The organism is Terriglobales bacterium (genome assembly GCA_035573675.1).
Taxonomy (GTDB): domain Bacteria; phylum Acidobacteriota; class Terriglobia; order Terriglobales; family Acidobacteriaceae; genus DATMAB01.
In genome coordinates this window covers 114,616-172,286 of the sequence record DATMAB010000018.1, presented here as the reverse complement: position 1 = coordinate 172,286, position 57,671 = coordinate 114,616, and the positions used below count along the sequence as shown (strand labels likewise).

Genomic DNA, 57,671 nt, shown 5'->3' with positions numbered 1-57,671 from the left:
GGTTCTGGGGCGCTTCGATTGCGCCACCGTGGCCGACGTGCGGGCTGCGGTCCTGAACGCCCGCGACGCCCAGGCCGACTGGAGCGGGCTGGACGTGCGCGAGCGCCTGAAGGTACTTCGCCGATTCCAGCGCCTGCTGCACGAGTCCAAGACCAAGGTGGCGCAACTCATCACGCGGGAAACCGGCAAGCCGTACGTCGAGGCGCTGCTGACCGAAGTCGTGGTGGTGCTCGACACGTGCCGCTTCCTGATGGCGACTGCCCCGGCCATCCTGCATGACGAGGGCGTGCCGCATGGCAACCTGATCATGAAGACCAAGGTGGGGCGCGTACGACGCGAACCCTGGGGCGTCGTGGGCGTCATCTCCCCCTGGAACTATCCCTTTTCCATTTCTGCCGGCGAGGTACTGGCGGCGCTGGTGGCCGGCAACGGCGTGGTGCTCAAGCCTTCCGAATACACGCCGCTCGCCGCGCTTGAATTGCGCGACCTGCTGGCCGAAGCCGGCCTGCCGAAGAACCTCTTCCGCGTGGTGCTGGGCGACGGAGCCACGGGCGCAGCCCTGGTGGAAGCTCCGGTGGACAAGGTTTTTTTCACCGGCAGCGTAGCCACCGGGCGCCGCGTAGCGCAGGCGGCGGCAGCGCGCCTGATGCCTGTGGTGCTCGAACTGGGCGGCAAGGACCCCATGATCGTGCTGGATGACGCCGAGCTGGATGTGGCCTCGAGCGCGGCGGTGTGGGGAGCCTTCGTCAACGCCGGCCAGACTTGCCTTTCGGTGGAGCGCTGCTACGTGCAGCGGCGCCAATACGAGCACTTTTTGGAGCTCTGCCTGGCCAAGACGCAGCGCCTGCGAGTAGGCAACGGACTGCAACGCGCCACCGACGTCGGCCCGCTCATCCATGAAGGCCAGTTGCGCATTGTGGAGGAGCATGTCGCTGACGCCCGGCTCCACGGGGCCCGGATCCTGACCGGCGGGCACCGGTTGCCGGATCTGGGGCCGAACTTCTATGCGCCGACGGTTCTGGCCAACGTCGACCACTCGATGCAGATCATGCGCGACGAAACCTTCGGCCCTGTGCTGCCCGTGATGCCCTTCGAAGACGAAGAGGAGGCCGTGCGCCTGGCCAACGACAGCGAGTTCGGGCTCTCGGCCAGCATCTGGACCAGCGACCCGCCGCGCGGCGAGCAACTGGCCGCCCGCCTTGAGGCCGGCACCGTGATGGTGAACGACGTGGTGAGCTGCTTCGGCATCAGCGAAGCCCCGCACGGCGGCGTGAAGTCGAGCGGCCTGGGGCGTACGCGGGGACGGCTGGGTCTGGAGGAGATGGTGCGCGCCAAGTACGTCGATTCCGACCGCCTGCCGTACACGAAGAAGGTCTGGTGGTACGGATACGGTCCGGAATTCGGCCCCCAGATGGAAGGCTTTGTGGACTTCCTGTTCGCTCCCTCGCTGCTGCACCGGTTGCGCGGCGGCCTGCGATCCTTCGCGGCCTTCTTCCGGGAAGGCCGGCTGTAGAGCTGGTTTCATAAATAGATTCCGACTCGAATCAGGTACTTATGCGTGGGAGGCGCGTGGGACAAAGCTGTCGGCATGCGGCTTACCGACCGGCAGTGGGAGCTGATCGAGCATTTTTTCCCGCGACCCAAGCGACGACGAGACGGGCGCGGGCGACCCTGGGCCTCGAACCGCGCCTGCGTCGAGGGCATTCTATGGGTGCTGAAAACCGGCGCCCGCTGGCGCGACCTACCGCCGTCGTATCCCAGCGGCTCGACGTGTTGGCGGCGGCTGCGGCAGTGGGAAGATGAGGGCATCTGGGTCGAAGCCTGGCAGCAACTGCTGGCCGCGCTCAACCACCACGAACTGCTGGTCTGGGACGAAACTTTCCTCGACGGCAGCTTCGTAGCCGCGAAAAAAGGGGCGACGGAGTGGGAAAAACCAAGCGCGGGAAGGGGACAAAGTGCATGGTACTGGTCGATGGCCAGGGCATTCCGCTGGGAGCGCAACTCACGAGCGCTTCGCCAGCCGAGGTCACGCTGGCGGAAACGACGCTCGCCCAGGTAAGGGTGCCCTGCTGGCGGCGCGGCCGGCCGCGGCAGAAGCCGAAGCGCATCATCGCCGACCGCGCCTACGACTCGAACCCGCTGCGCGAACGGTTGCAGCGGCGCGGCATCGAGCTGCTGGTCCCGCATCGCCGCAACCGCCAGCGCTGGTGGCGACAGGATGGACGCAAGCTCCGACGCTACCGCCGGCGCTGGAAAATCGAGCGCACCTTCGCTTGGCTGCAGACCTATCGCCGCATCGAAGTGCGTCACGACCGCATCCTGGCTGTCTATCAAGGCTTCTTTCACCTCGCGTGCCTCATGATCACGTTGAGGTATTTATGAAACCAGCTCTAAGCGACGTGGAGGGCCTGGCGGCTGGCGTACGGGCCACTTCGAGTACAATGAGCGCAGAAAATCAGGCCGAAGTGCGCCGGTGAGCGTCGGGTGAGGCTCGCAGGTTCCGGCGGAAGTTCGGCAAGTCCCAGGAGAGGAAAAACCGCCTTGTCCAGCACCGCGAACACCACCACCGCTGCCGCGGCGGTCCCCCAGCTTCCCCACCACAAGGTCAAGGTAAAGATCAGGCCGGGACAACGCGCCTGCAACGAGAAGAACGAGAAGGGGAAGCTCTGCGCCGGTCATCTGAAGCGCTGGTTCTATACTGCGGACGTGCGCGAACAGGCCTGTGGCGACGTAGAGAAGACCTTCGGGCCAGACGCGGTGCTGTACCGCTGTGAGCACTGCAAGACGCTTTACCTTCCCCACCCGGAAGAGCCGCTGGGGTTGAACGTGGCGGGTACCGGCCAGCTCTCGGTGTTCGGCCTGACCGTTCCTGCGAAGGAGAGCAAGGAAGCGCGGTGATCCGCTCTGAACTCATCTACGACTGGAACCAGGCGGGGAGCGGGGAGCCGCAGCCCAAGGCCTTCGCGCTGCTCAACGATGAATCGCTGCGCGATGGCTTGCAGTCGCCCTCGGTCAAGGACCCGACCATCGAGGAGAAGATCGAGATCCTGCATCTGATGGAAAAGCTGGGCATCCAGTCGCTCGACCTGGGCCTGCCCGGGGCGGGCCCGCGCGCGGTGGAGCACGTCGAGCGGCTGGCGCGGGAGATCGTCAGCGCGAAGCTGAAGATCCGCGGGAACTGCGCCTGCCGCACCCACGAGAACGATATCCGGCCGGTGGCGGAGATCGTGCAGCGAACGGGGCTGGACATCGAGGCGGCCACGTTCATCGGCTCCAGCCCCATCCGCCGTTACACCGAGGATTGGACCGACGACTTCCTGCTGCGCACCACCGAGCACGCGGTGAAATACACCGTGTCTCTAGGTCTTCGGTGTATGTATGTGACCGAAGACACGACCCGCTGCGATCCCGAGACCATCAAGCGCATGTACGGCACTGCGATTCGCTGCGGGGCGCGCGCCATTGTGGTGTGCGACACCGTGGGCCACGCCACCCCGGCGGGCGTGCGCGCGCTGCTGGGCTTCATTCTTGACGAAGTCGTGAAGCCTTCGGGCGAAAAGATCCGGGTGGACTGGCACGGCCACAGTGACCGCGGCCTGGCCGTGGCCAACTCGCTGGCGGCGCTGGCGGCCGGCGCCGACTGCGTCCATGCCTGCGCCATCGGGATCGGAGAGCGGGTGGGCAACACCCAGATGGACCAGATGCTGGTGAACCTGAAGCTGATGGGCGTGCCGCCCTGGGACCAGCAGGATCTGAGGCGGCTCAAGGACTATTGCGAGGCGGTTTCGCGGGCCACCGGCGTGCCCATCCCGAGAAACTACCCGGTGGTGGGCAGCGATGCTTTCCGCACGGCGACCGGGGTACACGCGGCGGCAGTGATCAAGGCTTTCAAGAAGAACGATGTCATCCTCGCGAATACCGTGTACTCAGGGGTCCCAGCCCACTACTTCGGCATGGGGCAGACGATCGAGATTGGGCCCATGTCCGGCAAGTCCAACGTTCTGTTCTGGCTCGATCAGCACGGCATCACGCCGGGCGACGAATTGGTGGAACGCATTCTCCGCCGCGCCAAGGCGTCCGACCGGCTGCTGACGGAAGCGGAGATTCTGGAGTGCTGCCATGCGCCGGCCGCGGGGAGAGCCGACTAGCCCCTATGCCCGGCCTGAATGTAGCGCCTCCCGATTTCGGCAACGACCGCATGGTCATGCGCCTGGAAACCGGTTTCGCTGCCGACGTTGAGGAAATCGCGCCGGTGGTGGAGCGCGTGATGGCGGTGGCCGGTACCTTGAGCTTTCCGGAAGAAAAGCAGGCAGAGATCGGACTGGCTCTGCAGGAAGCGCTGGCCAACGCCGTCATCCACGGGTGCAAGCGGGACCGCAGCAAGATGGTGTACTGCTGGGTTGCTTCCGATCCCTTGGGCAACCTGGTCATCGTGGTGCGCGACTCCGGTCCAGGTTTCGATCCGGCGGCGGTCCCCAAGCCGAACATCGGAGAGGGGTTGTACGCCGACCACGGGCGCGGCATCTTCATGATCGGCCGGCTGATGGATGACGTCCGCTTTGCCCGCGAAGGCACCGAGCTGCATATGCGCAAGGATAACCGGCACTGAGCCGGCCTTCGATTGCCTTCAGCGGGGGCCGAACGCATGAGAGCGCATCCGCTCGCGGCAGCGATTATAGTAGGAGGCGCACTCCTGATGACGCCCGTCACCTCCATGCGCGCCGCTGCCCGGGCGGCTGCTCCCGCTCCTGCCATCCCGCGGCTGGCGGACCGCTCCGACGTGCGCGCCGCGCTGGCGTGGTTCCTCGATCACCGCGAAGATCTGCTGGCCTTGCAGATGGAGGTGGTGGGGATTCCCGCTCCGCCGCACGGCGAGCAGCGGCGCGCGGAGTGGCTCCGCGATCGGTTCACGCGGATCGGGTTGGAAGAGGCGCAGATCGATCCTGTGGGCAACGTGCTGGGCCTGCTGCGGGGCGCGTCCGAGGGGAAGCTGGTCGCGGTGACCGCGCACATCGATACCGTATTTCCCGGCGATGCGCCGGTGGAAGTGCGCCGCGAAGGGAACCGGTTGTATGGCCCGGGCATCTCGGACAACGGCGCCGGAGTCACAGCTCTGGTGGCGCTGGCTTCGTCGATGCGCGCGGCGGGCATCCGTCCGGAACTCGGCGTACTGTTCGTGGGCAATGTCGGAGAGGAGGGCGAGGGTGACCTGCGCGGTATGCGGCATCTGTTCACCGACCCGCGCTGGAAGGACCGTATCGCCTACACGGTGGTGCTGGACGGCGCTTCCACCGACACCATCGTGACGCAGGCGCTGGGCAGCCGGCGCTTTGAGGTCACGGTGCGCGGTCCCGGCGGGCATTCGTGGAGCGACTTCGGCACGCCCAACCCCATCGTCATCCTGGCGCGGGCGCTGGCGCGCTTCAGCGAAACCCATGTGCCGCGCGAGCCCAAGACCACGCTGAACGTGGGCGTGATCAGCGGCGGGACCTCAGTGAACTCCATCCCGGAGTCGGCTTCGGCACGCATCGATATCCGGTCCGCCACGGTGGAAGAGATCGACCGCCTCGACCGGGCGCTGCACGAAGCCGTGGCCGCGGAGGTCGGCAGGCGCGAGGCCCGCGGACACCGGCCGGACGCGCTGCTCAGTTATGAGATCAAGGTCATTGGTAGCCGGCCGGGTGCGGAACTCCCCGCGAACGCCCGCATCCTGCAAGTGATGCGCGCCGTGGATGCCTGGCTGGGCAACAGCTCGCGCCTGCACCGCGCTTCGACCGACGCCAATATCCCGCTGTCCCTGGGCCGTGAGGCGGTCAGCATCGGGGCCGGCGGCTCCGGCGGCGATGCTCACACCCTGCACGAGTGGTATGACTCCACCGGCCGCGAACTGGGACTGAAACGCGTCCTGCTCGCCACCTTGGCGCTCGCAGGTGTGAGTGAGTAAGACGCCGCGGCGCAGCAACAATCGCATTCCGCCCGCCAGGTGATCCATGTCCCGCCTGCACAAGGCCCACGTCCTGCTGGTGCTGGTGACGGTGGTGTGGGGCGCCAGCTTCGTGCTGGTCAAGGCGGCGCTTTCCGACTCCACGCCGCTCCTGCTCAACGCCCTGCGCATGGGGCTGGCCGCCGTGGTGCTGGCGATCTACTACCGCCGCGAGTGGGCTCGCCTCACAGTTCCGGTGGTGCGGGCCGGGATTCCGGTCGGCGTGTTCCTGTTCCTGGGCTATGCGCTGCAAACTTGGGGACTGACGGATACAACGCCCGCCAAGTCCGCCTTTCTCACCGGCGTGTCGGTCGTGCTGGTGCCGGTGTTCATGGCCCTGTTCTGGCGGCGGCTGGTGAAGCGGTGGACGGCGGTGGGCGTCGCGCTGGCCTTCGTCGGGCTCTACCTGCTCACAGTGCCGCTGGGAGCGCTTCGGGACGGGATCCGCTTCGGCGACCTGCTCACGTTGGGCTGCGCCGTCGCCTTCGCGTTCCAGATCATCTACCTTGGGAGGGCCACCCACCGCCATCGGTTCGAGCCCATCGCCCTGCTGCAGCTCGCGGTGGCCAGCGTGCTGATGGCGCTGGCCGTGCCGCTGCTTGAGACTCCCTCGGTCACCTGGTCGTCGCGCGTGCTGTGGGCGATTGTTGTAACCGGATTGGCGAGCACGGCAGCGGCTTTCAGCATCCAGGCCTGGGCGCAGCAATTCACGCCGCCCACCCATACTGCACTGATCTTTTCCCTGGAGCCGGTGTTTGCCGGACTGATCTCCTTCTTCTTCTTGGGCGAGCGGCTGGGAGGGCGCGGCCTGCTGGGCGCAGGTCTGATCCTTGCCGGTGTACTCCTTTCCGAACTCAAGGGAGGGGCGGTTGAGCCGGCGGCCCCGCCGGGCACGCCGGCCGAGCAGGCAGAGCTGGAGGAAGCCTAAGTAACGCTTTTGCTCGGGTGCGCGTCTAATGCACTTGGACACGGCTTGCTGCGGAAGAGTGGTTTCTTAACAGAAGTTTTATAATTGAAGTGCAAGCATTGATTTGGAGGACGTTCATGACTTCGGGTTCAGGCAGGTGGTTCGAGCGGCTGCGGAGCCGCCGCATGGCATCGCTGCTTACGGTGGTGGCGACACTTGCGGTGGGTATCCTCATGGGGACTTTGGTCTCCTTCAGCGTGAAGGGTAAGGCTGCCGATCCCGCCGGGGCGAGCCCGGACCCGATCCAAATCCCCGCGCCCCAGCAGCTTTCTTCGGCTTTTTCGCAGATTGCGCGCCAGTTGGAACCGTCGGTGGTGAACATCAACACCGAGTCCACGGTGAGGCCTGCGCCCCGCCGCCGGCAGCCTTCACCCCGGGGCGAAGACCCGTTCCAGGATTTCTTCGATCGCTTCTTTGGCGGGCCGGGCGGTGACGACTCCGATGGCGGCGGAGTGCGCGAGCGCTCCCTGGGCTCGGGCGTGATCGTCGATCCCAAGGGATACATCGTGACCAACGCTCACGTAGTGGAGCGCGCGGACCGCATCCGCGTGCGTCTGGCAAGCGACCCGCCGGGCGTTCCCGGACATGACGCCAAGGTTGTGGGAACGGACCGTGAGACCGACCTGGCGGTGATCAAGATCGAGCCCAAGAGTTCGCTGCCGGCCGCCAAGCTGGGCAATTCCGATTCGGCGGTGGTCGGAGAATGGGTGCTGGCCATCGGCAGCCCCTTCGGCCTGGAGCAGACGGTGACCGCGGGCATCATCTCGGCCAAGGGACGCAACATCGTCCCGCGGCGGCAGTTCCAGTCCTTCATTCAAACCGATGCCGCCATCAATCCCGGCAACTCCGGCGGGCCGCTGGTGAACATGCGAGGCGAGGTCATCGGCATCAACACCGCGATCTTCACGCAGTCCTACGGCTACCAGGGTGTGGGCTTCGCCATGCCGGCCAACACCGTGGCTGAGGTCTACAACCAGCTCATCAGTCCCGAGCACAAGGTGGTGCGGGGCTCCATCGGCGTGGTGTTCAACGCCGCGCCCAACCCGGCCATTGCGCGCGTCTACGGCGTCGAGAGCGGCGTGATTATTGCGGATGTGAGGGCCGGCGGCCCGGCCGAACAGGCGGGCCTGCGCGTGGGCGACGCCATCATCAGCGTCGACGGGAAGCCCATCTCCAGCGGTGACGAGCTGGTGGCGGAGATCTCGGCCCGCCGTCCAGGCACGAAGGTGCGCCTGGGCTACGTTCGCGGCGGCAAGAAAGAGGAAGCGACGGTGACCATCGCGGACCGCGCCAAGCTCTTCAGCGACCGTCTGGGCGACAGCGACGAGGATTCCCAGGACTCGCAGCCCACGGAAGCCCGCCTGGGGATTACCGTGCGTTCCATCACGCCGGAAATCGCGGACCGGCTGGGAACGGCGCCGGGGAAGGGTGTGATCGTGCAGGACGTCCGCCCCGGATCGTTTGGCGAGGACATCGGCCTGTCGCGGGGAATGGTGATCTTCGAGATCAACCGGCAGCCGGTCAACAGCGAGGAGGACTTCCGCCGCATCCAGGGCCAGCTCCGCAGTGGCCAGGACGTGGTCTTCCTGGTGAGAACGAGCCGGGACTCGGGCACCCTCTTTTTGGGTGGGACTCTGCCGTAACCCGGTTGTACAACACCTTTTGGGAGTGGCGTCCGGGTCCGCCTTGTGCGATTATCCCTGTGCCCCAAGCCTGGGGCAAAACTCCCGCTGCGCAGTCTGGCGGCGGTCCTTGAAGGTAGCGATTTGAGGCGGAAAGCAATCAGCGGCTGGGTTGCCGGACTTTGCGTGGTCCTGATGTGCTCAGTGCAGGCGCTGGGGGGGACGCCATCCAAGTCCTCCAAGACCGGCAGCAAGGCCTCCGGGAGCAACGGGCACAAGCTCAAAGCATCCGGCGCTAGCAAGAAGACCGCTTCCGCCAACAAACGCGGCCGCAAGCGGACCTCATGGCGTCGTCGTGGCCAGCAGCAGATCGAGAGCGACCGGGTGCGCGAGATCCAGGCGGCGCTCATCCGGGAGAAATACCTGGAGGGCGAGCCCACGGGCCAGTGGGATGAGCGCTCCAAGCAGGCCATGATGCGTTACCAGGCCGACAACGGCTGGCAGACGCGGACTCTGCCGGATTCGCGGGCGCTGATCAAGCTGGGCCTTGGACCCAAGCACGCGAGCCTGGTCGATCCAGCGAGCGGCCAGCTTCCCGGCGGCGGGAACGCCGCTCCGGGGACTCAGACACCCCAGCCCTGACCCTTCAGCCTTGCCGCACTAGCGGGCGCTGCCGTCGGCACTATCCAGCACCTGGCGCACCTTGCGGACCAGGGCTTCCGTGCTGAACGGCTTCTGCAGGAACTCCGTCCCCGCTGCCAGGACACCGTGGTGGCCGATCGCGTCGTCGGTATAGCCGGACATGTAGAGCACCTTGAGCTTGGGCCGTAACGGAGACAAGCGGGCTGCCAGTTCGGGTCCGCTCATCTGCTCCAGGATGACATCGGTCAGCAGCAGGTCGATGGGTTCTTCCGTGCGTGCGCAGAGTGCGAGCGCCTCGCCGCCATGGCGCGCCTCCAGCACGCGGTAGCCATGGCGGTCGAGGACGCGCCGAACCAGCGCGCGCACGCCCTCCTCGTCCTCCACCAGCAACACCGTTTCGGTTCCCTGGTAGCGTGCCGGCACCGCCGTTGGGAGCGCTCCGGGAGGCGCAGGCTCATCCACCCGCGGCAGATAGACCTTCACGGTGGTGCCGCGACCGGGTTCGCTGTAGACCCAGATGTAGCCGTCGCTCTGCTTGACGATGCCGTACACGGTGGCTAGGCCGAGGCCGGTGCCCTTGCCCTTTTCCTTGGTGGTAAAAAAGGGCTCGAAGACACGAGCACGGGTTTCCTCGTCCATGCCCACACCCGTGTCACTTACGGCCAGCATGACATAGGGGCCGGGCTTGACCGTAGGGTGCTCGTGAGCGTAGCCGGAGTCCAACTCCACGTTGGCGGTCTCGATCACCAGTTTGCCGCCGCGCGGCATGGCGTCTCGCGAGTTGACGGCCAGGTTCATGATCACCTGCTCGACCTGGCCAGGATCGGCGCGCACGCGGCCCAGATCAGACGCCAGGTGCGCATAGAGCGCAATGTCTTCGCCCAGCAGGCGCCGCAAGAGCTGCTCGATTGCGCCCACCACGGTGTTCAGATCCAGCACTTTGGGCTCCAGCACCTGCTGCCGGCTGAAAGCCAGCAGTTGCCGCGTGAGGGAAGTAGCGCGCTCCGCCGCTTTTGCGATCTCGTCCAGTTCGGTGCGCATGGGCGTCTCGCCCTGCACGCGTTCGAGCAGCAGTTCGGTGTAGCCCTGGATGACGGTGAGCAGATTATTGAAGTCGTGCGCGATGCCGCCGGCCAGACGGCCCACGGCCTCCATCTTCTGTGACTGGCGAAGCTGTTCCTCGAGCGCGCGCCGCTCAGTAACGTCTTCGGCGAACATTTCGAACACCGGTGGGCCTGCCGGGGTAACCGGCACCGAGCGTCCGCTCAGCCGCACGGTGATCACGCGACCGTCCTTGCACTTCCACTTGGTCTCGGCCGGTCCGAAGCGGGCGCCCTGGGTGAACTGCTCGAGGCAGGCCCGTCCTTCGCCTGGATCCGCATAGACGTCGGTGGCCATGTTCAGGCGCAGCAATTCGCTTGCCGAGCCATAGCGCAGCATCTCAACCATGGCCGGGTTGGCGTCAAGGATGCGGCCATCGGAGAGGGAACGGCAGATGCCGTAGGCGGCGCTCGCGAACAAGGACCGGTAGCTGGCCTCGGAGCGCCGCAGCGCCTCCTGGCTGCGCTTGTGCTCGATGGCGCTGGCCACCTGCTGCGACACAAACGTCAGGATGTCCTTGTCCCGTTCGCCGTACCGCACGTGCTCGTCGTAACTCTGCACCACCAGGACGCCGAAATTGGTCTCGCCCTGCTTGAGCGGAACGCCCAGCCAATCCACGGAGGGAGCGCCTACCTCGTCTACTTCTCCCTGCCGCACCAGTTCGGTGAAGACCTCCGGTGTGGCCAGCAGCGGCTGGCCGGTCCGCAAGACGTAGGCCGTCAGGCCGCGGCCCACGTTCATTCGCGGGGGAGTGACGTCCTGCTCGTCGACGAAATACGGAAAGTGGATGGTCTGGCTGGGAGCGTCGTAGAGCGCGATGTAGAAGTTGCGTGCATCCATCAGCTCGCCGACGATGCCGTGGACCTCGGCATAGAAGCGCTCGAGGTCGGCGGCCGAGCTGGCCTGGCTGGCGATGCGGTACAAGGCCTGCTGCAACTGCTCGGCGCGCTTGCGCTCGGTCACGTCCACGGCCGTGCTGAGGATGGCCGGCCTCCCGCCATACTGGATGATGCCGGTGCTGGATTCCAGCCAGCGGACCCGGCCGGTTTGCGTCAGGATGCGGAATTCCTGCTGAGCCGGTATGGACTCGCCCCTCAATAAGCGAGCCGCGCGCTTCAGCATGAGGTCTCGGTCGTCGGGATGCAACAAGTCTGCGGGACGCCGGGAGAGCAGATCGTCACGGGTATAGCCGGTGATTTCCTCGGCGACGGGATTGGCGTACAGGAATCGCTGTTCGTCATGGATGTAGATCAGGGCGCGGGCCGTCTCGGTGACGGTACGGAACTTGCTCTCGCTCTCCCGCATGGCTTCCTGGCTGGTCTTGGCCTCGATCGCGCGCGCGATCTGGTGGGAGACGAACGTCAGAACCTCCTTCTCCGGTTCGCCAAAGCGGATGTTCGGTTCGTAGGTCTGCAGGGCCAGCACACCGAAGGCCTGCTCGCCCCGCTTCAGCGGCACTCCCATCCAATCCAGGGACCGGGAACCCACTTGCTCGGCCACGCCGCGACGGGCCAGTTCCTCGATTTCCTGGCGCGTAGCCAGGAGGGGCTGCCCGGTTCGCATCACATACTCGGTCAGTCCCTTGCCGAACGGGCGCGGAGAAGGAGGTTGGTCCACCTGATCCACAAAGTAGGGGAAACGCACGGTGTTGGTGGATTCGTCGTGCAGAGCGATGTAGCAATTCTTGGCGTACATCAGCTCCCCGAGAATGGCGTGGATGGAAGCGTACAGCTCGTCGAGCGTCGGAGCCGAGCTGGCGGTCTCCGCAATGCGGTAGAGGGCGGATTGCAACTGCTCGGCGCGCCGGCGTTCGGTGACGTCGAAAGCGGTGGCGAGGATGGCGGCCTCACCGCCGAACTGGATGGTGCTGGCGCTGAAATCCAACCAGCGCACCTCGCCGCTCTTGGTGATGATGGGGAACTCGTAGCGGCTGGTGACCGGCTGGCCCTGCTGGCGCTGCGCCGCCCGTTCCTCCACCACCCCGCGATAATCCTCGCGCACCAGGGCCCAGGGCGACATCTGCATCAGCTCCTCGGCCGCGTATCCCGAAATCCGCTCGCTGGCGCGGTTGGCGTAGAGGAAGCGTTGACCATCATGGATGTAAATGGCGGAGGCCGCAGTGTCCGCTACGGCGCGGAACTTGGCTTCGCTCTCCCGCAGGGCCTGCTCGGTGCGCCGGCGATCCGAGATATCGCGCTGCGTCCCCCAGATGCGCACCAGACGGCCGTTCTCCACAATGCCCGTGGAGTTGTTCAGAACGTAAATCGTGTTGCCGTAGCGATCCACATCGTGGGACTCAGCTTCCAGCGTGCGGTAGCCCTCGCGGATGAAACTTCGCAGACGCTCCACGTTGTGGGGATCGGCGGGTGGCATCAAGTCGGCGATGCGTTTCCCCAGCATCTCCGTCGCGAAATCGAAACCGTAATCGCGCGCCAGGGCGTCATTGCACTCGGCCAGCCGGGCGTTCTCGAACAGGCAGCGGATCTGTTCGTCTTCGGGAAGATTGGTCGGCATGGGCGGGTCTATTTCATAGCGACGGATGCCCTCCGAACTCTGCGTGACGAAGCTGCGGTACCGTTCCTCGCTCTGCTGCAGGGCTTCGTTGGCTCGCTTGCGGTCGGTGATGTCGAAAGCGGTCCCCAGCACCGCCGGTCCGCCCTCGTAGTCGATCATGCCGGCGGTGTAGTCCAGCCAGCGGACCTCGCCGGTCTTGGTCAAGATCTTGATCTCGTACCGGCTGGGAACGGGCTGTCCGCGCTGGCGGGCGAGGGCACGCTCTCGAGCTAACTCCCGCAGATCCGGGTGCACGAGGTCCAGAAAGCTGGTGCGCAGCAGTTCCTCCCGCGTGTAGCCGGTGATGGCTTCTGTAAGCGCATTGACGTAACGAAAGCGCGTGTCCTGGTAGATAAAGATGCCGCACGCCGCGGTTTCCGCCAGAGCCCTGAATTTCTCTTCGCTCCGGCGCAGGGCTTCCTCGGCCCGCTTGCGGTCGGTGATGTCGTGCGCGATTCCCTGCATGCCCGCCAGTTTGCCGTCCACGTAGAGCGGCCGGGGATTGACCTCGACGGTAAGCCGTCGTCCGTCCCGGGCGACCATCTCCACTTCGAAAGGCCCGGGAAGCGGCTGGCCGGACATCCGCCGGGCGATGCGCTCTTGCACCATAGCGAGTTGCTCCGCAGGCAACAGGTGAGCGATGTTCAGGCGGCGCACGTCCTGCTTTCCATAACCCGCGAACTCCCGGGCCAGCCGGTTGGCGGCGAGGAAATTGCCGGCCAGGTCGTGCACCCAGATCATGTCGCTGGCGTCCTCAATCAACGCCTCCCAGAACTCCCGGCCGCGCTCGAGCAGAGCCGCGGCCGAACCCCGGCTCGAGGCCTGCACGGCTGGATCCACTGCGTCCGATGCGGCGCCTTGAGAACTCGAGGGGCTCTTCGGGTCCCCAACCAATGTTGCCGAAGCGTCCTTGCCGGGACCGGAACGGGGTCCCGGCTTCGATGAGGTCTGCTTGCGCGACGGCCGTCGGGGCTTCCGGGTCATGGTCTGAATGAGTTTTGCTTTCCCGCAAGCCTGGGCCAGAGTGGCGGGAAGGTGGTCATGGAGCCGGGTCTTTCGGAAATCGTACTTTTATAGCGCAATGCACAGACTTCTCCAAGCCAGGCTCTCCGCGGAACGATACGCTACGGTCGCAGTGAGACTTGCGCGTTTGTCTGCACCGTCGTTAGGATGGCGGTTTGGGTTTTCGGGAAAGGAGCCGCTGGAACGCATGGCCGAAGCCAGAGTGTACAAGAACCTGATCGGTGGGCAGTGGGTGGAATCCCGTACCGGCCGCACTTTTGAGAATCACAACCCTGCGGACACGCGGGACCTGGTGGGCATCTTTCAGCGTTCCGGCCGGGAAGACGTGGATGCAGCCGTGGCTGCCGCCAAACACGCCTTTGAGCGCTGGAGACTGGTCCCCGCTCCGCGCCGGGCCGAGATCCTCTACCGCGCCGGTCAGCTCCTGATCGAACGCAAGGAGCAATATGCCCGCGATATGACCCGCGAGATGGGCAAAATCCTGGCGGAGACCCGCGGCGACGTGCAGGAGGCCATTGACACGGCCTTCTACATGGCCGGAGAAGGCCGCCGCCTTTTCGGCCCCACGGTTCCTTCCGAGCTTCCCAACAAGTTCGCCATGGCGGTGCGCATGCCCATCGGTGTGTGCGGCATGATCACGCCCTGGAACTTCCCCATGGCCATTCCCTCCTGGAAGCTGCTGCCGGCCCTGGTCTGCGGCAACACTTGCGTCATCAAGCCTGCCCAGGACACGCCGCTCTCCACCCTGAACCTGGTGCAGACGCTGGTGGATGCCGGCGTGCCGGATGGCGTGGTCAACCTGGTGACGGGGTTCGGTTCGGAAGTTGGCGCACCCCTGGTGGAGCATGCGGACGTGCGTGCTATCTCTCTCACCGGGTCTTCCGATGTAGGCCGGCGCATTGGGGAAGTGGCGGCCCGCACCTTCAAGCACTGTTCCCTGGAACTGGGCGGGAAGAACGCCATCATCGTGCTGGACGACGCCAACATCGACCTGGCCGTGGATGGCGCCCTGTGGGGCGGCTTCGGCACCACCGGACAGCGCTGCACGGCCGCCAGCCGCGTCATCGTGCAGAAAGGTGTTTACAAGGAGTTCGTGCAGAAATTCGTTGACCGCGCCCGCTCCCTGAAGGTGGGCAACGGCATGGACGAGAGTGTGCAAATGGGCCCGCAGGTCAACGCCAACCAGATTCAGACTACCTGCACCTATGTCCAGATCGGCAAGGGCGAAGGCAAACTTCTGTGCGGCGGCAATCCGCTAACCGCGGGCGACTACGCGCACGGCCACTTCTATGAAGCCACCATTTTCGGCGACGTGGACCCACACGCCCGCATCGCGCAGGAGGAGATCTTCGGTCCCGTAGTCTCGGTGATTGCCTGTGACAGTTTTGAGCAGGCGGTCGAGATTTCCAATGACATCCCCTACGGCCTCTCCTCAGCCATCTACAGCCGCGACGTCAACAAGGCCTTTCGCGCCATGCGCGATCTGTATGCCGGCATCACCTACGTGAATGCGCCCACCATCGGCGCAGAAGTGCATCTGCCCTTCGGCGGGACCAAGGCCACCGGCAACGGCCATCGCGAGGGCGGGATCGGCGCCATTGATTTCTACTCCGAGTGGAAGTCGATCTACGTCGACTACTCCGACCACCTGCAGCGGGCGCAGATCGACAACGTGGAACTATAGTTACAGCCCCAACGCCCAGGCGCAGCGGAAAGAGAAGCGGGAATGATTATCGGCGTCCCCAAAGAAGTGAAAGACCACGAGAGCCGCGTGGGCATCGTGCCTTCGGGAGTAAAGGCTCTGGTCGAGGCCGGCCACAAGGTGCTGGTCGAGACTCGGGCGGGTGAGCTGTCCTCGATGTCCGACCGCGACTACCAGCAGGCAGGCGCTGAGATAGTCGCTACCGCCGCCGAGGTCTGGAGGCGGGCCGACATGGTGGTGAAGGTCAAAGAGCCCATTGCCAGTGAGTTCGGCCACCTGCGCGAAGGTCTGGTGCTGTTCACCTACCTGCACCTGGCGCCCCTGCCCGAACTCACCGAGCAGTTGCTGCGCCACAATGTGACCGGAATCGCCTATGAGACCATCCGCGACGCGCACGGAACGCTGCCGCTACTGACACCTATGTCGGAGGTCGCAGGCCGGATGGCGGTGCAGGTCGGGGCCTACTATCTGGAGGCGGAGCGCGGAGGCCGCGGCCTGCTGCTGGGCGGCGTACCGGGTGTGCCGCCCGCCAATGTGGTGATCATCGGAGGCGGCATCGTGGGCACCAACGCCGCCAAGATCGCGCTCGGGATGGGGGCGATCGTGACCATCATCGACGTGAACCTGAATCGCCTACGTGAACTCGACGACATCTTCGGCGCACGCATCCTGACCCTCGCCTCGAACTCCTACACCATCGCCAAGGCCACCAGGAAATCGGACCTGGTCATCGGCGGGGTGCTGATCCCCGGCGCCTCCGCCCCCAAGCTGGTCACCGAGGCCATGGTGAAGGAAATGAAGTCCGGAGCCGTGATCGTCGATGTGGCCATCGACCAGGGCGGCTGCATCGAGACCGCCCGGCCCACCACCCACAGCAATCCGGCATACATCGAGCATGGCGTCGTGCATTACTGTGTGACCAACATGCCTGCGGCCGTGCCCCACACCTCCACGCTTGCCCTGACCAACGCGACTTTCCCTTACGTCATGAAGCTGGCCCGGGAAGGGCCGGAGGCGGCGATGCGCTCTGACAGCGCCATCCGCGAAGGCGTCAACACCTTCCGCGGGCACGTGACCTATGCCGCCGTCGCCCAGTCCCAGGGCAAGCCGGTTCGGAACCTGAACGAGCTACTTAACTAAAGGGACCCCCCACTTTCGGGGCAGTTCGCTCCAACCTCTGGGCCATTGGCGCCTTTCCGGGTTCTTTGTAGCATGCCCGACGACCCTTTGTTACGGAGGCATGCAGTCGTGAAGAGTGACCGTTGGCGCTCGCTTCTCCACTGGTTCTTCCTGATGATCCTGGGATTTGTTGTCACGCTAGCGGTGGCCGCCCTCGTCCGTCTCTAACCCTCGGGTCTGGGGTGGTGGGTTCCCGACCTGGAGGACTGCGGCCAAAGCGCCAGTTGGGACGTTCCCGCCCGCCCGGTCGTTCCTCCCAGAAGGCTCTCCTGATAGGCGCAGTGCAGCAATCGCTTGAGTGCAGGACGCAGGCGGCTCACGTCTCCGTCGCTCAGCAGCAGCCGCAGGTTGCGCCAGCGATGGTCGCCTTCGACTTGTGCCAGCTCTTCCAGACGTGCGGTCTCACGCAGGAGCCGCAGGTTGCGGGTGCGCACTTCCATCCGCAAGGAGTGCTTCATGGGACGGAACTGGAGGAAGTTCCGGGCCTTGCCGTGGGCGGCGACGCCGATGTGGTCGCGGTGGTAGACCGGTTCCAGTGCCGGATCGATCTCCCGCAACAGCGCCAGGCACTGGTCCAGTTGGCTGAGCGAAGCGGAAAACCCCCGCCGCTCCCATTGACAACGCCCGCAGGTGACATCTTCTTCGGCTTCCAGCTGCCGAAGGTCCAGGATCTTGGCGAAATGGACCACCAGCTTGTTGTCCGTCTGGATGGCGCAAAGCTCTAGGGCGACGACGGGCATCACCCGCTGGAGCAGCAGGAGCACGTTCTGGAAGCGCGCCTGGACTTCCTCGGCAATCAGGACAGCGCAATGGAGGTAGCGGGGAGACCGGCGCTGTTCGAAATCCCAGTACTCGATGCAACGGATAATGTGGCTCTCGTCCATCCGGCCGAGCATGATCTCCACCACATATCGACGGCCGTGCTGGTGGCTCTGCAAGAGCAGATCCAGCCGCCCGGAACCGGGTACCGGACGCTCAACTTGGCGAACCTGAAGCGTACCCAAGCCCAGAATCGAGGGATCACTGGCGATGAGATCGCGAAGCCAGGTCTCGCGGTATTCGGGATGGTCCTTGAGCCAGAGCCGGCTGCCCCGGGCATACTCGAGGCTCATTCGCAATTACCCCCTGACAGGGAAGTGGCTGAAGCTTGTTGGGCCCGCTGGGAGACGTGTTACTGAATCCTAACTTCCTAAAATGGGAAATTATCCTCCTTGTAACCGTTGGCCTGTTGGAGGTACCCTCTATTGTTTTGAAATCGGAACATCGACCCTCCACCCGAGCGGGAAGGTCACTTCCAGTCGGGCAGCGCGTCCCAGGGTCGGCTAGAGCGGGGTGAAAACAAGGGAGGCGGGCATGGCATCACCGGGGCACCAGCTGCGCTTGATTCGCGAAGAACTGAACTTGACCATCCGTGAAGTGGAAACCGCCAGTTGCCGTATCGCAGCGCGGCGGCGTAACCCGGAGTTCGCCATCTCCCTGAGCCGCCTCTCGGATATCGAATCCAAGAACATTCTGCCCAGTATCTACCGGTTGTATTCGCTGGCCGTCATTTATCGGCGCGACTTGCGCGAGCTGCTTGGGTTGTACGGCATCGATGTGAATGACACCGCCGCTGACCTGGACGTGGCGCCGCAGCCCGGTTCCCGCCGGCTGGAGGCTCTCAATGGGGTTACAGCCGTACGCTTGCCGGTGCGCATCGACCCCGGCTTCGACCCGCGCCGCACCTTCAACCTGGGTCGCATCGTCGAGCAGTGGGGAACCGTTCCCCTGGCATTCCTGGCCCGGTTTTCCCGTGACGAATACACCTACGCATACATAGGGACTGAGGACTTCACCATGTACCCCCTCTTGCTGCCGGGCACGTTTGTCCAGATTGATGAATCCCGTACCGAGGTGGCGCGAGGCGGCTGGCGCAGCGAATATGAGCGGCCGATCTATTTCCTGGAAACGCGCACCGACTTCATATGCAGCTGGTGCACCCTGGAGGACGGGAACATCATCATCCAGCCCCATCCCCTCTCGCCGGTTCCCGTCCGCATCCTGCGGCATCCGCAGGATGCCGAGGTCATCGGGCAGGTGGTCGGCATTGCCATGCGCATCAGCGACTGGCGCGCGGGTGGCCTTGAACCAGGGACGAAAGCGCCGAAAGCACTGCATTGAAATGACGGGCTGAGCCGCCTCCCAGGTCGGACGGCAGCAGGGCCTCCCGGCGCGTACCGAGCCCGTTCACATAAGCTTCGGCTTCCAACTCCTGCTCAACCGCAGACTGCTCGGCGTCTTCCAGCAGCTCGGGCAGCGGCGTGCGCAGAACCTCCAGGAACAAGGACTGGTGCACTTCCTGCAGTGCGTCTTGCACCGCCGGCTCTCCGTGCACACGCTCCAATCCCCAGTGGCGGTAGCGCCCTTGCTCTCGTAGTCCCGCCACATACACCAGTTTGCTCCACCGGCCCGGCACGCGGCTGAGGGTGGTTTTCAGGAAATCTTCCAATGCCGAGAACAACGTCATAGCTGTTCCATGTTCCGAACTAAGAACACCCTCCATCTTCCTTCGGCAAGCCACTCAGCGAGCCGTCAGACTCCCTGTGGTGCGCATCCGCGCCCAAGGAGAATCCCATGAAAACCCTGATTCGTCTGTTGCTTACCACGCTTCTGCTGGTCGGTACGTGCTCCACGCCATCGCTGGCCGACGGCGACCAGCCCCCTCTCTGCAGACCCGGTGCTCCGACCTGCAAGTAATTTCCGGATTCGGAACAAACGAAGTTCCGGCTTGTGGGCTGCTGCGGCGGGCGGTATGCTTCCTGCGGCAGCCCATGTTTCCCTACGCTCCCGACGTCTACGTTGCCTGGCTGGTGGCGTTCCTGATCCGCTGCGCCATCCTGGTCCTTATGTGGAAAAAAGGCCTGGCCCGGACGTTCCCGGTTTTCTTCTCGTACACGCTGGTAGTCAACCTGCGCTCGGGCCTGGGCCTGTATCTCACCAGTGTGGACCTCAACCTCGCCTTCTACGCGTACTGGATTGGCGAAGCCGTCAGTGTGGCGCTGGGGCTGGCTGTCATCGGCGAACTCTTCCGGCATGTTCTGGAACCCTATCCGACCCTTGATCGGCTCGGCCGCACAGTGTTTCGCTGGGTAGCCGTGGGATTGGTGGTTCTCGCTCTGCTCAGTATGAGTTTGCCGGCCGGCGAAGATGACATTTTCATGAGTACGATTCTTCCAGTCGCACGGGCAGTCCGCATCCTGCAGTTCGGCCTGCTGTTCTTCCTTTTCGTATTTTCTTCCTACTTTGGCCTTGGCTGGCGTCATCTGGTGTTTGGCATCGCGCTCGGCATGAGCCTGTTCGTCAGTGTCGAACTCACCGCAGTGAGCATGCGCTCGGAATCGGGTTGGATTGCACATGAGACCTGGTCCCTAGTTACCCGGCTTTCCTATGTCGCTGCCACGCTGATCTGGTTCTGGTACATCGCGGTTCCCCGGCCCGCGGAACAGGCCACACAGAAAGTGCCAGCCCGCGAGACGGTGGAGCGCTGGAACCAGGCGCTGCTGCAATTGCTACAACGATGATCTTCTCTCTCCTCTTCGTGCTGGTGTCGCTGGCGGGCGTCGCCGTGCTGTTTCGCGCCCTGCGCGGGCAGGCTGCGGCCGTCCAGTCGCTGGATGAGGTCGAGAGCCTCACCCAGCCGGTGGACTTGGAGGCCTTTCGCAACCTCATGGATCCCTCCCAGGAGGCCTTCCTGCGCGAGCGCCTTCCGGCTTCCGAGTTCCGCCAGGTGCAGCGGGAGCGCCTGCGCGCTGCGCTGGAATATGTGGGCCGCGCCGCGCACAACGCGGCCCTGCTGGTGCGTGTCGGCGAGGCCGCGCGAGCCAGCGCCGATCCCGAAGTCGCTCGCAGCGCTCAGGACCTGGTCAATCGCGCCCTGCAGATGCGCCTGTACGCGCAGATGGCGCGTGTGCAGATCGGTCTGCTGATTGCTTTCCCCCAGGCTCGCCTCTCCCTCGGCCAGGTCATCGAAAGCTACACGTTGCTGCGTGAGCGGGTCGCCCATCTGGTCCGCCTGCAGCAGCCAGCATACGCTGCCCGCATCGTTTCCGCACTCTGAATCGCTTCAGCGTTCCGCTTTCGGAACATGCCAGAAGGGACTACCTGGCACGATGGCCGCCCATGGCCGGTCGATTCCAGCCAGCCGACGGCGGAGCGGGCAGGAGCGGCTAAAATGGCTCGTCCATGGTAGATATCCACAGCCACATCCTTCCCCAGGTGGACGATGGCGCCCAGTCATGGGACATCGCCCTGGAAATGTGCCGAATGGCGGCCGGGGACGGGATTTCAGATCTGGTCGCAACCCCGCATGCCAATGACCGCTACTCCTACGATCGCTCGCAGCACCAAGCCGCGGTGGCTCGATTGCAGGAGGCACTTGGTCCAGCGCCCAGGCTTCATCTCGGCTGTGACTTCCATTTCACCTTCGATAACATCCAGGATGCCCTGGCACATAGGGACCGCTACGTGATTGGCAAGACGTCGTACCTGCTGGTGGAATTCAGCGACTTCGCCCTTCCCCCCTCCCTCCCGGACGCCCTGTACCGGCTTCAATCACAAGGACTTACACCCATTGTCACGCATCCGGAGCGCAACCCTCTCCTGCAACGCCAGCCAGAAAAGATCCTTCGCTTGGCGGAAGCGGGCTGTGTCATCCAGGTGACCGCAGCCTCCCTGACGGGACGCTTCGGCGAAACCGCGCGGCGGCTCTCCAAGTGGTTGTTACGGCGTGAAGCCGTGCATATTCTGGCGAGCGACGCCCACGATTTGGAGGACCGCCCGCCCATCCTCTCCGCTGGCCGGGATGCGGTCTCCGACCTGTGTGGACCGGAGGTATCCTTGGCTCTGGTAGAGCAGAATCCGCGCGCCGTGCTCCACAACCAGCCACTGCCGTATTTCCCCCACCCCCGCAACGCCTGACACGATTTCGTCTCACGCTGAGACGTTCTCAGCCTGCAAGGGCGAGACAAGTTCGAGCAACCCCATATATCTCACTGATTCTTAATCGCTTGCGTTTTGGCACGTCGAGTGCTTTTCCTCACGGCGTCCCATCGTCCCATGAAACTGGGTAGTGGGAAAAAATTCAGAGGATTCCAGGGGCGGTTGGTCTCCCGGGTCACTACAGACTCTCTCAAGTTGCCCGAGCTACCGGCTGGAACAACACACAAGGAGAGAGACAATCGTTATGAGCAAGTGGAGCAAGCAGATCGCGAAAGTCGGCCTTGCAGTGGCCGTGGTAGCGATGACCTCGTCTTTGGCTTCGGCGCAGATCAACTCCGGCGCCCAGTCCATCACCCTCAACGCGGCTCTGGCGGAGTCGCTGACCATTAGCCTGTCGGGCAATAGCGTCAACTTCACGCTGACCCCCGGTTCGGCCACCAACGCGGGCGACACCAGCATCACGTCGACCACGTCCTGGGTGCTCAAGCCGGGCCGTACGCAGGTGAACCTGTATGCCTACTTCGGCAGCGCGACAGCGGCCCTGGTGCACCAGGATCCGGCCAACACCACCGACATTCCGTCCTCGGCGGTCGAGATCAGCGTCAACGGTGGCGCCGCGAGCGCGGTGAGCACCAACGCCGCGAGCGCAGTGGGCTTCGGGGCTGCGGGCGCCGGCCTGCGGCTGTTCAACCAGGCCATCACCGGTTTGAACAAGGTGGCCAGCCGCAACGACACCATGGACTTCAACATCAACCTCAGCTCGCTGGCGCAGCTTCCGGCAGACAGCTACGTGGGCACGCTGAACATCCAGGCGCAGGCCGTCAACTAGCCCGCGCCGTTTCGAGAGACGGCATGAGACTTGGTCCTCCCCCCAGGTTCTGGCAGAGAGCACAGCTCGCGATGGGCTGTGCTCTCGGCCTTTTGTTCTTGGCTGCTCCTGCGGCGGCGCAGACCGTGCGCCCGGTGATTTTTGAATACGGCGAGAAAGCCCGCGGCCGCTTCGAGCTGGTGAATGACACTCTGGAGCCGCTGAACGTGGTGCTCGACGCCCGCAGCTTCACGGTCTCCGAAACCGGTGAGATCTCCTATCGCCCGCTCGACCCGAGCATCCACCTGAAGCTCTCCACGATGAGCTTCCGCATTCCTCCCCAGCAGAGCTATCTGGTGTTTTACGAGGCCTGGGCCGACAAGGCTCCGGCCTGGTTCGTGATCTACAGCAACTTCACCGGCTACGGCTTCAAGACCGCGGAAGGCATGAACATTCGCCTGCAGCTTCCGCACACCGTCTACCTGCTGCCCAAGCAACGCGTGAAGAAGCCGGCCGTAGCCGTGCGTAAGGCCGCCTATGACGCCGCCGCCAAGAAGCTTGTGCTGCGCGTGGAGAATCTGAGTTCCGACTTCGGCCGTTGCCTGGCGGCGGAGGTCACATCCAGGCGGAACAAGATCACCCACAACGGCTTCCCGATGTTTCCTGAGCGTCCGCGCCAGGTCGAGATTGCCTGGGAGTCACCGGAGCCGCCGGAGAAAGTCACCTTGCGCTTTGCCGACTTCACTCTGGAGGAGCGAGTCACCGCTGCCAGCCAGTAGGTTTTCGCGGACGCCATGCCCGCACCGATCTTCAGCCGCGTTGTCTGCTCGTTGGGGCTCGGGCTTACGCTTGTCCTGTTCGCCCCCCTGACCCAGGCCCAGGTGTTCCGCATCGGCGCCGGCTCTTCGTCCTTGCTCGACGCGCAGGGAGGCTCGCTCGAGATTCAGAGCCGAAACTACAAGGGCCAATTGGGCGTGGGCGTCCTCGACGGCAAGCTGCGCTTTGGCGCTCTGGTCCGCACCAAGTACCTGGGCCATACCTGGACGCTGGGCGACGACAGCATCCGCTTCGCCATGCCCACTGACATCTTCGACAACAACTACTACTTCCTGGGGCGGGGCCTGAGTGTGGCCGGCACGTGGCGGAACACGCGCTTTCTGGCCTTCGCGGGAGCCACCTCGAACTCGTTCGGCACGCCCTTTTTCCGGGCCGCCCAGGTGGACCAGACCGCCGCCGTGCTGTTCCTGGACCATCCCGTCACCGAGCGCCTGAGCGTGTTTTCACGCAACATTCTTTCTCGCCAGCAGACTTCGATTCACGGCCTGGAATTCAAGGCCCGGCCGTGGCTGAAAACCTCGTTTTCGGCGGGCACTGGGGCCGGACAGCCTTACCTCGCGCTCAGCGCCGATGCCGAACGGGACTGGTTCGCCGTGAAGGCCGCCTACATCGATGCCGGCGACCGCTTCCGCCGCGTGCTGGTGGAGACGCCGATCCACACCGAGGTGGACGGCGCCAACCTGCAAGTAACCCTGCGCCCGCGACACAACCTGACCATCGTCGGCGGACACCAGAACCTGCTGCAACCTCCCGGGGAGAACAGTCAGGGATTGCGCGCCACCGTCAACAACCTCCAGGCGAGCACGAACTGGTCTGCCATCCGCCTCGGTGGAGGCGTGTACCAGTCCAGCGTGCTCAGCTCGAGCAATCTCGGCACCTTCATCTGGGCGAGCCGCCGGATCACAGACCGCATTGACACCACCGTGAACTACTACCGCAGCCAGCCCAATCGGGGACAGGCGGCGAGTACCATCAGCGCCACGGTGCGCGAAGTCATTTCGCCACGGCTGGAGCTGCTGCAACTGGTAACCAACTCCAACGGCCAGACCACGGTGTCGTTCGGCGGACACTTTACCTCCAACCGGTTTTCCCTTGGCGTGGACTACCAGACGCTGTACGTGCCCTTTCGCGCCAACCCCTTCACGCAGGCGCTGAGCCTTACGCTTCGCTTCCGACCCTTCGGGTCCGTGGACCTCAACGCGCAGACTTACGTCACGCCCGAGGGCAAGTTGCGATACACCGCCTTCGGCAACAGCTCCTTGTACCGATACTCAGGATTGCATGTGGGCGAGCGGGCCATGGCGTTCAGCCTGCCCAAGTACCTGATCCGCGGCCGGGTGGAAGATGAACAGGGCGCAGCCATCAGCGGCGCCGCTCTCCAGATCGACAACGAAGTCGCCTTCAGCGACACCAACGGCGAGTTCTTTGTCCGGGTGAAGCGGCAGCGCGCGTACCCGGTACGCGTGCTGCTGGATCAGTTCTTGGTCCCCGGCTACTATGCGGTGGTTTCGTCTCCGGCTACGGTGGCGGCGCGTCCCGAGGAAGAGGCGGTTCCGTTTGCCGTGGTCTTGCGGCGCGTCAAGCCGCCCGCGCGGCCCATCCACACCGCATCCGCCGGCGGCTCTGAGACAACGAGTACGCCAGAGAGGAACGAACCCCCACCAGTTACCCCGCCAGCCGCCGCGAACCGCGAGGCAGGAACGGTGCGGTTCAAGCAGCTCCCTACGGGTTCCTTGGATTACGTAGTGCAGGTGGCCGCGCTCAGCAGCGCCGCGAGCGCGGACAAGCTGGCCAACGAGCTTCGCCAGAAACGCTATCCGGTGCTGGTGCTGCGCGCTTCTTCCGGTGCGTCCCTCTACCGCGTCCAGGTGGGACCGTTCCGGAGCAAGAGGGAAGCCCAGGCCGCGCAGGAGCAGCTCTCGCAGGAGGGCTTCACGGCCATGCTCAAGACCTCGCCTGAACCGGCGGGGCTGGCCGTGCTCCGTTCTGCTTCAACCTCCGGTCTCTGACGTCCCGCGGCTTCGGGACTCTGTCCGGGGTCGCACCTCCCGTTTCCTCCGGAAACGGAACATCTTCTTTCCGACTACCACCTTTGTGCCATGCCACCCGACTTTCCTGCCATTGCTCCGGGGATAGTGCGTGGAGTAGCTTGTCGTTACCTGCCTGGTCGGGCTAGACGCCAGGCGACGCGATGATGACACCCATAACCGCCCGTCGGCTGCTGTCCGTGCTCACCCTGCTGTTGGGATTGCCGGGATTGGCTTCCCGGGCATTCGCCGACGATGGCGCAGGTAGTACCCCCGAGACCGTCATCCTGCGCGCTGTGGTGTTGCCCAGCGTCGGCGTTCAACTGTCGTCGTTGACTTCTCTGCACCCCACGGAGGGCGCCGAACTAGTTGCGCACTGGAACCTGGGCTCGGGCCAGGGCCTGGATCTCACTCTGGTGCGTTGGGAGAATCAGCCGCCACTTGGCTCACCCCGCGAGCGGCTCATCCCCGCGACATACGGGGTCGGCAGTTCCTGTATGGAATGGCGCACCGCGTATTCCAGCGGGTGCGCTTCGATGACCTCGCTCGCAGTCATAGGCTTGACCCGCCTCAGCCGCCAGCGGCCCAGGACAGAACCCTTGCGGATCGGCCTTCCCGGCATCGCGCACGGCTCCGAGGACCCGGCGTCTGAAACCCTGGAGATACGCATCCAGGCTATCTGATTCCGCCCTGAACGCCGCGACGTTAGCACGTTGATTCGGCGCGTGGTTTGCGGCGGAATCGCTACTCCTGCCGGCCTGGTTTTGTGGTAACCTTCCGGAAAAAGCTGCGGGAGGATTTTTCCGGTCTTCGTGTCACCTAAAAAGGAACCCGGGATCCAACTTTCCTGGACGACCATCAGCTACCGCAGCGTCTGGATAACGGTCCTCTCCCTCATCCTGATTGCCGGAGTCGTCGCCTATTTTGCCTTCCCGGGCACCACCCGCCCTGCACTGGCAAAGCTGGGAGTCGCGGTGGGAGGCCTCTTTGAGAAGCTCGGCCTGGTCAATGCGGATGACAAGGGCATTCCCGTCGGCCCGCAGCAGGCGCATTTCACCCAGATCGATGGTTCTGTACGGGTCAAGAAAGTAGTTCGCGGCGATTGGGTGAATGCCGATTACAACCTGCCTCTGGAGAAGGGCGACGTGGTCCAGACCGGTCCCGAGGGCATCGCCAAGATCGTCTTCACCGATGGCACCAACTACACCGTGAAGTCCGACTCGCTGATCGTCATCGAGGAGAACTCGACCAACGCCGCCCAGCAAACCCAGGTCGCGGTTCAGGTAACCACCGGCACCGTCGATCTGGCCACGGCCACGTTCGTCCAGGGCTCCAAGTCCGAAGTCATTGTGGCAGGCGCCACCGCCAGCCTCTCGCCGGAAAGCGCGGCCCAGGTGCGTAACGACCCCAAGGCGGACAGCCATGAGATCCTGCTGCGGCGCGGTTCGGGCGAGGTGCGCCGCGGCGACGAGATCGTGCAACTGGCCGACTACGAGAAAGTCTCCTTCCGGTCCGATTCTGCGCGCATGACCAAGGAGAAGGAAATCAGTCCGCCGACCCTGATCACCCCTCCCAACATGATGCCGATTTTCACCGGCGGGAGCATGAGGCCGGTGACCTTTTCCTGGACTCCGGTGAGCGATGCACGCACGTACCACCTGCGCGTCTCGCGGAACCCGTATTTCTCCTCTACCGTGCTGGACAAGAAAATCAACGGGACGGAGTTCGCCGCCACCGGCCTGCAGGAAGGCACTTACTACTGGCTGGTGCAATCGATCGACCCTCGCGGGCATGAGTCCGTGGAGAGCGAGCGCAACCGCTTCGATTTGGTCAAGCAGGCCGCCCAGGACACGAGCATCCGGCTGGAGATCGCGGAACTGCGCCAGCACGGCCGCGTCATCGAAGTGGTGGGCCAGACCGAGCCGGCGGCCCGCGTGATGGTCAATAGCCAGGAAGTGCCGGTCATCGGCCCGGACGGTGGCTTCCGATTCTTCACCCCACCCCTTCCTAGCGGGGAGAATGTCATCACCGTTACGGCCCAGAACGCCCGGGGCGGAGTGAACACGCAGATCAAGAAAGTTGTTATCCAGTAGCCCGGGTCTTCCGGGCGGTCATGGCCTCCGGTGCAGGGAGGTGTCCGGTTGGGCACCGCCCCCGCCTTCGAAATCGGTTAGAATCTCGACAACACGGCGCCACGGCAACGTCGGCACAACCGAATTTGGGCTGAAGTGAAGCAACATGTCATCTAACGGTCTTCATTCCGAGTCGTCCGTCCTGCAGGGGCTGCGCTCCCTGTTCAGCGTTTTCTCATCCGACCTGGCCATCGACCTGGGCACCGCCAACACGCTGGTCTACGCCAAAGGCAAGGGCATCGTGGTGAACGAGCCCTCCATCGTCGCCATCAACAAGGTCACCGGCGAAGTCGAGGCGGTGGGCAAAGAGGCCAAGGAGATGCTGGGCCGTACCCCCGGCAACATCGTGGCCATCAAGCCGATGAAGGACGGCGTGATCGCCGACTTCAAGGTCACCGAGAAGATGCTCAACTACTTCATTCAGAAGGCGCACAATCGCAAGATGCTGGTGCATCCGCGCATCGTGATCGGCGTGCCTTCGGAGATCACCCAGGTGGAAAAGCGCGCGGTCATGGACTCCGCGTACCGGGCCAAGGCTAGCGAGGTGCACCTGGTCGAGCAGGCCATGGTGGCCGCCATCGGCGCCGGCCTGCCCATCACCGATCCCTGCGGCAACATGGTGGTCGATATCGGCGGCGGCACCTGCGACATCGCCGTGATCTCGCTCAGCGGCATCGTGTACTCGCGTTCCGTGCGCATGGCCGGCAACCAGATGGACGAGGCCATCATGAATTACCTCAAGCGCAAGTACAACCTGCTCATCGGCGAGCGCACCGCAGAACAGATCAAGATGGAGATCGGCTCCGCCTATCCGCTGGATAAGCCGCTCACCATGGAGATCAAGGGCCGCAACCTGATCGAGGGGATCCCTCGTACCATCACCATCGACGACAGTGAGATCCGGGAAGCGTTGAGCGAGTGCGTCGCCACCATCATGAATGCGATTCGCGTGGCGCTGGAACGCACCCCGCCGGAACTCTCGGCGGATATCAGCGATCGCGGCATCGTGCTGACCGGCGGCGGCGCCCTGCTGAAGAACCTGGACAAGCGCATCCGCGAGGAAACCGGTCTTCCCGTTTCGATCGCCGACGACCCGCTGGCCAGCGTGGTGCTGGGCACCGGCAAGATGCTCAGCGACTTCAAGCTGCTACGCAAGATTTCCATCGAGTAAGGCGAGGTGCCGGCCGGGCGGGCCGGAGTCGCAGCATGGAGAACTTCATCGGCCGGTATCGCAACCTCACCATCCTGACCGCGGTGCTGTTCGCGCAGGTGCTGGCATTGGGCGTGCAGGTCCGGCGCCCCACCGATTCCGGTTCCGAATCCCTTATCCGCATCTGGACAGTGGCCGCGATCTCCCCGATCGAGAAAGCCGTGGTCGCCGCCAACCGCGCGGTACGCGACCTATGGCTGAGTTACGTGGACTTGCGCGGCGTGCGTGCCGAGAATCATGCCCTGCGCCAGCAACTGGATCGCCTGCGCCTGGAGCAGGCCCGGCTGGAGCAGGATGCCGCCCAGGGCCGCCGCCTGGGAGCTCTGCTCGCGTTCAAGCAGCAGTTCATTGGAGAGACCGTCGCCGCACGCCTGATCGGTTCCAGCGGCAGCCGGCACTCGCGCGTCTTCTATATCGACAAGGGGTCCGAGCAGGGTATCCGTCCCGACATGGCCGTGATCAGCCCGCAGGGCATCGTGGGGAAGATCACCGCCGTGTTGCCGACCTCGGCCCAGGTGCTGGAGATTCGTGATCCGGAGAGCGGCGTAGGCGTCATCCTCGAGGAATCCCGACTCCGTGCCGTGCTCAAGGGCACGACTGATGGCCGAATGATGCTGCGTTACGTCATGAACGACGAAAAGGTCGAAGTCGGCGAGCGCCTGGTCACTACGGGCGGCGACCGCGTCTTTCCCCGCGGATTGCCGGCGGGCACCGTGAGCAGCGTCGCGCCCGGCAGGGATGCTTTCCTGTCCATCGTCGTCGAACCCGCAGCCGATCTTGATCGCCTGGAAGAGGTCCTGGTGGTTACTCGCATGGAGGAGGTTCCCGCGGACGCGACGGCCGCCGAGGAGCCGCGGCGCGCGGCGGAGATCCTGGCCCAGCGCCTCCCCGGCATCACACCCAAACCCGCGCCCGGGAGCAGCGCGCCGAAACCTGCGGTCTCGCCCGCGGGTTCGGCCACGACCTCGCCACCCGGGGAGCCCGCCGTCTCCACCCAGAATGAAGCTCCGCCTCCCAGCGTGCCTCCCGGAGGAGTATCGCGTTAGGCGTGCCCATCACCTACAGCTCGCGGGCCGAGATCGAGGTCCATCGCTTCACGCTCTCGGCCAGCATCGGCATTCCCCTGGCGGCGCTGTTCCTGCAGGCGTTTGTGCCTGTGTACGTGCGCCGCTTCGACATTCTGGACCTGCCCCTGCTGGTCACCATTTTTCTGGCGGTGGCCCGCCGCAGCCCGGTGACCGGTCTGCTCACCGGCAGCGTGATCGGCCTGCTCCAGGATGGGCTCACGCACCACCCGCTGGGCGTGTACGGAATAGCCAAGACCGTCGTCGGCTTTGCGGCGTCTTCTCTCGGAGTGCGCGTGGATGTAGAGAGCTTGCTGACCCGATTCCTGACGACCTTCGGCTTTTACTTGCTCCACACCGGCGTGTACTTCGTGATCGGGCGCTACCTGGTGCGGCAGTCGCTGGAGTGGGAATGGGGATACCTGTTGGTGGCGTCGGTATTGAATGCCCTGGTGGCGCTGCCCCTGTTTGCTTTCTTGGACCGCTTCAAGCACAAAACCTAGGGGCGGGAGAAAGGGCATTACAATAGACCATCCGCGCTGAAGTCTGTGGCCATGCTGGATCGCGCCGAAAAGATACCGCCGTATCGCTTCACGGCTGTGCAGTATGCGCTGCTGGCCATGTTCCTGCTGCTGGCGTACGGATTGTGGCGTCTGCAGGTCTCCGGCGGTGAGCGCTACGAGCAGCTGGCCCAGCGCAACCGCATCCGCGGCATTCCGGTGATGGCCCCACGCGGCAAGATCCTGGACCGCGAAGGCCGCATCCTCGTCGACAATTACCCTTCGTTCACCGTGCTCTACCAGCGCGAGCAGGGTGCGCCCTCCGAGGACGACCTGGCCCGCATGGCCGCCGGCCTGCATATGTCAGTGGAGGAGATTCAGGGACGCCTCCGGCGCCGGGCCGGAGAGCCCTCCTTCCGCCCGGCCGTGATCAAAGAGGACATCACGCCGGACGAGCTGGCGTTCGTCGAGGCGCACCGCGCCGAACTGCCCCAACTCGACGTCATCATGGTGCACCGGCGACTGTATCCGCGGAACGGCTTTGCGGCCCACCTGATCGGCTACGTGGGCGAGGTCAGCGAGCGCATGCTGGATCAGCCCGGCTTCGAGCTCTACCAAGCCGGTGACATCGTCGGGCAGTACGGCGTGGAGCAAACCTACAACCACCTTCTGATGGGCAAGGATGGCTACCGCCGCGTGGTGGTGGACAGCCGCGGGCGTGAGGTCGGACAACTGGAGGAGGCCGCGGCCACACCGGGCAGGCAGTTGCGCCTCACCATCGACCTGGACCTGCAGATCGCCGCGGAGGAAACTCTCGAAGGCAATGAAGGCGCCATCGTGGCGCTCGATCCGCGCAACGGCGAAGTGCTCGCTCTGGCCAGCCGCCCGACGTTCGATCCCAATGCTTTCACCGTAGGCATCTCGCGTCAGGAGTGGAGCCGGCTGGTCAATGATCCTGACACGCCGTTGCTCAACCGGGCCACCCAGGCGCAGCTGGCTCCCGGCTCGGTGTTCAAGATCCTGATGGCGGTGGCCGGACTGGAAGAGGGAATCGCCCAGAAGATGAGCGTCACTTGCCCCGGCGGCAAGAATTTTTACGGGCGCTTCTTCAAGTGTCATCGAGTTCACGGTGGTGGCGTGGACATCCAGCGCGCCATCACCGAATCCTGCGACACCTACTTCTACACGCTGGCGGAACGCCTGGGCATCGAGCGCATCGCGCAGTACGCCACGCGCTATGGCCTGGGGCAGAAGACCAACATCGACCTGCCGCAGGAAGTGGCCGGCGTCATGCCCTCGGAACAGTGGAAGATCCGCACCTTCCGCCAGAAGTGGTATGCGGGCGAAACCATCTCGGTGGGCATCGGTCAGGGAGCCGTGGCGACTACGCCCATCCAATTGGCCCGCGCCATCGGCGGCATCGCCATGGATGGCGTCCTGTTCCGGCCCCACGTCGCTTTCCCCGACGAAATGCAGGGCCTGGCCCAGGCTGCGGCGGCACGCGAGGTGCCGGATCGTGTGGTCGTGCCGATTGGTGCTCGCAACTGGGAGATCATCACAGACGCCATGGCGGGCGTAGTGAATCCCGGCGGCACGGCCGCCAGCGCCCATCTCGAAGGCATCGACTTCGCCGGCAAGACCGGCAGTTCGCAGGTGGTCAGCAACGAGGCCCGGCGCAAGCTGACCGGAGAGCGCTATCGGGACAACGGTTGGTTCGTCGGCCTGGCTCCGCGCCGCAATCCGGAAATCGTGGTCGCGGTCCTGGTCGAAGGCGGAGAGCACGGCTATGTGGCCGCGCGCCTTGCCGCCCAGGTGATCAAGGCCCACTTCGACAAGAAGCAGCGCAACGGCGTGAAGGTGGCGGAAGGCCGGAGCCCCGCCCAACCTCCCGGCGTGGAGGTTGCCGCGGTCTGGGGTGAAGCTGGCCCGCCAACAGGGACTGGTCGCATTCGTACCGGGCGATTTGACATGTCTCTGTCCTACCAGTCCCCGCCCCGCCCCGGAAAGAAGCAAGTACCCAGCACGGAGTCGTCAAGCCGTCAATTCGACGCTTCGTCCATCCCCCAATCCCCATGATTCGCTTTGTCTCATTCCGTGATTTCGACTGGCCCCTGTTGGGGCTGGTGCTGCTGATCTGCTCGCTGGGCGTGGCCGAAATTTACAGCGCGACGTACAACACCAGGCTCGCGGGCGCGCACGTCAAGCAGATCTATTGGATCCTGTTCGGGGTGCTGTTGCTGTTCGCGATGAGCCTGCTGAACTATCAGACGCTGCTGGAGCGAGTCCACTGGTTTTACATCGCCTCGATCGTCTCGCTGATTGCGGTCCTCCTGTTCGGACAAAAGTACCTGGGTGCGCGGCGCTGGATCCGCATCTACGGCAGCACCCACTTTCAGCCTTCGGAGTGGATCAAGCTGGTCGTCATTCTGGCTGTGGCTAAGTATTTTGCCGACATGCGACAACGCGAGCCTGCCGTCTCGGACATCGTCAAGGCCGGGCTGCTTGCCGGCGTGCCCATGCTGCTCATCCTGGCGCAGCCGGATCTGGGCACCGCGCTCACCTATGCGCCCATTGCGGTGATGGGTCTTTTCCTGGCCGGCATGCGCTGGAAGCATGCCGCCGTCATCCTGCTCTGCTCCGGACTGATGATGCCCGTGGTCTGGAAATTCGGACTGAAGGACTACCAGCGGGCGCGGCTCACCAGCTTCCTGGATCCCGCCGCCGATCCCCAGGGCTCCGGCTACCAGGTGCAGCAATCGTTGATCGCTGTCGGCTCCGGGGGCATTTGGGGTAAGGGTTTCTTGCAGGGCTCGCAGACCCAGGGCTTGTTCCTGCCCGTTACCCACACCGACTTCGCCTTTGCCAGCTTCGCGGAAGAGCAGGGACTGTTGGGCGCCATGGGCTTGTTATTGCTTTACTTCATGGTCCTGATGCGCCTGGTGCAGAACGCCCAGGTGGCCCGCGACCGCGCCGGTTCCTTCATCATCATGGGTGTGGTTGCAGTGTTGGCCTTCCACGTCCTGGTCAATGTCGGGATGGTGGTGGGCTTCATGCCGGTCACGGGCATCCCGCTCCCGCTGATGAGCTACGGAGGCTCCTCGGCCCTGTTCACGTTCCTCGCCCTCGGCCTGGTGATGAACATCCGCATGCGGCGCTTCGTAAACTAGCCCCCGCAACAACGCTCAGGATCCGCTGCGCCACACCCAGGCCAGCACCAGAATCCCGCTCGCGATGCGGTACACCGCGAACGGTACAAATCCGCGTGTGCGTACCCAGCGCATGAACCAGGCTACTGAGCCCAGCGCGACCAGAAACGACACCACGAAGCCGATCCCCAGCACCATCCAGCCGTGGGCGTCCATGGCGAACGAACCCAGGTGGGCTTCGCCGGCGCCGCTGCCGGCGCGCAGCGATTTGACGAAGTCGTATCCGGTGGCAGCCGCCATGGTCGGGATGGACAGAAAGAAAGAGAACTCCAGCGCTGCGATTCGCGTCATGCCGGCCGTCTGGCCTGCGGCGATGGTCGCCATGGAGCGCGAGACCCCGGGAAACACGGCGGCCATGACCTGGCAAAGCCCAATCCAAACCGCCTGACCCGGGCCCATGTCGTCCATTCGCTCCGTGCGGGCGGCGCGGCGCGCCGCCCAGGCATCCACCGCCCACATCACGATTCCGCCCACGATGAGCGCCCACGCCATCAACCGCAGGCTTTCCAGATGCTTGCCTATGAGCCGGGTCGAGAGCAGGGAAGGCACCGCCGTGCAGGCGAACGCGATGAGCGTGAGCCCGAGCGGATGCGTCAGCCAATTCCGGTCACCGCGCGCGCCACGCGGGAAGTCGGCCACGAAACCGGCGATCCGTTGCCGGAAGTAGAAAGGCAGGGAAAGAATGGCGCCCAACTGGATGACGATGGAGTACATCTTCCAGTAGCCGTCGGCCAGGTTTACGCCGAACAGGGCTTCGGCGATGCGCAGGTGCGCGGTCGAGCTGACCGGCAGGAATTCCGTCAGCCCCTCGATGACACCCAGCAGGAAAGAAAGCAGGTAGTCGTTCACCAGGGCTGCGGCGGGGCTCGCGCTCATTTCAGCAGCATCCCCCTGCCGTCATTCGAGAGTATTCCCGTATAGCGGGACTCCCTGTTCCATCAGGAAGGCAAGGCGCGCGGCGCGCGGGCTCCAGTCGCTGTCCGGAAACTGGGCCATCACCCGTTGCGCCAGTGCGATGCCTTTGGCTTTCGCCGCCTGAGACTTGCCCGGATTGTTCTCCGTCTTGTAGATCTCGATGAGCGCGGCCTGCCGCGTTGCCGCGAGGTAGAGCGCTTCGGCGGCCTTCGGCGACTGCGGGAACTCCTTCACATACTCCTCATAGATCTCGGTGTCCTTCTCCGGGCACTTGGACTTGCCCCCCCAGTCTCCGCAGAGCTTGTTTTCCAGCAGGTTGAACTCGGCCAGCGCATGCCAGCGCGTCTTGGGGAATTTCTTGCGCACTTCGCGCATCAGGTCCTCGTCGATGTGCGGCCGATACCGCGGGTCATCCTTGGCGGAAGGACGCGACTTGGCGTCGGCGGCATCGATCTGCCACTTGATGTCGGCGGCGCGATAGAGCGCCTCGCCGGCCAGCGGTGAGCTCGGAAAGTACTCAAACGTCCGGTAGTAGAGCCGCATGGCGTCCTGGGCCGCGTTCTTGCGGCCGCGGCGGCGCTGCGCTTCGGCCTCGGAATCCACCGCCTCGCCGAACAGGATGCGGTCGCCGTTGGGCGTAGACGCGCGCACCAGCCCCTTGTCCAGTATCCAGCCGGTCACGTTGCGGCCCTGCTCGGTGTTGATAAAGACCTGCACCCACTGCCGGCTGCGGTCCAGCACCGCTCCTTCGCGTCCGCGCTCCGCCTGCGCCAGCTTGGCCGAGCTGGCGTCCGGCGAGATGTACACGATGGCTTCGCGCACCAGCACCACGCGCTCCTTGGCTGGAAACGTGTCCTGTGCGGAAGCATGCAGGGTGGCAAGCAAGCCCAGCCCCAGGAGCAGGAGCACGGTAGGTAGGGATTCAGGTGTTCTGGGCATCGAGACCAGGAGTCGGCGATAACGTAGGAGCCTCGATTCTACACTGGGGTTGCCTCGCAGCGAGGTCCTGTGAAGTTGTTCGCGATTTCAGCTCTGCTCCGTGCTGGTTTCGGAGCGAGCGACCACCGTCAGGACCGGACACGGCGCCTCCCGGAGCACCTTCTGCGCGACGGTACGGCCCACCACCCTGGGTTTGGAATCAGGGCCATGCGCGCGTCTGACCTGAGCCGCTCTGATTCTACTGACGCCGCGGCAGTGCTGTCGAAGATTACCCGTGCCTGCGGTGATGCGGCAGCGGAATGTTCGGCAACGCACAGACGCGTCAGCGGGGGGTGCAATATCATCGCTGTGCAATGAGCGCCTGGCACACGCGGACGAGCGAGGAAACGCTGCGGCACTTTGCCGTGGATGCCGCCCTCGGACTGACCAAGTCCGAAGCTGCGCGTCGCCTGGCCGAGCATGGCCCCAATGAACTCGCCGAGCGCGGCGCCAAGAGTCCGTGGCGCATCCTCTGGGATCAGCTCAGGGCCACGATGGTGCTGGTCTTGCTGGCCGCGGCTGCGGTGTCTTTGCTCCTGCGCGATTACAAGGACACAGTCGCCATCCTGGCGATTGTCATCCTCAACACCGTGCTGGGCTTCACCCAGGAGCATCGGGCAGAGCAGGCTCTCGCCGCGCTGCGGCGCTTGTCGCGGCCTTCGGTGCGTGTGCGTCGCGATGGCCGTGTGCGCGATGTTCCTGCTGCCCACCTCGTCCCCGGCGACATCATGCTGCTGGAAGCCGGAAACGCCGTCGCTGCCGACGCCCGCCTGATTCAAGTCGCCGGCTTGCGAGCCCAGGAAGCCGCCCTTACCGGCGAATCCGAGCCGGTCGAAAAGCAAACCGACCCGCTGGCCGTTCCGGAGCTGACCATCGGCGACCGCAGCAACATGGTGTTCGCCGGGACCACGATCACCTACGGGCGCGGCGAGGCCGTCGTCGTGGCCACGGGGACGCACACCGAACTGGGCCGCCTCGCGGAGATGATCCAGAGCATACGGCCGGAGCCGACGCCGCTGCAGAAGCGACTGGACGGGTTAGGCAAGCGCCTGGCCGTGTTCGCGTTGGCTGTGGTCGCCGTGATTTTTGCCCTCGGCCTGCTCCGCGGCGAGCCGGTTCAGCAGATGCTGCTCACTGCGGTGAGCCTGGCGGTTGCGGCTGTACCCGAGGGACTTCCCGCCGTGGTTACCGTAACCCTGGCGCTGGGCGCGCAGCGCATGCTGCGCCGCAAGGCGCTCATCCGCAGGCTGCCGGCGGTGGAGACGCTGGGCTCGGTCACCGTCATATGCACGGACAAGACCGGCACCCTCACCGAAAGCCGCATCACCGTCACCGTGCTGGAGACCAGCGCCGGGCGGCTCGACCTGACTCCCCACCTTCTCCGCGCCGACGACCGCACCGCTCTCGAGGTCCTTCGCGAACGGCCGGCGGTCACCCTGCTGCTGGCCGGCGGCGCCCTCTGCAGCGACGCTCACCTGGAGAGGGCGCCCGATGAGCCGCGTGAGTACACCGCGCTCGGCGACCCTACGGAGGCTGCCCTGGTCGTGGCGGCAGCCCGGCTGCATCTTCTTAAGCCCCAGCTCGAGCAAGCCCTCCCACGCGTAGCCGAACTGCCCTTCGATTCCGACCGCAAGCGCATGATGACCGTCCACCATGTCGCCGCCAAGCACGGTTCCGCATCCGTAACCCCGGCCCTGCATTCCCTGGAGCATGCCCTGGCCGGAGCCCCGCTGGTGGCGTTTGCTAAAGGAGCCGTCGACAGCCTGCTGGGCGTTTCCACTCAGGCGTGGAACGAGGGACGCATGGAGCCACTCGACGACGACGAGCGCGCCCGGATTCTGGCGGCCGCCGAACGCCTGGCAGCCCAGGGCATGCGCGTCCTGGGAGTGGCATTCCGCCCGCTGCCCGAAGTGCCCTCCGAACTCGAACGCGCAGAGGCGCAGTTCGTTTTCCTCGGCATTGTCGGCATGATGGACCCGCCTCGCCCGGAAGTGAAAGAGGCCGTGGCCACCTGTCGCCGGGCGGGCATTCGCCCGGTGATGATCACCGGCGATCACCCCCTCACGGCGCTGCACATTGCCCATGAAATCAACCTCATCGATCGTGGGCGCGCCGTCACCGGGCTGGAGCTGACGCGCATGTCGGAAGCCGAGCTGGCCCAGGCCGTCGAGGAAGTCTCGGTCTACGCGCGCGTTTCCCCGGCGCACAAGCTGGAGATCGTGCGTGCCCTCCAGTCGCGCGGCGAGGTGGTGGCCATGACCGGCGATGGAGTCAACGATGCTCCCGCCCTCAAGCGCGCCGACATCGGCGTCGCTATGGGGATTACCGGCACCGACGTGGCGCGAGAGGCCGCCGACATGGTGCTGCTGGATGACAATTTCGCCACCATCGTGGCCGCGGTGCGCGAAGGTCGCGTCATTTACGACAACATCCGCAAGTTCATCCAGTACCTGATGGCCACCAATTCCAGCGAGATCTGGGTCATGTTCCTGGCGCCCCTTCTGGACATGCCTCTGCCGCTGCTGCCGCTGCAGATCCTATGGGTCAACCTGGTCACCGATGGTCTGCCGGCGCTGGCTCTGGCCGTCGAGCCTGCGGAACGCGACGTCATGCGCCGGCCTCCCGTGCCGCCCGGCCAGAGCCTCTTCGCCGGCGGGATGGGATGGCACGTTCTCTGGGTCGGTCTGCTGATCGGCGCCCTTTGCCTGTCAGCAGGGTACTGGCGCTGGTCGCTCAACGACCCCGCGTGGCAGACCCTGGTCTTCACCACGCTGACCTTTACGCAAATGGCCAACTGCCTGGCCATCCGCTCCGGCCGCCACTCGCTGTTCACGGTGGGCGTGTTCTCCAATCCCGCGCTTCTCGGCGCCGTGGCGCTCACCCTCGTTCTGCAACTCGTGGTCGTCTACACTCCGTTCCTGCAGCCGTTCTTCGGAACCGTGGATCTGCCGGGCCGCTGGCTGGCGTTCTCTGTCGCGTTGAGCGTCGTTGTCTTCTTCGCGCTGGAGACGGCAAAACGGGTGGCGCGAAACCGTAGGGCAACCACGTGACGCTCATCCCGCCAGCACGCGGGCCAGCAGCAACGGGTCCACGTTCCCGCCGCTGATTACCGCCACCGTGTGACTCGACTTGGGTAGCTGCTCGCGGTGAAACAGGAAGCCCGCAAAGCTGACGGCTCCGCTGGGTTCCGCCACCAGCCGCGCGTTCAAGGCAATGCGTCGCATGGCCTCTCGGATCTCATCTTCGGTGACCGTGATGATGTCGTCCGCGTAGCGCTGGATGTGCTCGAACGGCAGCTTGCCGACTGACTGCGTGCGCAGGCCGTCCGCGATGGTGCGCGACGTCTTTTCTGCAGGCCATTCCACCACCTTGCCGGAGCGGAAGCTTTCCTGCGCATCTCCAGCCAGTTCCGGCTCCACGCCGACCACCTTCACATCGGGCTTGGAGAGCTTCACCGCAGTGGCAATGCCGCTCAGCAGTCCGCCGCCGCTGATCGGCGCCAGCACAAGTTCCACGTCCGGCAGGTCTTCCACGATTTCCAACCCGCACGTGCCCTGACCGGCGACGATCCACGGGTCATCGTAGGGCGGCACCATCGTGTAGCCGTGCCGCGCGGCCAATTCTTCAGCCTTGGCCTGACGCTCCGAACTCGCGGCGCCGACCAGCACGATCTCCGCGCCCAGCGCCGCCGTCGCCTGCTGTTTGATGGGCGGCGCGTTCGAAGGCATCACGATCACTGCCCTGGTGCCGAAAGCGCGCGCCGCGTAGCCCACCGCCTGCGCATGATTGCCGCTGGAGTAGGTGATGACGCCCCGCTTCCGTTCTGCTTCGGGCAGGGAAGCGACCTTGTTGTACGCCCCGCGGATCTTGAACGCACCGACCGGCTGCAGGCTCTCCGCCTTAAAGAACACGCGCTCGTCTGCACGCTCGCGCGGGCATTCCACCAGCGGCGTGCGCACCGCCACGCCACGGATGCGCTGCTGCGCCGCCCGAATGTCGTCCAGTGTGATCAAGCTCGCCGCTTCTCCCCGGCGCGCTCAGGAACCGCGCCAGGTCGAGCTTACATCACGAGTCGTCCCGCTGTCCGGGGATAGATAGGTGCGAGAGAGCGGGGCTTTCGCCCCGCGTCGAGTGGAGCAGGGTCACCGAGCTTTAGCCCCGGCTTGTTGGAGCTTTTCAGTCTGCCTGCAATTTTTCCTTGACAAGGCATTGCCATACTGATATTATAACTCTGACTGGCAATGCCAGTGGGATAAGTCCTTTGTTACGGGGAACTTGCCCCTAAGTTCTTTAAAATCGGGGAGCTGTAGGGAACTTCTACCCTAACCCATTCATTCTATTCGAGGGAGAGGGGGAAGGGGGGGTGCCTAAATCTCGAGGATCACCGGCATAATGAGCGGGCGCCGCGAGGTCTGTTTGGCGATGTAGCGCTTCAGGTCCTGGCGGATCTTCTCCTTGATGACGCCCCAGTCGCGCTTTTCTTCCTCGCTCGACTCCTCCAGGGTCCGGGCGACGATGCGGCGCGCTTCGTCCTGCAGGCCGTCCTCGCCCGCCAGGCCGCGCATCACGATCTCCGGCGCTGCTTCTACGCGCCCGGTGAGCTTGTTGATGGCGATGATGGGCAGCACGATGCCGTCCTCGCTCAAGTGACGGCGGTCCTTGATGACCACGTCCTCGACCACGTCCCCGAGCGATCCCGCGTCGATGCACACGCGCCCCACGGTGACGCGCGCGGCTTTGCGCGCTCCCAGCTCGGTGAACTCCAGCACGTCGCCGCTCTCGATCATCAGCACCTGGCCCACGGCGCCGTGCATGGAGGCGGCCAGTTCCGCGTGCCGTTTGAGCTGGCGATACTCGCCGTGGATGGGGATGAAGTACCGCGGCTTCACCAGGTTGATGATGAGCTTCAGTTCTTCCTGGCTGGCGTGGCCGCTCACGTGCACCGGGGGCGAGGAGCCGTCCTCGTACACCACGTGCGCCTCCCGCCGGAACAGGTGGTCGATCATGCGGTAGATGGCCTTCTCGTTGCCGGGAATGATGCGCGAGGAGAGCACCACGGTGTCGTCCTTCTCGATGCGCGCATGCTTGTGATTTTCCACCGCCGCGCGCGACAGCGCCGACATCGGTTCGCCCTGCGTCCCGCTGATGAGCACGCAGACCTTCTCTGGAGGCAGGTTCTTGATCTCGCCGGGACTCACCAGCAAGCCTTCGGGCGGATCAATGTAGCCCAGGTCCTCGGCGATTTCGGCGCTTTCGGTCATCGAGCGGCCCACCAGCGCCACCTTGCGCCCGTATTCGTAGGCCATCTCCATGGCCAGCTTGATGCGATGGATGGAAGACGAGAAGCAGGAGATGTAGAGCCGCCGCGGGGCGCTCTTGAACACTTCGTCGAACTTGCGGCGCACGGCGCGCTCGCTGGGCGTGTAGCCTGAGCGTTCGACGTTGGTCGAGTCCTGGAACAGCGCCAGCACGCCTTCCTTGCCGTACTCGGCGAACGAGTGCAGGTCGAAGAGCCGGTTGTCGGTGGGCGTCGGATCCACCTTGAAATCGCCGGTGTGGATGATGACCCCCAGCGGCGTGTGGATGGCCAGCGCCACGCAGTCCACCAGGCTGTGCGTCACCTGGATGGGATGAATCGTGAACGGCCCCAGACGGAATCGCTCATTCGGTCGGATCTCATGCAGCACGGCGGCGTCGAGCAGCTCATGCTCTTCCAGCTTGTCCTCGACGTAGGCCAGCGTGAACTCGGTGGCGTAGACGGGCACGTTCAGCTCGTCCAGCACCCAGGGCAGCGCGCCGATGTGGTCTTCATGGCCGTGGGTCAGGATGATGCCGCGGACCTTGTCGCGGTTCTCCAGCAGGTAGGCGATGTCGGGAACGACGATGTCCACGCCCAGCAGTTCGGCTTCCGGGAACATCAGCCCGGTGTCGATGACGATGATGTCGTCGCCCCAGCGGATGGCCATCGAGTTCATGCCGAACTCGCCCAACCCGCCCAGCGGGATGACCTGCAGCTTGCCGGATGGCATGGAGGGAAACATTGATGCTAGCACAGGGACCAAGGCGCTACGGCTTCGCGGCTACAGCCGCCGCCGGCACGGACGCGGGCCCGCGCAACAACTCGTAGCCCTCGGCGCGCGACACGTAGGCCACCGCCACCAGATCGCCGGTCACGTTCAACGTGGTGCGGCACATGTCCAGGATGCGGTCCACGCCCAGAATCACCGCAATCAGGCCCGGGTCGATGCCCACCGTAGCCAGTACGACCACGATGAACGGGATGGAGCCCGAAGGCACGCCGGCCGTGCCGATACCGCCGAGGATGGCGAGGTACAGCACCAGCAGTTGTTGGCCGAGCGAGAGATCGACGCCCGCAAGCTGTGCCAGAAACAGCACCGTCACTCCTTCGTACAGCGCCGTCCCGTTCTGGTTGGCGGTAGCGCCCACGGTCAGCACGAAACTGTTGATCTCCGGCGGTGCGCCCAGGTTCTCCTCGCCCACGCGCAAGGCGGTGGGAAGCGTGGCGTTGGAAGACGAGGTGGAAAAGGCCGTCAGCATGGCGGTCTTCACGCGCCGGAAGAACTCCATAGGATGGATACGGGCCAGCAGAGCCAGCGCCAGCGAATACACGCCGAACAGGTGCAGCGCCAGGCCCGCCAGCACGGTCACTACGAACCAGCCCAGCGCCTGCAACAAGTCCAGGCCGAAGCGCGCGGTGTTGGTGAACAGCAGGCAGGCCACGGCATACGGCGCCAGCCGCATCACGATGTCCACAATCTTGGCGCTGACATGGAATACGCCGTCGAGCGCCGCGACTACCGGCGCCGCCGCGCTCTGCGGGATCAGAGTCAGCGAAACGCCCACCAGCACCGCGAAGAACATCAGGTGCAGCATGTTGGGTGTCTCGGGGCTGATGGCGGAGAAGGGATTGGCGGGGACCAGCGTTTTGACCACGGTCATCAGGGCGGAGTCTTTCTCCGCGCCTGCCTCGGCGGCCGCCACGCGGATTGCCGCCTCGGAGCCGTAGCGCTGGCGCAGCGCGGCTTCCGTAGCGGGGTCGATGCGCTTGCCGGGACGCACGGTGTTGGCCAGTCCCAGCCCGATACCGACCGAGATGGCGGAAAGCACCAGCGTGAACGCAATGGTCCGCAGGCCCACGCGGCCCAGCTTGCGGATGTCGCCCACGCCCGCCACCCCGACCACCAGCGCGGAGAACACCAGCGGGATGACGATCATCAGCAGCATGCGCAGGAACAGCGTGCCCACCGGCTCGCTGATGTTGCGCACCGCCCATTCCACTGCCCGGTGGTCGCCGCCCAGGAGCACATTGGCCCCGAAGCCCGCGCCCACGCCTACTCCCAGGCCGATGAGGATGCGGCTGTGCAGCGGCAGGCCCCGCGGACGGTCGGGCGTGGAGTCCTTCAGGTCGGTGGTGAGCTCGCGCTCGAAGGCGTCGGCTGCCGGCACGGGTCCGCGCTCCGGAGTCGTACTCACCGCAGCAGGTCCTCGAGTGCGGCGCTCCGATCGGTCTTCTCGTCGCGATACTTCACGATCACCGGCGTGTAGAGCGAGAGGCCCCATTCGGCCGCCTTGCCGCGCGCAATGGTGCGACCGCCCGGAACGACGACTGCGCCTTCGGGGACTTCGAGTGGCGCCTCCGGCGTCGCACGGTAGGTCTCACCCCGCACCACATCGAAAAGCGGAGTGGAACGAGTCAGAATGACGCCCGCACCCAGAACGGCGCGAGCGCGCACCAGAGTGCCTTCATACACCCCGCAGTTGCCGCCCACCAGCACTTCGTCCTCGACGATGACCGGGGAAGCGTTCACCGGCTCCAGCACGCCGCCGATCTGCGTTCCGGCGCTCAGGTGGACGCGCTTGCCGATCTGCGCGCAGGAGCCGACCAGAACATTCGAGTCGACCATGGCGCCTTCATCCACGTACGCTCCGACGTTGATGTACATGGGAGGCATGCAGATCACGCCCGGTGCAACGTACGCGCCCTGGCGCACCGAGGAGCCGCCGGGCACCAGCCGCACGTGGTCGGAGACGCGGAAGCGCCGCAGCGGAAAGGTGTCCTTGTCAACGAAACTGAGCCCCTTGGGTTCGCCCATTTCGGCCAGTTCGCCCAGCCGGAAACCCAGCAGGATGCCCTGCTTGACCCACACGTTGGTCTGCCAGCGGCCGCCGACCTTCTCCGCGGCCCGGATCCTGCCTTCGGTAAGCGCGCGACGAAAATCCACGAACACGCGGTGCGCTTCCACGTGGTCGGTCGCGCGCAGGCCGGCGCCCAGCGCGAAGAACCGCTCGATGGCTTGCCGCAACTCGTCCATCGCGCGGCAGTATAAATGAATCACCACAGAGACACAGGATAGGTAATGCAAAAGGAAAAACGAGAAAGTGCAAAATGAAAGGAGTTAACGCATAGGTCAACCTGCTGCGACCGCCTTGGGAATCAGGCCGGCCTCGGCGGCGATTCGCTCCAGCTTGGCGCGGTTCTCCTTCTTCATGGGGCAGAGGGGCAGACGATACACCTCTTCGATGCGGCCCATCATGGCCAGCACGGCTTTGACCGGAATCGGGTTGGATTCGATGAAGTTGGCTTCCATCAAGGCAAGATACCTGCGGTGGAGGCGGCGGGCCGTCTCCCAGTCATTGGCCAGCGCGGCGCGGGTCATCTCCGCCATCTCGCGCGGGATCTCATTGGAGGCCACCGAAATGATGCCGGCGCCGCCCAGGGAGACAATCGGCAGCGTGAGGGAATCGTCGCCGGAGAAGACCAGGAAATTGTCCGGAACGCGCTGAAAGACGTCCGCGATCTGCGCCATGTTCCCGCTGGCTTCTTTCACCGCGATGATATTGGGGATGGCAGCCAGACGAGCCAGCGTCGCCGGCTCGAGATTGGCGCCGGTGCGTCCGGGGACGTTATAGAGCACGAGCGGCTTCTCCACGCTCTCCGCGATGGCGCGGAAGTGCAGGTACTGGCCCTCCTGTGTGGGCTTGTTGTAGTAAGGCGAGGCGGTCAGGATGGCGTCCACGCCTTTGCGCGCCGCCACCGTGCGCGCCTTCTCGACCGCGTCGGCGGTGGAGTTGGAGGCAGCGCCGGCAACGATGGGCACGCGCCCGGATGCGACTTCGATGGTGATATCGATGACGCGCAGCCACTCCTCGCGCGAGAGCGTCGGCGTCTCACCGGTAGTGCCGCACGGGACAAGGAAGTCGATACCGGACTCCACTTGCCAGGCCACCAGCGCGCGCAGCGCCGGCACGTCGAGCGAGCCATCAGACTTGAAGGGAGTAACGAGAGCGGTACCGCAACCGCGCAATTTCATGGCTAGCCTTCCAACACTTGCTTGAATTCGTAGAAACCCTTTTTCCCCTGCAGCCACTCCGCCGCCCGCACGGCGCCTTCGGCGAAGGTGCGGCGCGACTTGGCGTCGTGGATGAGCATCATGGTATCGCCGCCGGAGTCGAGCAGCAGCACGTGCGTGCCCACGGTATCGCCCTCGCGGACGGACGTAACCTCCACCTGTGCGCCGGAAGCGTCCTCGAGAATCTTCTGCAGTTTCACCGCGGTGCCCGAAGGCTTGTCTTTCTTCTGGGCATGGTGGCGCTCGACGATGCCGCCGCGGTAGCCCTGGCGGAGAGCCGCTGCGGCCGCACGAGCAATCTCAAAGAACACGTTGACGCCTACGGAAAAGTTCGCCGCATACAGGAAGCCGACTCCGCTGCGTTCCACAAGCTCGCGCACCCGCGGCAGGTCGTCATACCAGCCGGTGGTTCCGACCACCATGCTGGCGCCCGCAGCGGCGCAGGCTTCGATGTTGGCGAGGACAGCGCGGGGAGTGGTGAAATCAAGAACGACATCCACGCCCTCCAGGCCTTCGCGCGTCAAGGCGCGTCCGGCTTCGTTCTCCGCCGCGCCAAGGCTGCGCACCTGATGGCCGCGCTCACGAGCTACCTCGGCCACCAGCGAGCCGGTCTTTCCGCGGCCCAGCACCAGCAGGTTCATCGCGCCCCCGGCATGGCCCGCTCGCGCTCGACTGCGGGCCGGGGATCGAACACCTCGGGATCGAGTCCGGCGAAGAATTTTTCGTGCAGGCGGCGGATGACGCCGGGAACGTCCTCTTCGTCCACGACGAAGCTGATGTTGATTTCCGAAGCGCCCTGGGAGATCATGCGTACGCCGACGTCCGGGATGGCGCCGAAGACGGCGGCGGCGATGCCCGGCGTCGAGCGGATGTTCTCGCCCACCAGGCACACGATGGCCTTGCGCCCTTCGTACTTCACGTCGGCCAGCTTGCCCAGGTCGGCGGCAATGGCCGGAATGGCCTCGTTCGAATCCACGGTGAGCGAAACGCTCACTTCCGAGGTGGACACCATGTCCACCGCGCAACGGTGACGGTCGAAGACTTCGAAGATGGATTTGAGGAAGCCGTGCGCCATCAACATGCGAGTGGCGGCAACGTCGATGATGGTGATGCGTTTCTTGGCGACGATGGCCTTGAACGTATTGGCGCAGCGAGGCGCGCGGGTGGCGATGCGCGTGCCTTCGCACCCGGGGTTGCGCGAGTTCAGGATGAGCACGGGGATGTTCTTCTGGATGGCGGGGAGCAGAGTCGCCGGGTGCAGGACCTTGGCGCCAAAGTAGGCCAGTTCGGCAGCTTCATCGAAGCTCAACACCTTGATGCGGTGCGCGTCTGGGCAGAGGCCGGGGTCCGTGGTCATCATGCCGTCCACGTCGGTCCAGATCTCGATGGCTTCGGCGTTCAGGCCCGCGCCGACGATGGCGGCGGAAAAATCCGAGCCGCCGCGTCCCAACGTCGTGGTGACGCCCTCGCGGGTGGCGCCCAGGAAGCCCCCCATCACCGGTACAGTGCCGTTCTCTGCCAGCGGGCGCACCTCGGCGGCCAGGCGATCATTGGTTTCGTCGAACTGCGGGAGGGCGCGGCCGTGCGAATTGTCGGTGACGATAATGCGCCGGGAATCCACCAGTCGCGCGGGGACGTCGCGCAGCGTGAATGCGGCCGAGATGATGCCGCTCGACAAGCGCTCCCCGAAGCCAGCGACGGCGTCCGAGGTGCGAGGCGTGAGTTCGCCCACGGCGGCGATGCCGCGCAGCAGTTCTTCCAGCGCGTCGCACTCCTGCTCTAGGGTGCGGTGGAACTGGGTGAACAGGCCGGTGTGCAGCAGTTCTCCCGCGACCGTGTAATGGCGTTCGCGCAGCGCCCGTGCCAACTCGAGAGCGGCGGCGAGATCTCCTGCACCCGCGGCCCGGCCCATGGCCAGCAACTGGTCGGTGACGCGGGCGAGCGCGCTGACGATCACCACCGGCCGGCGGGCCAGGCGGGCGCGCACGATGGCGGCCGCGCGTTCGATGGCAGCCGCGTCCTCCACCGAAGTGCCGCCGAACTTCATTACGATCATGGTCGGGTTCCGCCGGTCCGGTTCAATCCAGGTAGCCTTGCGCCTTGAGCAATTCCGCGTTCAGCAGGGCCGCTCCGGCCGCGCCGCGGATGGTGTTGTGCGAGAGGACAGTGAACTTCCAGTGCAGCAGGGAACAGTCGCGCAGCCGGCCCACGGTGACGGCCATGCCGCTTCCGCGCTCGGCGTCCAGACGCGGCTGCGGCCGGTCGGCGGCGGTTTCGTAGATCACAGGTTGTGGCGGAGCGCTGGGCAAAGCAAGCTGCTGCGGCACACCGCGAAACCCGCGCCAGGCAGCGATGAGGTCCTCGGCCGTGCCCCGCTCCTTGAGTTCCACGGAGACGGATTCCGTGTGCCCATCCTCAACGGCCACGCGATTGCAGTGTACGCTGATGCCAAAGGCGGCCGGATCCACACGCGATCCGTCCAGGGCGCCGAGCATCTTGCGGGATTCCGCCTCCACCTTCTCTTCTTCCCTGGGAATGTAAGGAATCACGTTGCCCAGGATGTCGAGCGACGCTACGCCGGGATAGCCCGCGCCGCTCACCGCCTGCATGCTGACCATGAACACGCGCGCCAAGCCAAACTGCTGCGCCAGCGGCGCCAGCGCCAGGACCAGGCCGATCGCGGTGCAGTTGGCGTTAGTCAGCATGAAGCCGCCCGACTTGCGCCGCCAGGACTGGCACTCAAGCAGCTTGAGGTGGTCCGGGTTGACCTCCGGGATGACCAGGGGAACGTCCGGCTGCATGCGGAAGGCGCCGGAGTTGGAAACCACGGCGCAACCGGCTTCGGCAAAACGCGGCTCGAGCTCCCGTGCCACATCGGCGTCGAGAGCGGCGAAGATGACCTTTGGCGCATCGTGCGGCTGGGGCGTGGAAATCTTCAGCGACGCCACACCAGCCGGCACGGGGGTCTTCAACCGCCAGCGGACGGCGTCGCCGTAGGCCTGGCCGGCGGAGCGCTCCGAAGCTGCGAGCCATACCACCTGGAACCAGGGATGATGCTCGAGGAGCTGGACGAAGCGCTGGCCCACCGTCCCGGTAGCGCCCAGGATTCCAACTGGAATCTTGCTGCTGCTCATGCCTGTTTCGGATTGTACACGCACCGGTTTAGACACGGCAGCCGGACCGGCGCGGGGTTCCGGGGGCGGCAACGGCGCGCGCCAGCTCGCGGCGCGTGTGGTATTCTCCGCAGCCTCAGCCGCGCCCAGAAGGGAGGTGGCCCATGCCGGAATTGCGCCAGAACCGTGTGACCAAGGAGTGGGTGGTGATCGCCACCGAGCGCGCCAAGCGTCCCGACCAGATGGTGCAGAAAAAGGAAGCGAAGCCCGCGGAGCCGTACTCCGCCACCTGCCCCTTCTGCGCCGGCAACGAACACCTGGCGCCGCCGGAGATCATGCGGCTGCCGGCGGACAACGATGGCGGTTGGCGCGTGCGCGTCATCCCCAACAAGTTCTCGGCCCTGGCGCGCGAGGGCCAACCGACCCGCCAGGTGCAACAGTCGCGGCGCACCGTTTACGCCGTCGGCCTGCACGACGTGCTGGTGGAGACGCCGGATCATTCCCTGACACCGGCCCTGTTGCCGGAATCGCACGTCGTGGACATCGTGCGCGCCTACAAGGCCCGCCATGACGCTGCCATCGCAGACTCCCGCATCGCTCACGTCATCCTGTTCAAGAACCACGGATCGGCGGCCGGAGCCAGCCTGGAGCACGCCCATTCCCAAATGATCGCCACGCCCGTCGTTTCCTCCCAGGTGCGCGCCCGCATGTACGAAGCGGTGCGCCACTACGATGAGTTCGGGGAGTGCATCTTCTGCCAGATCATGGACGAAGAATTGACGGAGGGAACGCGCGTGGTGCTGACCACGGACCACTTCACGGCGCTGGTGCCGTTTGCGTCGCCCTCGCCGTTCAACCTGCACATCTTTCCGCGCCGGCACATGGCCACGTTCGGGGCCGCCAATGACGCCGAGCTCGAAGACCTGGGGCGCGTTTTGAAGACCATCCTGGGCAAGCTGTACGTCGGACTGGAGAACCCGGACTTCAACTACACGGTGCGCTCCGGACCCGTGGGTTCTGAAGGGGAGCCCTACTTTCACTGGTACATCAGCGTGATCCCGCGGCTCACCAAGGTGGCGGGCTTCGAGCTGGGCACGGGCATGTTCATCAACACCGTACTGCCGGAAGCGGCCGCCGAGTTCCTGCGCAACGTGAACGTGGACAGCCTGCCCGGCTTCGGTCAGTGAGCGGCCCCGGTCAGGAAGTGGCCGGCGGGGAGGGATGGGCGACGGCAGGTTGCGGCTCGGCGACCGCCGCCGTAACCAGGACGGCTTCCTTGCGCACTAAATACTCGTCGATGAGGACGGCCGCGAGGGCGGCGCTGGGGACGGCGACCAGCGCCCCCAACACGCCCGCCAGCGCGCCTCCCACGGTCAAGGCGGTGATGACGGCAAGTGGCGGCAGGTTTACGGTGTGGCGCATGATGCGCGGCGTCAGGAAGGCATTCTCGAGCTGCTGGTAGGCGAGATAGAAGGCCAGTACACCCACAAGCTTGCCCCAACCATCGATCAGGGCCACGACTCCAGCCACGACGACGGTAGCCACCGGACCAATGATGGGAACCAGGTTGGCCAGGCCGCCCAGCACGGCGAGCGCATAGAAATAGCGCACACCCAACAGTCCGAGGGCGATCGCGCTCAGCACGCCGAGCGCCAGCATGAGCATGCCCTGGCCGATGAGCCATAGGCTCATCCGCTGGCGAGCCCGGAGCAGGGTAGCTTCCAGCCGTGGTCGGTGCTCATGCGGCACCATGGACATCGCCCAGCGGAACGTCCGCTCTCCGTCCAGAATGAAATAGACGGTAAGGATCAACCAACTGAACAGCCAGAAAACTCCCCCGGCGACGCGCTTAAACACGCCGAAGGCGCCGCCGATCGCCTCGTCCGCGTATTGCTGCAAGGATGCGGGATCGAACTCCACTCCCAGCGGCAGGTGGCGCAGTTTTTCGGCTGCGGCCGCAAGCTGCCGGGGCCAGTCCTGCGCCAGCTCGCGGATATCGCGGTAGATGGGCGGCACAGCCAGTCCGAAGAACAGGGCGAGCAGCCCAGCGCCGGCCATGAGCAGCACGATGATGGCAAAGCCCGGGCTCGGCTGCCACGAGCGAACGCGCAGCCGCTGGATGGCCTGCAATATCGGGGAGAGCACCACGGCGAACAGGGCGCTGACGTAGACCAGCAGCAGGACGTCGCGCACCAGATAGGCGGCGTACAACGCAATGCCGACCAGCACGGCAAACAGGATCGTGGATCGGTGCTCGGAGGCCATGGTTCTGGCCGTGTATGGTAGCAGGAGACGAACCGCACAGCCCGCGACGCTAGTCGCGCAGGATTTCGACGTTCTGCCCGGCCACCAGCACGCGAATGAGCCTGTACTGGCTGTCCAGCCAGAGCGACCACTCGACGCCTTCGGCTTCCAGCTTCACGCGATCCAGCTCGCGCTCCACGCCGGCGATCGGCAGCTTTTCCTTTCCCATATATTCCAGACTGACCATCACGGGACGGTGCTGTTGCGGAATGAAGATGCCGAACTGGGTCCGTGTCAGGCGGCACTGGCCCGGCCTTTCGGGCGCGGGAGTGCAACTAGTGGCCAGGTAGTGCCAGGCGAGGATCTGACGGTGCAGAAAGAAGTTGTCATCCACGATGAGGGTGGACGCAGGAAGGATGAACGGCAGCTCGGTCGGCTTTTCATTGGGAGCGGTGACGATGTGCTCGACCAGGAACTGGTCCTTGATACCGACCACGGCGCTGGCCTTGCCCGGGCTGAGTTCTTTCCACTCGTAGCGCAGGAGGTTGCCGTTGGGCGCCAGTTCGAGCTGGGAGGTTTGAGCCGCGCCGCTCCCGTCCACGGTCTTGAACTCGGCCGTGGCAATGCTCTTAGAGGGGGTTTCCTCCACCTGAAAAGTCTCGGTCGCTACCCGCTTTCCGGCCACGAAGACGCCGAATGAGCCGGAATCCAGGATCTTGTTGCCACCTCTGGCCTTGTCCTTGGATTTCTGAGCCAGTGCCGGGCCACCGACACCGAGAAGCAGGGGAAGGAGCAGCGTAGCACCCAGGACTTTCTTCACGTCACCTCCTCTCAGTCATGCCCGCCGGTCCAGACCGAGGGCTGTAGCAATCTCTGCCGCCACGTCCTCCGGAGTCCGGTTCGCGGTGTCTACGCGAAGGGAGGCGCTCCGGTAATCGGGAAGCCGTGACTCGTAGAGCCTCCGGAAGGAGGCCTCGTCCTTGAACAGCGGCCGCTGTGAAGCCGCCGGCCGGCAGCGCGCCAGCAAGACCTCCAGGGGCGCATCCAAAAACACCAGCGCAGCCGCCGCCTGGCGCAGCCGCTGAGCATTCTGGGGCTGGCTCAGAGTACCGCCTCCCAGCGCCGTCACCATGGCGTGTTCCGCCGCCTGCTGCAGCAGGGAAGCGAGGGCCGCGTGTTCAGCCACGCGAAACGCCGCTTCGCCGGATTCACGGAAGATCTGCGCGATGCTGCGCCCTTGCTGCTGTTCCACCCGCTCGTCCAGGTCCACGAACTGCCAATCCAGCCGGGTGGCCAGTGCCCGGCCCACGCTGGTCTTGCCCGCTCCCATAAAGCCGGTCAGGAACACAACCCGGGGTGGCGGCTGGGCTCCCATGCGGGCGTTGGCTGCCGTAAATTCGTGCAAACCGCTACTGCTTTTTCACGCGGATTCTACCACTGAAGGAGAGCAGCCGAACCGTGGAGGAACCTGAGTGGGAAGTACCTGCGAAGGAACGACCGGCAGGAGGAGGGACACTGGCCGACCCGCGGGTGAACATCGGCACCTCGTTCCTTACCGAACCCTTTTCAGAATGCGCCGTAAGGTCCACGGAAGCCGTTTCGGGCAGGGAGACGTCGATATCGCCCGCGTGGCTGGTGAGCGAGTAGCGGCCGCCGAAGCCAAAGTCGCCGGAGTAGCGGATGTTTCCGCGAGTGGAATTGACCGCCAGCAGCGGACCGCTGACGTTCTCCAGCTTGACTTCGCCGCTCTGCGACTGGATCTCGACGTGGGCGTTGCGGACGCGGGTAAGCGTGATATCGCCGGAGAGAGAACGGACATGCACATGGACGCCGGCGACGTCGCGCACCTCGACGGGCGCGGATTCGCTCTCCGCCTCGATATCTCCCCGCAGCCCTTCCATCATCACGGAGCCGCTGCCGGCATGCACGCTGACGTTGGTGCCGGCCGGCACCGCCACATCGTAGTCCACGCGGCCCTCATCGCCCGAGAGCAGCGGTTCCAGCACCGTGGTGCGGATTTCGATGCGGTTACCGCGCTGGCCGGCAGCCACGTACACCTTGCCGGAGCGGGTGGTCGCCGACACCGTCACCTGCCGGACTGCGGCGGAGGGCTTGACGACAATGGCTCCGTATTCGTTGGAGAGGTTGAGCGTGGCCTGCGGGCCGACGGCGTAGCGAAAGTCCTCCCGCGTTTCCGCTGCCGGAGCGGAGAGGGCGAAGAGGGTGACTGCCAAGAAACCCGCGGCCGGGTGCCAGCGTGTCATTGAATCGGTTCCGCCGAATGAGCCATGGCCATCTCGTAGATGGCGGCCTTCTGCTGGTAGGCGCGCATCAGCATCTCACGCGCGCGCGCGTCATTAGGATTCTCGACCAGGGACTGCTGCACGTCGGCGATGTAAGCGTTGGCTCCGCGCAAGCTTTCCTCGTAAGCCGGACGCAGGGCAGGCGAGCGAGCCTCAACGGCTTGCAGCAAGGTCACGTCGTCCTCGGGCAGCGCGCTCTGCAGCAGCGCCTGGGTCGCGTCCGGCGCCAGCCGGGGAGCGATGGCGTCGGAAAGGATCATGCCGCAGACCACCGCAAGGGCGGCAGCCATCGCGCCGACCTGCCAACCTGGCGACCCGAGGAAGCGCGGCAAAGACCAAACCGGACGCAGCACCCGCGCGGGTTCTGCGTCCTTGATCAGGCCTTCCTTCTCCAGAGCCTGGTGAATTCCCAGCCAGACCTGCGGGCCGGGCTCGGCGAGCGGCAGCCGGGCTGCCTCCTCGCGGATCAGGTGCAGGTCCTGTACCAGGACAGCGCACACCGCGCAGGCATCCAGATGCGCCTGCTGCTCAGCGCCCGTCGGGCCCTCCAGGGTGTCGCCCAAGACCTTTTGAAACTCCGTACACGTCATGACGCTACCTCAAATCTTCCGCGTTTTCGGCCCGGCACGCAAGCCGTATCGTCACTTCCTGTGTTTACTCCTTCTCCCGCCTGGCCGCCCTTTCCAGCCGCAGCAATTCCCGCAGCTTCAACCGTGCCTTGTGAAGCTGCGACTTGCTGTTGCCCACCGAGCAACCAATCATTGCGGCGATTTCGTTGTGCTCGAAGCCTTGCACGTCGTGCAGCACGAAGATCGTCCGATAGCCCACCGGCAGTTCCGCGATGGCGCGTTCGAGGTTAACGCGATCGACCGAGCCCACCAGGGCGAGGTCGTTCTCCCCGAACTCTTTCCGTGGGCCGTCTTCCTGCTGCGGCTCGAGTACCTCCTCGAGCGGCACCGACGGAAGCCCCTTTTTCCGTAGGTGCATCAGCACTACGTTGACCGAGAGCCGGTGCAGCCAGGTCGAGAACGCCGACTCGCCACGGAACGTACCGATCTTCCGGAACAACTGCAGGAACGCTTCCTGCGTCAGGTCCTCGGCCTCAGCCGTATTGCTGGTCATCCGCAGGCACAGGGAGTAAACGCGGCGCTTGTGGAGGCTGTACAAGACCTCGAACGCTTCTGCGTCCCCCTTTTGGGCTCCGGCGATGGCTTCCGCTTCCGATAGCCCACCCGCGGGTGCTGGCTTTTTCTGACTCAATCGGCCCTTGTCAGGCCGCTGCCTAAATAGATGCGGCCGAAGTGGTATTCCGTTGTATCGCTTAGCCCGTCCGGGTACCCCCCAAAAGGGTCCCGGGGCGAGGGTAAAGGCCGGGGAAGGGTACCGTCAACGGGGCGGCGCTTCGGGGGCCCGCAAAATCAGGGTTTCTGGCTACGCCCGGATGGTTTCCAGACCCCGCGCCTGGGGCCCGGTTTCCGTGCGCCACAGCAGGAAGGCGAAGACCAGGGCAATCATACCCAGGACAGTGAAAATCCACATCATGGGCAGGTAGCCGGCGGGGTTGACGGCGCTGGCCCCGGCGTAGTCGTTGGCGCGGCCCACCAGCCAGTCCAGAGCGCCGACCCCGATCTGCTGCAGCAAGAACATTAAGGCATAGGCGCTCCCCAGCCGGTTCTGCTCCACCAGGTAGGCTACCGAAGGCCACATCAGGGCGGGGACCAGAGAAAACGCGATTCCCACCATGGCGATCGGCAGATAGAGCGTCACCTGCGTGTATCCCAGGATGGGAAAGACGGGAACCAGGATCAGCGTGCCCAGCAGCATGAGCGAAGCACGGCGCCCGATGCGATCCGAGAGCAGACCGAAAAGCACGGTGGCAAACATGGCTGCAACCGGCATGACGCTGTTCAGCTGGCCCGCGAAGGAGCGCTCTGCCTGGTGCGCTTCAATGAAGAACTTGATGGAGAAGCTGCGGAACGGAAAGATGACGGAATAGAACGCCACGCAGACGGCGGTGATGTACCAGAAAGCGCGATTGAACCTGATGAGGTCGGAGAGGACCAGCTTGTCGGTCGATCCGGCCTCCCCGAGCGAATACTTGCGCTCGGCTTTCTTCTCCAGCACCCAGTAGATCGCCGCGCCGATCACACAGGTGGTTCCGAGGAAGGCGGCGACGACCAGGGGGGTCCGCCAGTCGCCGTAGGCAGCTCGCGCCCAGGTGGGAGACCAGTCGGCGGCCGTCTGGCCCAGGCGCGCGATGACCAGGTTCACGCCCAGAGCGAACCCCAGTTCCTTGCCCTTGAACCACTTGGCGATGGCCGCGGTGATGGCGGCAATCAGCGGTTCGGCGCTGGCCAGCAGGAACCGTCCCACTACCATGACGCGGTAGTCGGTGGAAGCAATCATCATGAAGCCGGAAATCGCGCAGATGGCTCCGAACAGGAGAGTGGCCACGCGGGTGCCCCGGCGGTCAATGATGGGCCCGCCGAACAACAGGAACGGAATGGCGCTCCAGGAATACACCGAAGACAGCAGTCCGTACTGCTCGTCGGTGAAGTTGAGCTGTTGCTTCAGCAGGTCAGCGACAGGCGCAATGCTGTCATACAGGTAGTAGTTGCCGAACATCGCCAGGCTGATGAACATCAGCACCATCCAGCGATACCACTTCGGAGGCTCCGGCTGAGCGAGAGAGATTGGAGTTCCCATGGAAGATAGATCGCGCGGCGAAGGGCCTGCGGTTCCCGGCCGGACGAAGGCTAGAAGATAACAGATTCATGCGTTCGCTGGGCATGGTGCGACCCGTCGGGAACCTAGGAACCAACGTAGCGGGCATACAGGCTGCGCGCCGCCGCAGTATCGGTGGTCCCCTTGACGATGGCGCGGCCGTCGGGGAACAGCGTCATTTCGTAGTCATCCCGCCAGAACTTGAGGACAAACTGGTTGTGGCGCACGCGCCCGTGGGGTTCCAGGCGGCGCGTCATCTCCGCGAAGTCGATGGGTCGCTCGCGCTCGTGGATCTGCACCGAGTTGCGCCCGCACAGGGTGATGTGTGGCCGTCCCTGACCCGCCAGATGGATGAAGTCCCCCGCGCCGCAGGCGCGACAGTTCGCGCGGGGACGTGAGGCATCGATCTCCGAGCGCTGGTTGGTCCACACGTCCCAGGAAAGCAGCGTAGGACGCAAACGCTCCCGGGCGCCTGCGAGGAACTTCAGCGCCTCAGCAGCTTCGAGCGACGCCGCCAGTTGCGCCGCGGGATTGAGGATGCCGGCCGTGTCGCAGGTTTCCACCGTCCCGCGCGGCGGTTCGGGAAACAAGCAGGCGAGGCACGCTGTCTCTCCGGGAACGATGTTCAGGGTGACGGCATAGCTACCCACCGCGGCGGTGTAGATCCAGGGGATGCGGGTTTTCACCGCCCAGTCGTTGATCAGGTACCGGGTCTCGAAGTTGTCGGTTCCATCGAGGATGAGCTGGATGCCGGAAAGCAAACGCTCAACGTTGCCCGGGGTCAGATCGGCCACTTCCGGCTCGACAACGATGCCGGAATTGAAGGCCGCAATCTTGCGCGCGGCAGCGATGGCCTTGGGCACGCTCTCAGCCGCATCCTGCTCGTCGAATAGCGACTGCCGCTGCAGGTTGCTTGGCTCGACGTAGTCGCGATCCACAATGCGCAAAGAACCCACGCCGGCGCGCGCCAGCAGGCCGGCGGCTCCCGACCCGGTGGCGCCACAGCCCACAATGGCCACCCGCGCGGCCTGCACCTTCCGCTGGCCTTCGGGCCCGATGCCCGCGAACAGCTCCTGCCTCGAGTAACGACTTTCCGGTGACCCCGGCATCCTTGGACCTCGACGCATTTATTATAGGAGGGCGCGTGGCCGCCGTCCGAATCGACCGCAGCGGACGGCGGCCGGGAGTGCAACGCGAAGGCTGTGCGCGCTCATCGCATTACAGGAATTCATTCACTCCGTTGCTCGCAACCGGAGCTACGAGGCCTTATTGACGGGGAAGTGCGCGGCACGTATCGGCGCTCTTTTAGTGCTGTCCGGGTGCGTCCTGCCCCTGGGCGGTCAAGAAGCCGCACCTGTTAGCCCGGACTCCGACGTCTACGGCAAGACGGTCCGCAGGGTGGAGTTGCGCGGCGCCATGGCCGGGCAGGCCCAGCACCTGCTGGAGCGCGTGGCGCAGCCCGTGGGCCAACCGCTGGATCGCACACGGGTCCGCCAGAGCGTACAGGCGCTGTACGCATCCGGCTTCTTTTCCGATATTCGCGCCGAGGCGGAACCGGTCGCCGAAGGCCAGGTCGACCTTGTGTTCCTGACGGCCCCGCGCTATTTCATCGGATCGCTGACCATCGAGGGTGCTCCCGGCAGCGAACCCAGCGGCAAGCAGGTGCTGGCGGCAGCCAAGCTGCAGTTGGGTGAGCCCTGGGCGCCGAACCAGATGGAGGCGGCGCTCGCGAGAATGAGAGATGTTCTGGCCGACGAGGGCTACTTTCGTGCCCAGGTCGGATTTGAACACAGCGAGCGTCCGGCGACGCAGCTCGTGGACCTTCACTTCCGGGTCACGCCCGGCGAGCGCGCCCGCGTAGGGGACGTGCGGGTCGAGGGCGACCCCGGCTTCAGCGACGCCGAAGTCATACGGATCGCCAAGCTCCGTCCCGGCGATGCGGTCACCCAGAAGCGCCTGACGCGGGCGCTCGAGCGGCTGCGAAAGGCGTATCAGAAGCAGCAAAGGCTGGAGTCCGAGGTCGCGCTCAAGAGCCGCCTCTACCAGGAGAAGACCAACACCGTGGACTATGTGTTCGACCTTCGCCGCGGACCTCAGGTGGAGATCAAAGTGGAAGGCGCGCGCCCCAGCCGCAGCGAGATCCGCAGGCTCTTCCCCGTCTACGAGGAGAACGCCGTGGACGAGGACCTGCTGAACGAAGGACGCCGCAACCTGCGCGACCACATGCAGACGCGCGGGTACTTCGACGCCACGGTCGGGTACGCCACACAGGACGATCCCGCGGCCGACCGCCGCACCATCGTCTACCAGGTGGAACGCGGCCAACGTCACCAGCTGGCGGAGATCGTCATTACCGGCAACCACTACTTCGCAGACGACCTCATCCGGGAACGCCTGTGGATGCACGAAGCCGGGTGGCTGCTTTCCCACGGGCGCTTCAGCCAGTCCATTCTGGCCAGCGACATTGAGGCCGTTCGGGCGCTCTATACC

General features: G+C 64.9%; 49 protein-coding genes (2 of these 49 only partly in view). 28 read left to right on the top strand and 21 right to left on the bottom strand.

Translation table 11 applies throughout. The annotated features are described in order from the left end of the window. The 9 genes from VNK82_08750 to VNK82_08710 all read left to right on the top strand — a co-directional run. A protein-coding gene (locus VNK82_08750; protein ID HXE91036.1) for an aldehyde dehydrogenase family protein crosses the window boundary here: on the top strand, window positions 1–1,513 show its 3' portion. 62 nt of this gene lie to the left of the window's left edge; the window shows 1,513 of its 1,575 coding nt (coding positions 63–1,575); the start codon falls outside the window, past its left edge; the stop codon is at window positions 1,511–1,513. A 296-nt stretch (window positions 1,514–1,809) separates the two neighbouring features. Continuing rightward, window positions 1,810–2,382, top strand: a complete 573-nt coding sequence (locus VNK82_08745; protein ID HXE91035.1) for an IS5 family transposase — start codon at window positions 1,810–1,812, stop codon at window positions 2,380–2,382. 159 nt (window positions 2,383–2,541) lie between these two features. Beyond that, window positions 2,542–2,898 carry a hypothetical protein gene (locus tag VNK82_08740; protein ID HXE91034.1) on the top strand — a complete coding sequence of 119 codons (357 nt, stop codon included), beginning with the start codon at window positions 2,542–2,544 and terminating at the stop codon, window positions 2,896–2,898. Continuing rightward, a complete protein-coding gene (locus VNK82_08735; GenBank protein HXE91033.1) occupies window positions 2,895–4,148 on the top strand; it encodes a LeuA family protein in 1,254 nt (417 codons plus the stop codon). The genes VNK82_08740 and VNK82_08735 overlap by 4 nt, the downstream gene beginning before the upstream one ends. Before the next feature lie 5 nt (window positions 4,149–4,153). Further along, complete coding sequence (locus VNK82_08730) at window positions 4,154–4,609, top strand: ATP-binding protein (GenBank protein HXE91032.1); 456 nt, start codon at window positions 4,154–4,156, stop codon at window positions 4,607–4,609. Between the two features lie 87 nt (window positions 4,610–4,696). Beyond that, the gene (locus tag VNK82_08725) at window positions 4,697–5,944 is read left to right on the top strand and encodes a M20/M25/M40 family metallo-hydrolase (protein HXE91031.1); all 1,248 of its coding nucleotides are present in this window, start codon (window positions 4,697–4,699) and stop codon (window positions 5,942–5,944) included. Window positions 5,945–5,990: 46 nt separating this feature from the next. Then, window positions 5,991–6,911, top strand: coding sequence for a DMT family transporter (locus VNK82_08720; GenBank protein ID HXE91030.1), 921 nt, complete (start codon window positions 5,991–5,993; stop codon window positions 6,909–6,911). Window positions 6,912–7,075: 164 nt separating this feature from the next. Next, window positions 7,076–8,593, top strand: a complete 1,518-nt coding sequence (locus tag VNK82_08715; protein ID HXE91029.1) for a Do family serine endopeptidase — start codon at window positions 7,076–7,078, stop codon at window positions 8,591–8,593. Between the two features lie 123 nt (window positions 8,594–8,716). Further along, on the top strand, window positions 8,717–9,214 hold the full coding sequence (locus VNK82_08710; GenBank protein HXE91028.1) for a peptidoglycan-binding domain-containing protein: 498 nt from the start codon (window positions 8,717–8,719) through the stop codon (window positions 9,212–9,214). 18 nt (window positions 9,215–9,232) lie between these two features. On the opposite strand, the gene VNK82_08705 is transcribed toward VNK82_08710, so the two are convergent. Next, window positions 9,233–13,708: a PAS domain S-box protein gene (locus VNK82_08705; GenBank protein ID HXE91027.1), complete on the bottom strand. Its 4,476-nt coding sequence runs from the start codon at window positions 13,706–13,708 to the stop codon at window positions 9,233–9,235. A gap of 370 nt (window positions 13,709–14,078) precedes the next feature. Here VNK82_08705 and VNK82_08700 point away from each other — a divergent pair, with 370 nt between their 5' ends. Next, complete coding sequence (locus VNK82_08700) at window positions 14,079–15,575, top strand: aldehyde dehydrogenase family protein (GenBank protein HXE91026.1); 1,497 nt, start codon at window positions 14,079–14,081, stop codon at window positions 15,573–15,575. 42 nt (window positions 15,576–15,617) lie between these two features. Continuing rightward, on the top strand, window positions 15,618–16,733 hold the full coding sequence (gene ald / locus VNK82_08695) for an alanine dehydrogenase (protein ID HXE91025.1): 1,116 nt from the start codon (window positions 15,618–15,620) through the stop codon (window positions 16,731–16,733). Between the two features lie 203 nt (window positions 16,734–16,936). Here the strand turns inward: ald and VNK82_08690 are convergent, their stop codons facing one another. Further along, window positions 16,937–17,884, bottom strand: a complete 948-nt coding sequence (locus tag VNK82_08690; protein ID HXE91024.1) for a hypothetical protein — start codon at window positions 17,882–17,884, stop codon at window positions 16,937–16,939. Between the two features lie 241 nt (window positions 17,885–18,125). On the opposite strand from VNK82_08690, the gene VNK82_08685 reads away from it, so the two are divergent. Continuing rightward, window positions 18,126–18,932, top strand: a complete 807-nt coding sequence (locus tag VNK82_08685) for a helix-turn-helix transcriptional regulator (protein ID HXE91023.1) — start codon at window positions 18,126–18,128, stop codon at window positions 18,930–18,932. On the opposite strand, the gene VNK82_08680 is transcribed toward VNK82_08685, so the two are convergent. Continuing rightward, entirely contained in the window at window positions 18,871–19,278 is a 408-nt protein-coding gene (locus tag VNK82_08680) for a hypothetical protein (protein ID HXE91022.1), read from the bottom strand. The genes VNK82_08685 and VNK82_08680 overlap by 62 nt on opposite strands. A gap of 304 nt (window positions 19,279–19,582) precedes the next feature. Here VNK82_08680 and VNK82_08675 point away from each other — a divergent pair, with 304 nt between their 5' ends. The 13 genes from VNK82_08675 to rodA all read left to right on the top strand — a co-directional run bounded on the left by VNK82_08675 (window position 19,583) and on the right by rodA (window position 33,494). Continuing rightward, entirely contained in the window at window positions 19,583–20,332 is a 750-nt protein-coding gene (locus VNK82_08675) for a hypothetical protein (protein ID HXE91021.1), read from the top strand. Beyond that, entirely contained in the window at window positions 20,329–20,868 is a 540-nt protein-coding gene (locus VNK82_08670; GenBank protein ID HXE91020.1) for a hypothetical protein, read from the top strand. The genes VNK82_08675 and VNK82_08670 overlap by 4 nt, the downstream gene beginning before the upstream one ends. A 125-nt stretch (window positions 20,869–20,993) precedes the next feature. Then, window positions 20,994–21,728, top strand: a complete 735-nt coding sequence (locus VNK82_08665; GenBank protein HXE91019.1) for a CpsB/CapC family capsule biosynthesis tyrosine phosphatase — start codon at window positions 20,994–20,996, stop codon at window positions 21,726–21,728. Between the two features lie 265 nt (window positions 21,729–21,993). Then, window positions 21,994–22,578 carry a hypothetical protein gene (locus VNK82_08660; protein HXE91018.1) on the top strand — a complete coding sequence of 195 codons (585 nt, stop codon included), beginning with the start codon at window positions 21,994–21,996 and terminating at the stop codon, window positions 22,576–22,578. 92 nt (window positions 22,579–22,670) lie between these two features. Further along, complete coding sequence (locus tag VNK82_08655) at window positions 22,671–23,336, top strand: hypothetical protein (GenBank protein ID HXE91017.1); 666 nt, start codon at window positions 22,671–22,673, stop codon at window positions 23,334–23,336. Window positions 23,337–23,351: 15 nt separating this feature from the next. Then, window positions 23,352–25,403, top strand: a complete 2,052-nt coding sequence (locus tag VNK82_08650; protein HXE91016.1) for an SPOR domain-containing protein — start codon at window positions 23,352–23,354, stop codon at window positions 25,401–25,403. Window positions 25,404–25,585: 182 nt separating this feature from the next. Further along, a complete protein-coding gene (locus VNK82_08645) occupies window positions 25,586–26,104 on the top strand; it encodes a hypothetical protein (GenBank protein ID HXE91015.1) in 519 nt (172 codons plus the stop codon). Window positions 26,105–26,233: 129 nt separating this feature from the next. Continuing rightward, on the top strand, window positions 26,234–27,514 hold the full coding sequence (locus VNK82_08640) for a hypothetical protein (GenBank protein ID HXE91014.1): 1,281 nt from the start codon (window positions 26,234–26,236) through the stop codon (window positions 27,512–27,514). A gap of 145 nt (window positions 27,515–27,659) precedes the next feature. Then, a complete protein-coding gene (locus VNK82_08635; protein HXE91013.1) occupies window positions 27,660–28,724 on the top strand; it encodes a rod shape-determining protein in 1,065 nt (354 codons plus the stop codon). Window positions 28,725–28,759: 35 nt separating this feature from the next. Then, entirely contained in the window at window positions 28,760–29,809 is a 1,050-nt protein-coding gene (gene mreC / locus VNK82_08630; GenBank protein HXE91012.1) for a rod shape-determining protein MreC, read from the top strand. Window positions 29,810–29,811: 2 nt separating this feature from the next. Next, window positions 29,812–30,330 (top strand): rod shape-determining protein MreD, encoded by a 519-nt coding sequence (mreD, locus tag VNK82_08625; GenBank protein ID HXE91011.1) that lies wholly within the window; start codon window positions 29,812–29,814, stop codon window positions 30,328–30,330. Between the two features lie 51 nt (window positions 30,331–30,381). After that, the gene (gene mrdA, locus VNK82_08620; protein HXE91010.1) at window positions 30,382–32,403 is read left to right on the top strand and encodes a penicillin-binding protein 2; all 2,022 of its coding nucleotides are present in this window, start codon (window positions 30,382–30,384) and stop codon (window positions 32,401–32,403) included. Continuing rightward, the gene (gene rodA, locus VNK82_08615; GenBank protein HXE91009.1) at window positions 32,400–33,494 is read left to right on the top strand and encodes a rod shape-determining protein RodA; all 1,095 of its coding nucleotides are present in this window, start codon (window positions 32,400–32,402) and stop codon (window positions 33,492–33,494) included. The genes mrdA and rodA overlap by 4 nt, the downstream gene beginning before the upstream one ends. 15 nt (window positions 33,495–33,509) lie before the next feature. Here the strand turns inward: rodA and VNK82_08610 are convergent, their stop codons facing one another. Together VNK82_08610 and VNK82_08605 are read right to left on the bottom strand one after the other, a co-directional pair. Next, entirely contained in the window at window positions 33,510–34,409 is a 900-nt protein-coding gene (locus VNK82_08610) for an undecaprenyl-diphosphate phosphatase (protein HXE91008.1), read from the bottom strand. A gap of 21 nt (window positions 34,410–34,430) precedes the next feature. Then, complete coding sequence (locus VNK82_08605; protein ID HXE91007.1) at window positions 34,431–35,357, bottom strand: hypothetical protein; 927 nt, start codon at window positions 35,355–35,357, stop codon at window positions 34,431–34,433. Between the two features lie 383 nt (window positions 35,358–35,740). On the opposite strand from VNK82_08605, the gene VNK82_08600 reads away from it, so the two are divergent. Beyond that, window positions 35,741–38,476 (top strand): cation-translocating P-type ATPase, encoded by a 2,736-nt coding sequence (locus tag VNK82_08600; GenBank protein ID HXE91006.1) that lies wholly within the window; start codon window positions 35,741–35,743, stop codon window positions 38,474–38,476. A 3-nt stretch (window positions 38,477–38,479) separates the two neighbouring features. Here VNK82_08600 and VNK82_08595 read toward each other — a convergent pair whose 3' ends face one another. The 8 genes from VNK82_08595 to asd form a co-directional block, all read right to left on the bottom strand. Continuing rightward, the gene (locus VNK82_08595) at window positions 38,480–39,439 is read right to left on the bottom strand and encodes a threonine/serine dehydratase (GenBank protein HXE91005.1); all 960 of its coding nucleotides are present in this window, start codon (window positions 39,437–39,439) and stop codon (window positions 38,480–38,482) included. A 354-nt stretch (window positions 39,440–39,793) separates the two neighbouring features. Then, window positions 39,794–41,455: a ribonuclease J gene (locus VNK82_08590; protein HXE91004.1), complete on the bottom strand. Its 1,662-nt coding sequence runs from the start codon at window positions 41,453–41,455 to the stop codon at window positions 39,794–39,796. 37 nt (window positions 41,456–41,492) lie between these two features. Further along, window positions 41,493–42,893, bottom strand: coding sequence for a dicarboxylate/amino acid:cation symporter (locus tag VNK82_08585; GenBank protein HXE91003.1), 1,401 nt, complete (start codon window positions 42,891–42,893; stop codon window positions 41,493–41,495). A gap of 23 nt (window positions 42,894–42,916) precedes the next feature. Further along, window positions 42,917–43,759 carry a 2,3,4,5-tetrahydropyridine-2,6-dicarboxylate N-succinyltransferase gene (locus VNK82_08580; GenBank protein ID HXE91002.1) on the bottom strand — a complete coding sequence of 281 codons (843 nt, stop codon included), beginning with the start codon at window positions 43,757–43,759 and terminating at the stop codon, window positions 42,917–42,919. 96 nt (window positions 43,760–43,855) lie between these two features. Continuing rightward, the gene (gene dapA / locus VNK82_08575) at window positions 43,856–44,758 is read right to left on the bottom strand and encodes a 4-hydroxy-tetrahydrodipicolinate synthase (protein ID HXE91001.1); all 903 of its coding nucleotides are present in this window, start codon (window positions 44,756–44,758) and stop codon (window positions 43,856–43,858) included. A 2-nt stretch (window positions 44,759–44,760) separates the two neighbouring features. After that, window positions 44,761–45,438: a dihydrodipicolinate reductase C-terminal domain-containing protein gene (locus VNK82_08570; protein ID HXE91000.1), complete on the bottom strand. Its 678-nt coding sequence runs from the start codon at window positions 45,436–45,438 to the stop codon at window positions 44,761–44,763. Next, a complete protein-coding gene (lysC, locus tag VNK82_08565) occupies window positions 45,435–46,844 on the bottom strand; it encodes a lysine-sensitive aspartokinase 3 (GenBank protein HXE90999.1) in 1,410 nt (469 codons plus the stop codon). The genes VNK82_08570 and lysC overlap by 4 nt, the downstream gene beginning before the upstream one ends. Before the next feature lie 31 nt (window positions 46,845–46,875). Next, the gene (gene asd, locus VNK82_08560; protein HXE90998.1) at window positions 46,876–47,931 is read right to left on the bottom strand and encodes an aspartate-semialdehyde dehydrogenase; all 1,056 of its coding nucleotides are present in this window, start codon (window positions 47,929–47,931) and stop codon (window positions 46,876–46,878) included. Between the two features lie 143 nt (window positions 47,932–48,074). On the opposite strand from asd, the gene galT reads away from it, so the two are divergent. Then, window positions 48,075–49,097 (top strand): galactose-1-phosphate uridylyltransferase, encoded by a 1,023-nt coding sequence (galT, locus tag VNK82_08555; GenBank protein HXE90997.1) that lies wholly within the window; start codon window positions 48,075–48,077, stop codon window positions 49,095–49,097. A gap of 10 nt (window positions 49,098–49,107) precedes the next feature. On the opposite strand, the gene VNK82_08550 is transcribed toward galT, so the two are convergent. The 8 genes from VNK82_08550 to VNK82_08515 all read right to left on the bottom strand — a co-directional run bounded on the left by VNK82_08550 (window position 49,108) and on the right by VNK82_08515 (window position 56,290). Further along, window positions 49,108–50,175, bottom strand: a complete 1,068-nt coding sequence (locus tag VNK82_08550; GenBank protein HXE90996.1) for an AI-2E family transporter — start codon at window positions 50,173–50,175, stop codon at window positions 49,108–49,110. Window positions 50,176–50,224: 49 nt separating this feature from the next. Continuing rightward, a complete protein-coding gene (locus VNK82_08545) occupies window positions 50,225–50,974 on the bottom strand; it encodes a hypothetical protein (GenBank protein ID HXE90995.1) in 750 nt (249 codons plus the stop codon). Between the two features lie 15 nt (window positions 50,975–50,989). Continuing rightward, window positions 50,990–51,559, bottom strand: coding sequence for a shikimate kinase (locus VNK82_08540; GenBank protein ID HXE90994.1), 570 nt, complete (start codon window positions 51,557–51,559; stop codon window positions 50,990–50,992). Between the two features lie 4 nt (window positions 51,560–51,563). Next, window positions 51,564–52,418 (bottom strand): DUF4097 family beta strand repeat-containing protein, encoded by an 855-nt coding sequence (locus tag VNK82_08535; protein HXE90993.1) that lies wholly within the window; start codon window positions 52,416–52,418, stop codon window positions 51,564–51,566. Then, the gene (locus VNK82_08530) at window positions 52,415–53,047 is read right to left on the bottom strand and encodes a hypothetical protein (GenBank protein ID HXE90992.1); all 633 of its coding nucleotides are present in this window, start codon (window positions 53,045–53,047) and stop codon (window positions 52,415–52,417) included. The genes VNK82_08535 and VNK82_08530 overlap by 4 nt, the downstream gene beginning before the upstream one ends. A gap of 64 nt (window positions 53,048–53,111) precedes the next feature. Beyond that, complete coding sequence (locus tag VNK82_08525) at window positions 53,112–53,717, bottom strand: RNA polymerase sigma factor (protein HXE90991.1); 606 nt, start codon at window positions 53,715–53,717, stop codon at window positions 53,112–53,114. A gap of 171 nt (window positions 53,718–53,888) precedes the next feature. Beyond that, window positions 53,889–55,163, bottom strand: coding sequence for an MFS transporter (locus VNK82_08520; GenBank protein ID HXE90990.1), 1,275 nt, complete (start codon window positions 55,161–55,163; stop codon window positions 53,889–53,891). A gap of 104 nt (window positions 55,164–55,267) precedes the next feature. Further along, on the bottom strand, window positions 55,268–56,290 hold the full coding sequence (locus VNK82_08515) for a ThiF family adenylyltransferase (protein ID HXE90989.1): 1,023 nt from the start codon (window positions 56,288–56,290) through the stop codon (window positions 55,268–55,270). A 160-nt stretch (window positions 56,291–56,450) separates the two neighbouring features. Between VNK82_08515 and VNK82_08510 the strand changes: the two genes are divergently transcribed. After that, window positions 56,451–57,671: the start of a POTRA domain-containing protein gene (locus tag VNK82_08510; GenBank protein HXE90988.1), read on the top strand. It continues 1,725 nt past the right edge of the window; 1,221 of the gene's 2,946 nt are visible here — the first part of the coding sequence; it begins with the start codon at window positions 56,451–56,453; the stop codon falls past the right edge of the window.

Bases quoted from the DNA above. Each gene is read 5' to 3' on its own strand.
- rodA (HXE91009.1), top strand. From the start codon at position 32,400: ATGATTCGCTTTGTCTCATTCCGTGATTTCGACTGGCCCCTGTTGGGG.
- galT (HXE90997.1), top strand. From the start codon at position 48,075: ATGCCGGAATTGCGCCAGAACCGTGTGACCAAGGAGTGGGTGGTGATC.
- VNK82_08590 (HXE91004.1), bottom strand. From the start codon at position 41,455: ATGCCATCCGGCAAGCTGCAGGTCATCCCGCTGGGCGGGTTGGGCGAG.
- VNK82_08550 (HXE90996.1), bottom strand. From the start codon at position 50,175: ATGGCCTCCGAGCACCGATCCACGATCCTGTTTGCCGTGCTGGTCGGC.
- VNK82_08700 (HXE91026.1), top strand. From the start codon at position 14,079: ATGGCCGAAGCCAGAGTGTACAAGAACCTGATCGGTGGGCAGTGGGTG.
- VNK82_08650 (HXE91016.1), top strand. From the start codon at position 23,352: ATGCCCGCACCGATCTTCAGCCGCGTTGTCTGCTCGTTGGGGCTCGGG.
- VNK82_08520 (HXE90990.1), bottom strand. From the start codon at position 55,163: ATGGGAACTCCAATCTCTCTCGCTCAGCCGGAGCCTCCGAAGTGGTAT.
- VNK82_08675 (HXE91021.1), top strand. From the start codon at position 19,583: ATGTTTCCCTACGCTCCCGACGTCTACGTTGCCTGGCTGGTGGCGTTC.
- VNK82_08535 (HXE90993.1), bottom strand. From the start codon at position 52,418: ATGACACGCTGGCACCCGGCCGCGGGTTTCTTGGCAGTCACCCTCTTC.
- VNK82_08730 (HXE91032.1), top strand. From the start codon at position 4,154: ATGCCCGGCCTGAATGTAGCGCCTCCCGATTTCGGCAACGACCGCATG.
- VNK82_08580 (HXE91002.1), bottom strand. From the start codon at position 43,759: ATGGACGAGTTGCGGCAAGCCATCGAGCGGTTCTTCGCGCTGGGCGCC.
- VNK82_08660 (HXE91018.1), top strand. From the start codon at position 21,994: ATGAGCAAGTGGAGCAAGCAGATCGCGAAAGTCGGCCTTGCAGTGGCC.
- VNK82_08720 (HXE91030.1), top strand. From the start codon at position 5,991: ATGTCCCGCCTGCACAAGGCCCACGTCCTGCTGGTGCTGGTGACGGTG.
- VNK82_08610 (HXE91008.1), bottom strand. From the start codon at position 34,409: ATGAGCGCGAGCCCCGCCGCAGCCCTGGTGAACGACTACCTGCTTTCT.
- VNK82_08515 (HXE90989.1), bottom strand. From the start codon at position 56,290: ATGCCGGGGTCACCGGAAAGTCGTTACTCGAGGCAGGAGCTGTTCGCG.
- asd (HXE90998.1), bottom strand. From the start codon at position 47,931: ATGAGCAGCAGCAAGATTCCAGTTGGAATCCTGGGCGCTACCGGGACG.
- VNK82_08600 (HXE91006.1), top strand. From the start codon at position 35,741: ATGAGCGCCTGGCACACGCGGACGAGCGAGGAAACGCTGCGGCACTTT.
- ald (HXE91025.1), top strand. From the start codon at position 15,618: ATGATTATCGGCGTCCCCAAAGAAGTGAAAGACCACGAGAGCCGCGTG.
- dapA (HXE91001.1), bottom strand. From the start codon at position 44,758: ATGAAATTGCGCGGTTGCGGTACCGCTCTCGTTACTCCCTTCAAGTCT.
- VNK82_08570 (HXE91000.1), bottom strand. From the start codon at position 45,438: ATGAACCTGCTGGTGCTGGGCCGCGGAAAGACCGGCTCGCTGGTGGCC.
- VNK82_08715 (HXE91029.1), top strand. From the start codon at position 7,076: ATGGCATCGCTGCTTACGGTGGTGGCGACACTTGCGGTGGGTATCCTC.
- mrdA (HXE91010.1), top strand. From the start codon at position 30,382: ATGCTGGATCGCGCCGAAAAGATACCGCCGTATCGCTTCACGGCTGTG.
- VNK82_08680 (HXE91022.1), bottom strand. From the start codon at position 19,278: ATGACGTTGTTCTCGGCATTGGAAGATTTCCTGAAAACCACCCTCAGC.
- mreC (HXE91012.1), top strand. From the start codon at position 28,760: ATGGAGAACTTCATCGGCCGGTATCGCAACCTCACCATCCTGACCGCG.
- VNK82_08645 (HXE91015.1), top strand. From the start codon at position 25,586: ATGATGACACCCATAACCGCCCGTCGGCTGCTGTCCGTGCTCACCCTG.
- VNK82_08530 (HXE90992.1), bottom strand. From the start codon at position 53,047: ATGACGTGTACGGAGTTTCAAAAGGTCTTGGGCGACACCCTGGAGGGC.
- VNK82_08725 (HXE91031.1), top strand. From the start codon at position 4,697: ATGACGCCCGTCACCTCCATGCGCGCCGCTGCCCGGGCGGCTGCTCCC.
- VNK82_08670 (HXE91020.1), top strand. From the start codon at position 20,329: ATGATCTTCTCTCTCCTCTTCGTGCTGGTGTCGCTGGCGGGCGTCGCC.
- VNK82_08685 (HXE91023.1), top strand. From the start codon at position 18,126: ATGGCATCACCGGGGCACCAGCTGCGCTTGATTCGCGAAGAACTGAAC.
- VNK82_08635 (HXE91013.1), top strand. From the start codon at position 27,660: ATGTCATCTAACGGTCTTCATTCCGAGTCGTCCGTCCTGCAGGGGCTG.
- VNK82_08665 (HXE91019.1), top strand. From the start codon at position 20,994: ATGGTAGATATCCACAGCCACATCCTTCCCCAGGTGGACGATGGCGCC.
- lysC (HXE90999.1), bottom strand. From the start codon at position 46,844: ATGAAGTTCGGCGGCACTTCGGTGGAGGACGCGGCTGCCATCGAACGC.
- VNK82_08690 (HXE91024.1), bottom strand. From the start codon at position 17,884: ATGAGCCTCGAGTATGCCCGGGGCAGCCGGCTCTGGCTCAAGGACCAT.